Origin of the sequence: Nocardioides donggukensis, assembly GCF_014842875.1 — a bacterium.
GTDB lineage: Bacteria > Actinomycetota > Actinomycetes > Propionibacteriales > Nocardioidaceae > Nocardioides > Nocardioides donggukensis.
Genome location: NZ_JACYXZ010000002.1, coordinates 1 through 57,671 on the forward strand (window position 1 = coordinate 1; position 57,671 = coordinate 57,671).

At 70.3% G+C, this 57,671-nt stretch carries 49 protein-coding genes, 1 tRNA gene, 3 rRNA genes and 1 pseudogene (1 of these 54 running past the window's edge); 45 read left to right on the forward strand and 9 right to left on the reverse strand.

The window, feature by feature from the left end:
• A pseudogene (locus tag IE331_RS06415) lies at positions 1–990 on the reverse strand (hypothetical protein); the annotation flags it as partial.
• Between the two features lie 244 nt (positions 991–1,234).
• Positions 1,235–2,104, reverse strand: a complete 870-nt coding sequence (locus IE331_RS06420) for a maleylpyruvate isomerase N-terminal domain-containing protein (protein ID WP_192141817.1) — start codon at positions 2,102–2,104, stop codon at positions 1,235–1,237.
• Between the two features lie 135 nt (positions 2,105–2,239).
• Between IE331_RS06420 and argC the strand changes: the two genes are divergently transcribed.
• The 16 genes from argC to IE331_RS06500 all read left to right on the forward strand — a co-directional run bounded on the left by argC (position 2,240) and on the right by IE331_RS06500 (position 20,595).
• Positions 2,240–3,274, forward strand: a complete 1,035-nt coding sequence (gene argC / locus IE331_RS06425) for an N-acetyl-gamma-glutamyl-phosphate reductase (RefSeq protein ID WP_225579663.1) — start codon at positions 2,240–2,242, stop codon at positions 3,272–3,274.
• Positions 3,275–3,342: 68 nt separating this feature from the next.
• On the forward strand, positions 3,343–3,786 hold the full coding sequence (locus IE331_RS06430) for an ACT domain-containing protein (RefSeq protein WP_192141821.1): 444 nt from the start codon (positions 3,343–3,345) through the stop codon (positions 3,784–3,786).
• Positions 3,783–4,949, forward strand: a complete 1,167-nt coding sequence (gene argJ / locus IE331_RS06435; RefSeq protein WP_192141823.1) for a bifunctional glutamate N-acetyltransferase/amino-acid acetyltransferase ArgJ — start codon at positions 3,783–3,785, stop codon at positions 4,947–4,949. Before IE331_RS06430 ends, argJ begins: the two co-directional genes overlap by 4 nt.
• Positions 4,946–5,890 (forward strand): acetylglutamate kinase, encoded by a 945-nt coding sequence (gene argB / locus IE331_RS06440; protein ID WP_192141825.1) that lies wholly within the window; start codon positions 4,946–4,948, stop codon positions 5,888–5,890. Before argJ ends, argB begins: the two co-directional genes overlap by 4 nt.
• The gene (locus tag IE331_RS06445) at positions 5,887–7,101 is read left to right on the forward strand and encodes an acetylornithine transaminase (protein WP_192141827.1); all 1,215 of its coding nucleotides are present in this window, start codon (positions 5,887–5,889) and stop codon (positions 7,099–7,101) included. The genes argB and IE331_RS06445 overlap by 4 nt, the downstream gene beginning before the upstream one ends.
• The gene (argF, locus tag IE331_RS06450) at positions 7,102–8,040 is read left to right on the forward strand and encodes an ornithine carbamoyltransferase (protein ID WP_192141829.1); all 939 of its coding nucleotides are present in this window, start codon (positions 7,102–7,104) and stop codon (positions 8,038–8,040) included. It abuts the gene before it with no gap.
• Positions 8,037–8,585 carry an arginine repressor gene (locus IE331_RS06455; protein WP_192141831.1) on the forward strand — a complete coding sequence of 183 codons (549 nt, stop codon included), beginning with the start codon at positions 8,037–8,039 and terminating at the stop codon, positions 8,583–8,585. The genes argF and IE331_RS06455 overlap by 4 nt, the downstream gene beginning before the upstream one ends.
• On the forward strand, positions 8,582–10,015 hold the full coding sequence (gene argG, locus IE331_RS06460) for an argininosuccinate synthase (RefSeq protein ID WP_192141833.1): 1,434 nt from the start codon (positions 8,582–8,584) through the stop codon (positions 10,013–10,015). Before IE331_RS06455 ends, argG begins: the two co-directional genes overlap by 4 nt.
• Positions 10,015–11,427: an argininosuccinate lyase gene (gene argH, locus IE331_RS06465; RefSeq protein ID WP_192141835.1), complete on the forward strand. Its 1,413-nt coding sequence runs from the start codon at positions 10,015–10,017 to the stop codon at positions 11,425–11,427. The genes argG and argH overlap by 1 nt, the downstream gene beginning before the upstream one ends.
• Positions 11,411–11,995, forward strand: coding sequence for a DNA-3-methyladenine glycosylase (locus tag IE331_RS06470; protein ID WP_192141837.1), 585 nt, complete (start codon positions 11,411–11,413; stop codon positions 11,993–11,995). The genes argH and IE331_RS06470 overlap by 17 nt, the downstream gene beginning before the upstream one ends.
• 84 nt (positions 11,996–12,079) lie before the next feature.
• Positions 12,080–13,357, forward strand: coding sequence for a tyrosine--tRNA ligase (tyrS, locus tag IE331_RS06475; protein ID WP_318646785.1), 1,278 nt, complete (start codon positions 12,080–12,082; stop codon positions 13,355–13,357).
• A 589-nt stretch (positions 13,358–13,946) separates the two neighbouring features.
• A 16S ribosomal RNA gene (locus IE331_RS06480) occupies positions 13,947–15,462 on the forward strand.
• A gap of 333 nt (positions 15,463–15,795) precedes the next feature.
• A 23S ribosomal RNA gene (locus IE331_RS06485) occupies positions 15,796–18,896 on the forward strand.
• Positions 18,897–18,996: 100 nt separating this feature from the next.
• A 5S ribosomal RNA gene (rrf, locus tag IE331_RS06490) occupies positions 18,997–19,113 on the forward strand.
• Together the 16S, 23S and 5S rRNA genes form the textbook arrangement of a ribosomal RNA operon.
• 92 nt (positions 19,114–19,205) lie before the next feature.
• Entirely contained in the window at positions 19,206–20,120 is a 915-nt protein-coding gene (locus tag IE331_RS06495; RefSeq protein ID WP_192141839.1) for a tetratricopeptide repeat protein, read from the forward strand.
• A 148-nt stretch (positions 20,121–20,268) separates the two neighbouring features.
• A complete protein-coding gene (locus tag IE331_RS06500; protein WP_201931300.1) occupies positions 20,269–20,595 on the forward strand; it encodes a single-stranded DNA-binding protein in 327 nt (108 codons plus the stop codon).
• Here the strand turns inward: IE331_RS06500 and IE331_RS06505 are convergent.
• Positions 20,570–21,658, reverse strand: a complete 1,089-nt coding sequence (locus tag IE331_RS06505; protein WP_192141843.1) for a DUF1015 family protein — start codon at positions 21,656–21,658, stop codon at positions 20,570–20,572. The genes IE331_RS06500 and IE331_RS06505 overlap by 26 nt on opposite strands.
• A gap of 44 nt (positions 21,659–21,702) precedes the next feature.
• Between IE331_RS06505 and IE331_RS06510 the strand changes: the two genes are divergently transcribed.
• From IE331_RS06510 to IE331_RS06615, 22 genes are all read left to right on the forward strand, one after another.
• Positions 21,703–22,746 (forward strand): HAD-IIA family hydrolase, encoded by a 1,044-nt coding sequence (locus IE331_RS06510; RefSeq protein WP_318646786.1) that lies wholly within the window; start codon positions 21,703–21,705, stop codon positions 22,744–22,746.
• Positions 22,743–22,958, forward strand: a complete 216-nt coding sequence (locus IE331_RS06515; RefSeq protein ID WP_192141846.1) for a hypothetical protein — start codon at positions 22,743–22,745, stop codon at positions 22,956–22,958. The genes IE331_RS06510 and IE331_RS06515 overlap by 4 nt, the downstream gene beginning before the upstream one ends.
• A 3-nt stretch (positions 22,959–22,961) precedes the next feature.
• The gene (locus IE331_RS06520; protein WP_192141848.1) at positions 22,962–23,813 is read left to right on the forward strand and encodes a TlyA family RNA methyltransferase; all 852 of its coding nucleotides are present in this window, start codon (positions 22,962–22,964) and stop codon (positions 23,811–23,813) included.
• A complete protein-coding gene (locus IE331_RS06525; protein WP_192141850.1) occupies positions 23,810–24,766 on the forward strand; it encodes an NAD kinase in 957 nt (318 codons plus the stop codon). Before IE331_RS06520 ends, IE331_RS06525 begins: the two co-directional genes overlap by 4 nt.
• On the forward strand, positions 24,759–26,528 hold the full coding sequence (gene recN, locus IE331_RS06530) for a DNA repair protein RecN (RefSeq protein WP_192141852.1): 1,770 nt from the start codon (positions 24,759–24,761) through the stop codon (positions 26,526–26,528). The genes IE331_RS06525 and recN overlap by 8 nt, the downstream gene beginning before the upstream one ends.
• 43 nt (positions 26,529–26,571) lie before the next feature.
• The gene (gene steA, locus IE331_RS06535; protein WP_192141854.1) at positions 26,572–27,768 is read left to right on the forward strand and encodes a putative cytokinetic ring protein SteA; all 1,197 of its coding nucleotides are present in this window, start codon (positions 26,572–26,574) and stop codon (positions 27,766–27,768) included.
• Positions 27,765–28,688, forward strand: a complete 924-nt coding sequence (locus tag IE331_RS06540; protein WP_192141856.1) for a copper transporter — start codon at positions 27,765–27,767, stop codon at positions 28,686–28,688. Before steA ends, IE331_RS06540 begins: the two co-directional genes overlap by 4 nt.
• A 100-nt stretch (positions 28,689–28,788) precedes the next feature.
• Positions 28,789–30,492 (forward strand): CTP synthase, encoded by a 1,704-nt coding sequence (locus tag IE331_RS06545; protein ID WP_192141858.1) that lies wholly within the window; start codon positions 28,789–28,791, stop codon positions 30,490–30,492.
• Positions 30,489–31,103 carry an NUDIX domain-containing protein gene (locus IE331_RS06550; RefSeq protein WP_192141859.1) on the forward strand — a complete coding sequence of 205 codons (615 nt, stop codon included), beginning with the start codon at positions 30,489–30,491 and terminating at the stop codon, positions 31,101–31,103. The genes IE331_RS06545 and IE331_RS06550 overlap by 4 nt, the downstream gene beginning before the upstream one ends.
• On the forward strand, positions 31,100–32,053 hold the full coding sequence (locus tag IE331_RS06555) for a site-specific tyrosine recombinase XerD (protein ID WP_192141862.1): 954 nt from the start codon (positions 31,100–31,102) through the stop codon (positions 32,051–32,053). Before IE331_RS06550 ends, IE331_RS06555 begins: the two co-directional genes overlap by 4 nt.
• A complete protein-coding gene (locus tag IE331_RS06560) occupies positions 32,050–34,623 on the forward strand; it encodes a DEAD/DEAH box helicase (protein WP_192141864.1) in 2,574 nt (857 codons plus the stop codon). The genes IE331_RS06555 and IE331_RS06560 overlap by 4 nt, the downstream gene beginning before the upstream one ends.
• Before the next feature lie 502 nt (positions 34,624–35,125).
• Positions 35,126–35,941: a ParA family protein gene (locus IE331_RS06565; protein ID WP_225579718.1), complete on the forward strand. Its 816-nt coding sequence runs from the start codon at positions 35,126–35,128 to the stop codon at positions 35,939–35,941.
• Positions 35,938–36,303, forward strand: a complete 366-nt coding sequence (locus IE331_RS06570) for a hypothetical protein (RefSeq protein WP_201931307.1) — start codon at positions 35,938–35,940, stop codon at positions 36,301–36,303. Before IE331_RS06565 ends, IE331_RS06570 begins: the two co-directional genes overlap by 4 nt.
• On the forward strand, positions 36,300–37,178 hold the full coding sequence (locus IE331_RS06575; RefSeq protein WP_192141873.1) for a segregation and condensation protein A: 879 nt from the start codon (positions 36,300–36,302) through the stop codon (positions 37,176–37,178). The genes IE331_RS06570 and IE331_RS06575 overlap by 4 nt, the downstream gene beginning before the upstream one ends.
• Positions 37,175–37,909 carry an SMC-Scp complex subunit ScpB gene (scpB, locus tag IE331_RS06580; protein WP_192143234.1) on the forward strand — a complete coding sequence of 245 codons (735 nt, stop codon included), beginning with the start codon at positions 37,175–37,177 and terminating at the stop codon, positions 37,907–37,909. Before IE331_RS06575 ends, scpB begins: the two co-directional genes overlap by 4 nt.
• Entirely contained in the window at positions 37,906–38,664 is a 759-nt protein-coding gene (locus IE331_RS06585; protein WP_192141875.1) for a pseudouridine synthase, read from the forward strand. The genes scpB and IE331_RS06585 overlap by 4 nt, the downstream gene beginning before the upstream one ends.
• A 63-nt stretch (positions 38,665–38,727) precedes the next feature.
• Complete coding sequence (gene aroH, locus IE331_RS06590; protein ID WP_192141876.1) at positions 38,728–39,135, forward strand: chorismate mutase; 408 nt, start codon at positions 38,728–38,730, stop codon at positions 39,133–39,135.
• Positions 39,128–40,222 carry a prephenate dehydrogenase gene (locus IE331_RS06595; RefSeq protein ID WP_192141878.1) on the forward strand — a complete coding sequence of 365 codons (1,095 nt, stop codon included), beginning with the start codon at positions 39,128–39,130 and terminating at the stop codon, positions 40,220–40,222. Before aroH ends, IE331_RS06595 begins: the two co-directional genes overlap by 8 nt.
• A gap of 152 nt (positions 40,223–40,374) precedes the next feature.
• Positions 40,375–41,043, forward strand: coding sequence for a (d)CMP kinase (gene cmk, locus IE331_RS06600; protein WP_201931314.1), 669 nt, complete (start codon positions 40,375–40,377; stop codon positions 41,041–41,043).
• Complete coding sequence (locus tag IE331_RS06605) at positions 41,040–41,813, forward strand: lysophospholipid acyltransferase family protein (protein WP_192141880.1); 774 nt, start codon at positions 41,040–41,042, stop codon at positions 41,811–41,813. The genes cmk and IE331_RS06605 overlap by 4 nt, the downstream gene beginning before the upstream one ends.
• On the forward strand, positions 41,810–43,174 hold the full coding sequence (gene der / locus IE331_RS06610) for a ribosome biogenesis GTPase Der (protein ID WP_192141883.1): 1,365 nt from the start codon (positions 41,810–41,812) through the stop codon (positions 43,172–43,174). Before IE331_RS06605 ends, der begins: the two co-directional genes overlap by 4 nt.
• Positions 43,175–43,384: 210 nt before the next feature.
• Positions 43,385–43,458, forward strand: a tRNA-Pro gene (locus tag IE331_RS06615).
• 124 nt (positions 43,459–43,582) lie between these two features.
• On the opposite strand, the gene IE331_RS06620 is transcribed toward IE331_RS06615, so the two are convergent.
• On the reverse strand, positions 43,583–44,746 hold the full coding sequence (locus tag IE331_RS06620; RefSeq protein ID WP_192141885.1) for a tyrosine-type recombinase/integrase: 1,164 nt from the start codon (positions 44,744–44,746) through the stop codon (positions 43,583–43,585).
• Between the two features lie 221 nt (positions 44,747–44,967).
• Between IE331_RS06620 and IE331_RS06625 the strand changes: the two genes are divergently transcribed.
• The 7 genes from IE331_RS06625 (at position 44,968) to IE331_RS06655 (ending at position 49,450) form a co-directional block, all read left to right on the forward strand.
• Positions 44,968–45,174 carry a helix-turn-helix domain-containing protein gene (locus IE331_RS06625; protein ID WP_192141887.1) on the forward strand — a complete coding sequence of 69 codons (207 nt, stop codon included), beginning with the start codon at positions 44,968–44,970 and terminating at the stop codon, positions 45,172–45,174.
• A 148-nt stretch (positions 45,175–45,322) separates the two neighbouring features.
• Complete coding sequence (locus tag IE331_RS06630; protein ID WP_192141889.1) at positions 45,323–45,583, forward strand: hypothetical protein; 261 nt, start codon at positions 45,323–45,325, stop codon at positions 45,581–45,583.
• A 947-nt stretch (positions 45,584–46,530) separates the two neighbouring features.
• Positions 46,531–46,953 (forward strand): helix-turn-helix domain-containing protein, encoded by a 423-nt coding sequence (locus tag IE331_RS06635; protein WP_192141891.1) that lies wholly within the window; start codon positions 46,531–46,533, stop codon positions 46,951–46,953.
• A 28-nt stretch (positions 46,954–46,981) separates the two neighbouring features.
• The gene (locus IE331_RS06640; RefSeq protein WP_192141893.1) at positions 46,982–47,395 is read left to right on the forward strand and encodes a hypothetical protein; all 414 of its coding nucleotides are present in this window, start codon (positions 46,982–46,984) and stop codon (positions 47,393–47,395) included.
• A 114-nt stretch (positions 47,396–47,509) separates the two neighbouring features.
• On the forward strand, positions 47,510–48,262 hold the full coding sequence (locus IE331_RS06645) for a hypothetical protein (RefSeq protein ID WP_192141894.1): 753 nt from the start codon (positions 47,510–47,512) through the stop codon (positions 48,260–48,262).
• Positions 48,263–48,308: 46 nt separating this feature from the next.
• Complete coding sequence (locus IE331_RS06650) at positions 48,309–49,046, forward strand: hypothetical protein (protein ID WP_192141895.1); 738 nt, start codon at positions 48,309–48,311, stop codon at positions 49,044–49,046.
• Positions 49,043–49,450, forward strand: a complete 408-nt coding sequence (locus IE331_RS06655) for a hypothetical protein (protein ID WP_192141896.1) — start codon at positions 49,043–49,045, stop codon at positions 49,448–49,450. Before IE331_RS06650 ends, IE331_RS06655 begins: the two co-directional genes overlap by 4 nt.
• A gap of 244 nt (positions 49,451–49,694) precedes the next feature.
• Here the strand turns inward: IE331_RS06655 and IE331_RS06660 are convergent, their stop codons facing one another.
• The 5 genes from IE331_RS06660 to IE331_RS06685 form a co-directional block, all read right to left on the reverse strand.
• The gene (locus tag IE331_RS06660; protein ID WP_192141897.1) at positions 49,695–49,886 is read right to left on the reverse strand and encodes a hypothetical protein; all 192 of its coding nucleotides are present in this window, start codon (positions 49,884–49,886) and stop codon (positions 49,695–49,697) included.
• Between the two features lie 353 nt (positions 49,887–50,239).
• The gene (locus IE331_RS06665; protein ID WP_192141898.1) at positions 50,240–50,791 is read right to left on the reverse strand and encodes a hypothetical protein; all 552 of its coding nucleotides are present in this window, start codon (positions 50,789–50,791) and stop codon (positions 50,240–50,242) included.
• Positions 50,792–51,124: 333 nt separating this feature from the next.
• Positions 51,125–52,306: a tyrosine-type recombinase/integrase gene (locus tag IE331_RS06670; RefSeq protein WP_192141899.1), complete on the reverse strand. Its 1,182-nt coding sequence runs from the start codon at positions 52,304–52,306 to the stop codon at positions 51,125–51,127.
• Positions 52,307–53,028: 722 nt separating this feature from the next.
• Complete coding sequence (locus tag IE331_RS06680; RefSeq protein WP_192141903.1) at positions 53,029–54,561, reverse strand: hypothetical protein; 1,533 nt, start codon at positions 54,559–54,561, stop codon at positions 53,029–53,031.
• Between the two features lie 871 nt (positions 54,562–55,432).
• Positions 55,433–57,671: the 3' portion of a hypothetical protein gene (locus IE331_RS06685; RefSeq protein WP_192141905.1), read on the reverse strand. Its footprint extends 383 nt past the window's final position; 2,239 of the gene's 2,622 nt are visible here — the last part of the coding sequence; the start codon falls outside the window, past its right edge — the gene reads right to left on this strand; its stop codon occupies positions 55,433–55,435.

Consider the following 57,671-nt stretch of genomic DNA (forward strand, 5'->3'; position numbering starts at 1 on the left):
GGTGCCGGCGATGGCGTCTGCGGCCAGGTGCAGATAGAGCACCGCCTGCCGCGGCTTCACCACCGCACCGGTCCCGGCGCCGCCCGCGCGGCCGGCGATCTGGGCCGCGGCAGGCTCGTCGCCGGTGCCGCCTGCCGCCGTGCCGTCTGTCTCGTCGGGACCCGCGCCGGCGACGCTGCCGATGCTGGCCTCGATGCCGCTGTCGTCGCCGCCGGTGTTGGGGTTGAGGTCCAGGGCCAGCTGGCGGCGGGCCAGCCCACCCAGCGCCGACGCGCGGCGGGCGTCGAGGTCCTCGGTGGACCCGAGTGCCTTGAGCTGTGCGGCGCCGTTGGCGACGGCGGTGTCGAGGTCCAGGGCGTCGGCCAGGTCGAGGATGCCGTGCACCTGGCTGGTGCCGTCGAAGGAGACCTGGCCGTGGGTGATCGTCACGTGCCGGCCCGCGACTGCCCGGTCGGCCCGCTCTTGGGCCAGCTGCGGGTCGCACCGGCCGATCGCCTCGGCGACGAGTCGGTCGACCTGGCCGGGGGTGACCTTGTGTGCCACCGGGGTGACCGCCACGTCCACGAACTCGGCCGCTGCCGGGGACAGGACGATGGTGGCGGCCGCGACCCGGCGGGCCTTCCACGCGGCCAGGTCACCGGACAGCACCCGCGACCACAGGTTCGGCAGCCGGTGCCGCAGCTCGAGGGCCTCCCCGATCAGCGCCTTCCCGGACTCGGTGCCCAACCCGATGCTGGCGGCAAACTCGGCCACGCAGAACTCCGCCACCGCCGGGGCACCCTGGCCGGCCAACGGGAGGCCGGTGTCGCCGAAGAGTGCCGTGGACACCGTGGCCGCGGGGTGGATGCCCTCCGGGGGGTGCAGGTCCGCCCAGCGGCAGGCCTCCACCAGCAGGTCGGCCTCGGCCCGGTCCGCGATCCGGCGAAGACCCTTGGCCCGACCCAGCACCGCGTCCGCGGTGTCGGTCGTCTCGGTGGGCTTCGTCCTCATGGCAACCACGCTAGCCGTGCCCACTGACAGTCCGACCGGGTCGAGAACCGGTTGTGCACAAGGGGTTTCGACACGCTCGCCAGGGCTCGCGGCTCAACCGGCGAGGGCGCCCGGCGGCGGGTTTCGAGACGGTCGCTGCGCGACCTCCTCAACCGGCGAGGGCCTTGGTTTTGAGGCGGTCGCTGCGCGACCTCCTCAAACCACCGAGCGCGACCTCCTCAACCGGCGGGGGCCGCACAGGTGGTCAGAGCAGCGACTGGCCGGCGAGCGCCCGGAACCGGTCGCAGGCCTCGGGATCCCCCGACACCGTCACGGCCTCGGGTCCGATCCGGTCCCACAGCCAGGCGTCGAGGTCGCCGGCGGTGCCGGAGACGAGGGCCGCGACAGGCCCAGGATCGGCGCCGGGATCGGCCCGGGGATCGGCGGGGGAGCCACGCTCCACGACCGAGAGGTCGTCCTCGTCGTAGGACACGCCGTCGGGGTCGGTCCCGGTGAAGCGACCGAGCGCGACCAGCAGCTCGGTGCCGGTGTCGGTGGCGCTGACCCGGACCAGTGTCCCGTCCGGGGTGAACCGGCCCCAGGGTGGGCAGCCGCCGAGCATCACGTCCAGCAGCTCGTCGATGCCGTCGCTGGCCAGGACCGGGTCCAGTGGCGTCGGGCCGGCTGTCGGGCGGGCCGTCTGGCCGGCCGTCGCGCCGGCGGCGGCCGCGGTGAGCTCGGCGTCGAGCCGGTGGATGAGTGCCTCGTGCGCCTGCCGTCGGTAGATGAAGCCGACCGTCTGCTCCGCGGACCAGGTCCAGGCCTCGTGCGCCGGGTCGGCGGTCTCGAGCGCGCCCACGAGCTCCGCCGAGCAGGTGTCGAACAGCGCCAGCAGGTCGGCGTACCGGCTCGGCCGCTCGGGCGCCGTGAGCCCCTCGGGACCCTCCGGGCGGCGCAGCACGACCTGCGACCAGAACCACTGCACCTCCGTCAGGTGCCACAGCAGGTCGGAGGCGTCCCAGTCGGGGCAGGTCGGTACGCCGGCCGCCGGGTCGACGTCGGCGAGGACGTCACGGAAGCGTCGGGACTCGCGGCGCAGGTGGTCGAGGTACTCCGGGAACCGCAGACGGGTCATCGGTCCACGGTAGGCGCGTCGGGCGGCATCGGCAGCCGGGTTTCCGGTCCGTCGGCGTCCACCACCCACTGGTCCGGGGGAGTCGGTGCCGGCCAGCCCCCGAATATGCAGCCACATGCAGTTGCATGTATGGTCATGCATATGTCCTTCTCCGTCGCAGTCGCCGGTGCCAGCGGGTACGCCGGGGGTGAGGTGCTCCGCCTCCTCCTCTCGCATCCCGACGTCGAGATCGGAGCCCTGACCGGGGGCTCCAACGCGGGGGAGCGCTTCGGCTCCCTGCAGCCACACCTGGTGCCGCTCGCCGACCGGGTGCTCGAGCCCACGACCGCGGAGACCCTCGCCGGCCATGACGTGGTCTTCCTCGGGCTCCCGCACGGCCAGTCCGCGGAGATCGCGAACGCGCTGCCCGACGACGTCGTGGTCATCGACTGCGGCGCCGACTTCCGGCTGACCGACGCCGCGGCGTGGGAGAAGTTCTACGGCTCGGCGCACGCCGGCTCCTGGCCGTACGGGCTCCCCGAGCTGGCCGACCAGCGCGAGCGACTGGCCCGCGCCACGCGGATCGCCGTACCCGGGTGCTACCCGACCGTGTCCACGCTGAGCATCGCGCCCGCCGTCGCCGCCGGGGTGGTCACCCCGGACGTGGTGGTGGTCGCGGCCAGCGGCACCAGCGGTGCCGGCAAGGCGGCCAAGCCGCACCTGCTGGGCAGCGAGATCATGGGCAACGCCAGCGCGTACGGCGTCGGCGGGACGCACCGGCACACCCCCGAGGTGGTGCAGAACCTCTCACTGCTGAGCAGCGAGCAGGTGCGGGTCAGCTTCACGCCCGTCCTGGTGCCGATGCCGCGCGGCATCCTCGCCACGGTCTCTGCCCCGCTCACCGGCGCACTGACCGCCGACGAGGCCCACGACCTGTACGCCAAGGCCTACGCGGACGAGCCGTTCGTGCACGTGCTGCCGCCCGGCACCTGGCCGCAGACCAAGTCCGTCACCGGCTCCAACGCCGTGCACGTCCAGGCCACCGTCGACGAGGCGGCCGGGAGGCTGGTCGCCGTCGGCGCCGTCGACAACCTGGCCAAGGGCACCGGTGGTGCCGCCGTGCAGTGCATGAACCTGGCGCTCGGGATCGACGAGGGCACGGGGCTGACCACGGTCGGGCTCGCCCCGTGAGCGGCGCGAACGATGACGCTGTGAGCGGCGCGAACGACGACGCCGTGAGCGGCGCGAACGATGACGCCGTGAGCGGCGCGAACGATGACGCCGCGCCCACGTTCACTCTGGACCGGTTCCCCGAGAAGCTCGCCGTGGTGCGCATGGGGCCGGGCGCGGAGATCCCGACGTGGGCCGAGTCGTCCTCGCTGTTCTCGGTGACCGCGACGGCCACGGAGACCTCGCTGGTCTGCGCCTCGCGGAGCGTGCCCACCAAGACGCCGAGCCAGAAGCCGTTCACCGCCTTCGCGGTCCAGGGGCCGCTGGACTTCTCGCTGACCGGGGTGCTGAGCGCCCTGCTGGCGCCGCTGGCCGCCGCGGAGATCCCGGTCTTCACGATCTCGACCTTCGACACCGACTGGATCCTCGTCCCGCTGGCCCGCGCCGACGACGCCACGCAGGCCTGGGAGCAGGCCGGCCACCGGGTGCAGGTCGCCGTCCCCGTCCCGCCGAAGGGAAAGAGCAGGAAATGACCGTCACCACACCGGCCGGCTTCACCGCGGCCGCCGTGCCCGCCGGGCTGAAGTCCGCCCCCGAGGGCGGCCCGGCCCCGCTCGACGTGGCGCTCGTCGTCAACGAAGGCCCCACCCACGACTCGGCGACCGTCTTCACGGCCAACCGCTGCAAGGCCAACCCGATCCTCTGGAGCCAGGAGGTCGTCAAGGACGGCGTCGTCCGCGCCGTCGTCCTGAACTCCGGCGGGGCGAACTGCTACACCGGCGCCGACGGGTTCCAGACCACTCACGCGGTGGCCGAACAGGTGGGCTCGGCCCTCGGCATCGGCGCCATCGACGTCGTCGTGTGCTCCACCGGCCTGATCGGGCTGGCCAACCCCCGCCAGAACCTGCTCGACGCGGTCGACGCCTGCGCCGCCGGCCTCAGCGCCGACGGTGGGGCGGACGCCGCCACCGCGATCATGACCACGGACTCGGTGAGCAAGCAGGTCGTCATCGAGGGCGCCGGCTGGTCCATCGGCGGGATGGCCAAGGGCGCCGGCATGCTGGCACCCCAGCTGGCCACGATGCTGGTCGTGCTCACGACCGACGCGGTGGTGCCGGCCGACGAGCTGGACACCGCGCTGCGCGCCGCCACCCGGGTCAGCTTCGACCGGCTGGACTCCGACGGCTGCATGTCGACCAACGACACCGTGACCGTGATGGCCAGCGGCGCGAGCGGCATCACCCCCACGCCGGAGGACTTCACCGCCGCCCTGACCCAGGCCTGCACGGACCTGGCGATGCAGCTGCTGAAGGACGCCGAGGGCGCCGACCACGAGATCGCCATCACCGTGCTCAACGCCGCCTCCGAGGACGACGCCGTCGAGGCGGCCCGGTCGGTCGCCCGCAGCAACCTCTTCAAGGCCGCGGTCTTCGGCAAGGACCCCAACTGGGGCCGGGTGCTGGCCAGCCTGGGCACCACCGCCGCCGCCTTCGACCCGGCCGACCTCGACGTCGCCATGAACGGCGTCTGGGTGTGCCGCAACTCGACACCGGCCGAGGACCCCGCCCTGGTGGACCTGAGCGCCCGCGAGGTGACGGTGACCATCGACCTGAAGTCCGGGTCCGAGCGGGCCACCGTCTGGACCAACGACCTGACCCATGCCTACGTCCACGAGAACAGTGCGTACTCCTCATGAGCGAACACAAGACCGGCCAGACCAACCCGCCCGACCCCGCGAAGGCCCGCACGCTGGCCGCCGCCCTCCCGTGGCTGATGAAGTACCACGGGCGGACGATCGTGGTGAAGTACGGCGGCAACGCGATGACCAACGACGTGCTGAAGCAGGCGTTCGCCGAGGACATCGCGTTCCTGAGGTTCGCGGGCTTCAAGCCGATCGTCGTCCACGGCGGTGGGCCGCAGATCTCCTCCATGCTCAAGCGGCTCGGGATCGAGTCCGAGTTCCGGGGCGGGCTGCGGGTCACCACCCCCGAGGCGATGGACGTGGTCCGGATGGTGCTGGTCGGGAAGGTCCAGCGCGAGCTGGTCGGACTGATCAACCAGCACGGGGCCCTGGCCGTCGGCCTCTCCGGTGAGGACGCCGGGCTGTTCACCGCCACCCAGACCAACACCGTCGTCGACGGCGAGGAGGTCGACCTCGGCCTGGTGGGCGAGGTCAGCCGGGTCCGCCCCGAGGCGGTCCAGGACCTCATCGACGCCGGCCGGATCCCGGTGATCTCGAGCGTCGCCCCGGACATCGACGGCCTGGTGCACAACGTCAACGCCGACACCGCCGCCGCGGCCCTGGCCGTCGCGCTGGATGCCGAGAAGCTCCTGGTGCTGACCGACGTGGAGGGCCTCTACCGGGACTGGCCCGACAGCGACGACGTCATCCAGGAGATCAGCCCCGAGTCGCTCGCCGAGCTGATGCCGAGCCTCGCGTCGGGCATGGTGCCGAAGATGGCCGCCTGCCTGCAGGCGGTGCAGAACGGCGTGAACCGGGCGACCGTCGTGGACGGTCGCGAGCCGCACTCGGTGCTGCTGGAGATCTTCACCGACGAGGGCGTCGGCACCCAGGTGCTGCCGGGCGTCGACACCAAGATCCGCAAGGCCCACGACGCGCCGGGAGGTGCCTCATGACCCAGCCGGTCACCGACCACACCGACCACACCGGGCACTCTTGGGGGGAGCGGTACGCCGCGTCCCTGATGAACACGTTCGGCCCGCCCAAGCTGGTGCTCACCCGCGGCGAGGGCAGCCGGGTCTGGGACGAGGACGGCACCGCCTACCTGGATCTGCTCGGCGGGATCGCCGTGAACTCGCTCGGGCACGCACACCCGGCGCTGGTCGAGGCGGTCAGCACCCAGCTCGGCACGCTGGGCCACATCTCCAACTTCTTCGCCAGCGAGCCGCAGATCGGCCTGGCCGAGCGCCTGCTCGGTCTGGTCGGCGCGCCCGGCCGGGTGTTCTTCGCCAACTCCGGCGCGGAGGCCAACGAGGCCGCCATCAAGCTGACCCGGCGGACCGGCCGGACCCACCTGGTGGCCACCGAGGGCGCCTTCCACGGCCGCACGATGGGATCGCTCGCGCTGACCTCGAAGGAGGCCTACCGGGCACCCTTCGAGCCGCTCCCCGGGCACGTCACGTTCGTCCCCTACGGCGACGCCGCGGCGCTCGCCGAGGCGGTGACCGACGAGACCGCAGCGGTGGTGCTGGAGCCGCTGCAGGGCGAGGCCGGCGTGGTGGTGCCGCCCGAGGGCTACCTGGCCCGGGCCCGCGAGATCACCACCGAGCACGGTGCGCTGCTGTGGCTGGACGAGATCCAGACCGGCATCGGCCGCACCGGCGCGTGGTTCGGCTACCAGCACCCGGCCATCGAGCCGACCGCGGTGCTCCCCGACCTGGTGACGGTCGCGAAGGGCCTCGGCGGCGGACTGCCGATCGGGGCCTGCATCGCCGTGGGGGAGGCCGGACACCTGCTCGGTCCGGGCAACCACGGCACCACGTTCGGCGGCAACCCGGTGGCGACCGCGGCCGGCCTCGCGGTGCTCGACACGATCGAGCGCGACGGCCTGCTGGCCCACGTCGCCGACGTCGGCGCGCAGCTGCGTGCCGGCCTCGGGGCCGACCCCCGGGTCACCGACGTCCGCGGCCAGGGACTGCTGATCGGCCTGGATCTCAGCGCTCCGAGGTCGGCCGAGGTGGTCGCGACCGCGCTCGCACACGGCTTCATCATCAACAACCCGACTCCCGAGCGGATCCGGCTGGCGCCACCGCTGGTGCTGACCGAGCAGGAGGCTGCCTCGTTCGTCGCCGCCTGGCCGGCCCTCCTGGACGAGGCCGGGGTCTAGATGGTCCGGCACCTGCTCCGCGACGACGACCTCACCCCGGCCGAGCAGGCCGAGGTGCTGGCGCTCGCCGCCGAGCTCAAGCGGGCGCCGTACGACCACAAGCCGTTGGCCGGTCCGCGCTCGGTGGCGCTGGTCTTCGACAAGCAGACGCTGCGCACGCAGGCGTCGTTCTCGGCCGGCATCGCCGAGCTCGGCGGGTTCCCGATGGTGGTGGACGGTCGGCTGGCCGGCATCGGCGTCCGGGAGTCGGTGCCCGACGTGGCCCGGGTGCTCGGCCGCCAGGCCAGCCAGATCGTCTGGCGCACCGCCGAGCAGGCCCGCCTGGAGGAGATGGCCGAGTGGGCCGGGGTCCCGGTGATCAACGCCCTCACGGACACCTTCCACCCCTGCCAGCTGCTGGCCGACCTGCTGACGGTCGGCGAGCACAAGGGAGCGCTCGCGGGCCTGAAGGTCGCGTTCGTCGGTGACGGCGGCTGCAACCTCGGCCACTCCTGGCTGGTCGCCGGCGCGACCGCCGGCATGCACGTCGTGGTCAGCGCGCCCGAGGGCTACGACCCGGAGCCCGGCATCGTCGGGACCGCCTCGGGGATCGCCGCGGCCACCGGCGGCTCGGCCCGGCTCGAGCGGGACCCGTACGCCGCGGTGGCCGGCGCCGACGTCGTGGTGACCGACACCTGGGTGAGCATGGGCCACGAGGACGAGGCGCCGGTCCGGGTGGCGGCGCTGACGCCGTACTCGCTGACCTCCGACCTGCTGGCCGCCGCCGCGCCGGACGCGATCGCGATGCACTGCCTGCCCGCTTACCGGGGCAAGGAGATCGCCGCCGAGGTGATCGACGGCCCGCGCAGCGTCGTGTGGGACGAGGCCGAGAACCGCCGGCACGCCCAGAAGGCCGTGATGAGCTGGCTGGCGGCCCGGCCCGGGGAGGCGACGGCATGACCGGATCCGCCCTGCGCCCGGCCACCAAGAACGCCCGGCACCAGCGCATCGTCGAGCTCGTCAACCAGCACGAGGTCCGCTCCCAGGGGGAGCTGGCGGTGCTGCTCGCCGAGAGCGGCCTGCGGGTCACCCAGGCCACCCTCTCCCGCGACCTGGTCGAGCTGGACGCGGTGAAGGTCCGCGCCCCCTCGGGGGCGCTGGTCTACGCCGTGCCCGGCGAGGGCGGCGACCGCCGACCGGTGGCGCCGGCCGACTCCTCGGCCGGCCGGGCCCGGCTCTCCCGCCTGTGCGGCGAGCTGCTGGTCAGCGCCGAGGCGTCGGGCAACCTGGTCGTCCTCCGGACGCCGCCGGGCGCCGCGCAGTTCCTCGGGTCGGCCTTCGACAAGGCCGACTTCCCCGACATCCTCGGCACCATCGCCGGCGACGACACCGTGCTGGTGATCGGCCGTGACCCGCGCGGCGGCGGGACCCTCGCCCGCCGGTTCCTCGGCATGGCCGAGCACCCCACCCCCGAACAGACCCCCGACCAGAAGGAACATCCGTGAGCAAGGTCCTGACCTCCCTGCCCAAGGGCGAGCGCGTCGGCATCGCGTTCTCCGGTGGCCTCGACACCTCCGTCGCGGTCGCCTGGATGCGTGACAAGGGCGCGGTGCCCTGCACCTACACCGCCGACATCGGCCAGTACGACGAGCCGGACATCTCCGGCGTGCCGGACCGGGCCTTCGAGTACGGCGCCGAGATCGCCCGCGCCGTCGACTGCCGGACCCAGCTCGTCGAGGAGGGGTTCGCGGCGATCGCCTGCGGCGCCTTCCACATCCGCTCGGGCGGCCGCACCTACTTCAACACCACGCCCCTGGGCCGCGCCGTCACCGGCACCATGCTGGTCCGGGCCATGCACGAGGACGGCGTGGACATCTGGGGCGACGGATCGACGTTCAAGGGCAACGACATCGAGCGGTTCTACCGCTACGGGCTGCTCGCCAACCCGGACCTGCGGATCTACAAGCCCTGGCTGGACGCCGACTTCGTGCACGAGCTCGGCGGTCGGGACGAGATGAGCCAGTGGCTCACCGAGCACGACCTGCCGTATCGCGACTCCAAGGAGAAGGCCTACTCGACCGACGCCAACATCTGGGGTGCGACGCACGAGGCGAAGATCCTCGAGCACCTGGACACCTCCCTGGAGGTCGTCGAGCCGATCATGGGCGTGAAGTTCTGGGACCCCTCGGTCGCGATCGAGACCGAGGACGTCACCGTCCGCTTCGAGTGCGGTCGCCCGGTCGCGATCAACGGTCAGGGGTTCCCCGACCCCGTGGCGCTGGTCCACGAGGCCAACCTGATCGGCGGACGGCACGGCCTGGGCATGTCGGACCAGATCGAGAACCGGATCATCGAGGCCAAGTCGCGCGGCGTCTACGAGGCCCCGGGGATGGCGCTGCTGTGGATCGCCTACGAGCGGCTGCTCAACGCGATCCACAACGAGGACACGATCGCCAGCCACCACAACGAGGGTCGCCGCCTCGGCCGGCTGCTCTACGAGGGTCGCTGGCTGGACCCGCAGGCGCTGATGATCCGTGAGTCGATCCAGCGCTGGATCGCCTCGCTGGTCACGGGCGAGGTGACGCTGAGGCTGCGTCGCGGGGAGGACTACACGGTCCTCGCCACCGACGGCCCGGCGTTCTCCTACCACCCCGACAAGCTGTCGATGGAGCGCACCGAGAACGCCGCCTTCGGTCCCACGGACCGGATCGGCCAGCTGACGATGCGCAACCTCGACATCGCCGACTCCCGCGCCAAGCTGGAGCTCTACGCCGGTCAGCCGCTCGACCAGGGCCAGGTGCTCGTCGAGCACGGGACGCTGTACGGCGAGCTGGAGCCAGGCGGTGCGAACCGGATCGCCACGAACCCGCGCCAGCCCGGCGAGATCGACGACGAGGCGCTCGACGCGGCGGCGATGGAGGCCGGGACCGACTGATGGGCACCAATGAGGGCGCACTCTGGGGCGGCCGGTTCGCCGGCGGCCCCAGCCCGGAGCTGGAGGCGCTGTCCCGGTCAACGCACTTCGACTGGCGGCTCACGCCCTACGACCTGGCCGGGTCCCGGGCGCACGCCGACGTGCTGCGCGACGCCGAGCTGCTCACCGAGGCCGACCACGCCGAGCTGCTCCGCGGGCTGCGGGTGCTGGGGGAGCGGTACGCCGCCGGCGACCTGGTGCCTGGCCCCGGCGACGAGGACGTCCACGGCGCGCTCGAGCGGCTGCTGCTCGAGGAGGTCGGTCGGGACGTCGGTGGCAGGCTCCGGGCCGGACGATCCCGCAACGACCAGGTGGCCACGCTGTTCAAGGCCTTCCTGCGCGACCACGCCCGGGTCCTGTCCGGGCAGGTGCTCGACCTGGTCGAGGCGCTGCGGGCCCAGGCCGAGGAGCACCTCGGCGCGATCATGCCGGGGCGCACCCACCTGCAGCACGCGCAGCCGGTGCTGCTCAGCCACCACCTGCTGGCGCACGCCTGGCCGCTGCTGCGCGACGTCGACCGGCTCCGCGACTGGGACGCGCGGGTCGCCGCGGAGTCGCCGTACGGCTCGGGCGCCCTGGCCGGCACCAGCCTCGGCCTGGACCCGGAGGCGGTCGCCGAGCAGCTGGGCTTCACCGGCTCGAGCGCCAACTCGATCGACGGCACCGCGGCCCGCGACTTCGTCGCCGAGTTCGCGTTCGTCACCGCGATGGTCGGTGTCGACGTGAGCCGGATCGCCGAGGAGGTGATCCTCTGGGCGACGAAGGAGTTCGGGTTCGTCACGCTGCACGACTCCTGGTCCACGGGGTCGAGCATCATGCCGCAGAAGAAGAACCCCGACATCGCCGAGCTGGCCCGCGGGAAGGCCGGCCGGCTGGTCGGCAACCTGACCGGCCTCATGGCCACGCTCAAGGCGCTGCCGCTCGCCTACAACCGGGACCTGCAGGAGGACAAGGAGCCGGTGTTCGACTCCGTCGACACCCTCGAGGTGCTGCTGCCGGCCTTCACGGGCATGGTCGCGACGCTGCGCTTCGAGACCGACCGGATGGCCGAGCTGGCACCGCAGGGGTTCTCGCTCGCGACCGACGTCGCGGAGTGGCTGGTGCGCGAGGGCGTGCCGTTCCGGGTCGCCCACGAGGTGGCCGGCGGCTGCGTCCGTCGCTGCGAGGAGCTCGGGGTGGAGCTGCACGAGCTGACCGACGCCGACCTCTCGGGGATCTCCGAGCACCTGACGCCGGCGGTGCGCGACGTGCTCACCGCCGAGGGGTCGGTCGCCTCCCGAGACAGCCGGGGCGGCACCGCACCGGACCGGGTGCGCGAGCAGCTGACCGAGCTCGCCGAGGCCGTCGTCGGACACCGTGGGCGCCTCGGCTGACCTCGCCGTCCTCGGCGGCGACGCCCCTGCCGTGGCGCCGCTGCTCCTGGGGGCCGTGGTCCGACGGGGTGAGGCCGCCGTCCGGCTCACCGAGGTCGAGGCGTACGCCGGGGCGCGCGATCCCGGATCGCACGCGTTCCGCGGCCGCACTCCTCGAAACGCAGTGATGTTCGGACCGGCGGGGCACCTCTACACCTACTTCGTCTACGGCATGCACGTCTGCGCGAACGTCGTCACCGGGCCGGACGGCGAGGCGTCCGCGGTGCTGCTGCGGGCCGGTGAGGTGGTCACTCCCCTCGACCCGGCGCTCACCGCGGCCGGCCGGCGCGACCTGGCCCGTGGCCCGGCCAGACTGTGCCGTGCCCTCGGCATCGGCCTGGCCGACGGCGGCACCGACCTGCGGCTCGGGCCGGTGACCCTTGAGCTCGGCGACCCGGCGCCACCCGAGCAGGTCCGCAGCGGCCCCCGTGTCGGGCTCCGGAACGGCGCCGCGACACCGTGGCGCTTCTGGTTGGACGGGGAGCCGACGGTCTCGCAGTACCGCCCGGCCGCCCGGCGGCGCATGTGAGGGCGGCGGCCCGCCGTGAGCCGACCCAGCCGGTCGCCTCGACATGAGGCAGGCTGGACCCACCAGGAACGAATCGAAAGGCCCATGAGCGTGTCCCAGCAGATGTCCATCCTCGACGACCTCGAGTGGCGCGGCCTCGTCGCACACTCGACCGACCGTGACGCCCTCCGCGAGGCGCTGGAGTCGGGGAGCGTGCGGTTCTACGTCGGCTTCGACCCGACCGCGCCGAGCCTGCACCTGGGCAACCTCGTGCAGATCATCACCGCCCGCAGGCTGCAGCTGGCGGGGCACAGGCCCTACCCGCTGGTCGGTGGCGCCACCGGCATGATCGGCGACCCCAAGGAGTCGGGCGAGCGCAGCCTGAACTCGCTGGACACCGTCAAGGCGTGGGTGGAGAAGGTCCGCACCCAGATCGAGCCCTTCCTCGACTTCGACGGCCCGCACGGGGCCACCATGGTGAACAACTACGACTGGACCGCCTCGCTGTCGACGATCGACTTCCTGCGCGACGTCGGCAAGCACTTCCCGGTGAACCGGATGCTGGCGCGCGACGTCGTGCGCAGCCGGCTCGACGATGGGATCAGCTACACCGAGTTCAGCTACGTGCTGCTCCAGTCGATGGACTTCCTCCAGCTCTTCCGGGACCACGGGGTGACGCTGCAGTTCGGCGGCAGCGACCAGTGGGGCAACCTCACCGGAGGTGTCGAGCTGATCCGGCGCAGCGACGGCGGACGGGCGCACGCCTTCGCCACGCCCCTGGTCACCCGGGCCGACGGGACGAAGTACGGCAAGACCGAGGGCGGGGCGCTCTGGTTGGACCCCGAGATGATGTCGCCCTACGCCTTCTACCAGTTCTGGCTCAACGCCGAGGACGCGAAGGTCGGGGAGCTGCTGCGGATCTTCACGTTCCTCTCGCGGGAGCAGATCGAGGAGCTGGACGAGCAGACCGCGGAGAAGCCGTTCCTCCGTGCCGCCCAGAAGGCGCTGGCGGCCGAGGTGACGACCCTGGTCCACGGCGGGCGGGAGACCGCGCGGATCCAGGCGGCCTCGGCAGCGCTGTTCGGCGGGGGAGACCTGCACGAGCTGAGCACTCCCACGCTGGCAGCGGCCCTGCGCGAGGCGGGTGCGGTCCGGCTGAGCCGCGCGGACGGGATCCCCGACATCGTCGGGCTGCTGGTGGCCGCCGGGTTGGCGAAGAGCAACGGCGAGGCCCGCCGGACGATCAAGGAGGGCGGCGCCTACCTCAACAACGAGCGGGTCGAGGACCCCGAGCACGTGCCCGGGGAGGCCGACCTGGTCGGCGGGTCCTGGCTGGTGCTGCGCCGCGGCAAGAAGACGCTCGCCGGCGTGGAGCTGGTGTGAGCGGAGCGCGACCCGCCGCGAGCCCCGCTCGCGGACCCGGAAATCGGGCCTGACCTGCGCGAACGATGGTTGTGGCCCGGGTCACGCGGAGTCGATTTGACGGGCCGTGGGCGCTCGCATAATGTTCTGTTCGTCGCCAGGGAGCGGCGGGAAGCAAGGCCGAGAGGCCGGGCCTCCGGCCCCGGGCGACCACCCCAACACAACACCTCTTCCGAGGCAGAACGTGTGTGCGCCACGATGCGGCCACGGACCACTTCGGAGACGTCGGTGTGGGCGGGTGGCCGAGAGGCCGGGCCGAATTGACAGGCCCAGGGCGGACCGGTAAGTTTAGTCAGGTTGCCCCACAGCGAGGCCGAAAGGCCGGACTGCGGTGCGCGCTTGATCCTTGAGAACTCAACAGTGTGCCAAAAGTCGACGAATTAGTTTGATACCCGTCCGACTCGGCGTCGATCCGGCTTGTCCGGTGAGACAACAAGTCGAACGGTTCCTTTGGTAAGAAAACGATGATTCTGACAACTATGTCAGTGATTCGGTCTCTTGCCAGGACATCTCAAAGTTTGACGCCCACCTCGGTGGGTGTCGTGAAACTTCAACGGAGAGTTTGATCCTGGCTCAGGACGAACGCTGGCGGCGTGCTTAACACATGCAAGTCGAGCGGTAAGGCCCTTCGGGGTACACGAGCGGCGAACGGGTGAGTAACACGTGAGCAATCTGCCCTTCACACTGGGATAACCCCCGGAAACGGGAGCTAATACCGGATACGACCACCTCAGGCATCTGATGGTGGTGGAAAGCTCCGGCGGTGGAGGATGAGCTCGCGGCCTATCAGCTTGTTGGTGAGGTAATGGCTCACCAAGGCTTCGACGGGTAGCCGGCCTGAGAGGGTGACCGGCCACACTGGGACTGAGACACGGCCCAGACTCCTACGGGAGGCAGCAGTGGGGAATATTGGACAATGGGCGAAAGCCTGATCCAGCAACGCCGCGTGAGGGATGACGGCCTTCGGGTTGTAAACCTCTTTCATCCATGACGAAGCGCAAGTGACGGTAATGGAAGAAGAAGGACCGGCCAACTACGTGCCAGCAGCCGCGGTAATACGTAGGGTCCGAGCGTTGTCCGGAATTATTGGGCGTAAAGGGCTCGTAGGCGGTCTGTCGCGTCGGGAGTGAAAACACGGGGCTTAACCCCGTGCCTGCTTCCGATACGGGCAGACTAGAGGTATGCAGGGGAGAACGGAATTCCTGGTGTAGCGGTGAAATGCGCAGATATCAGGAGGAACACCGGTGGCGAAGGCGGTTCTCTGGGCATTACCTGACGCTGAGGAGCGAAAGTGTGGGGAGCGAACAGGATTAGATACCCTGGTAGTCCACACCGTAAACGTTGGGCGCTAGGTGTGGGACTCATTCCACGAGTTCCGTGCCGCAGCTAACGCATTAAGCGCCCCGCCTGGGGAGTACGGCCGCAAGGCTAAAACTCAAAGGAATTGACGGGGGCCCGCACAAGCGGCGGAGCATGCGGATTAATTCGATGCAACGCGAAGAACCTTACCTGGGTTTGACATATACCGGAAAGCTCTAGAGATAGAGCCCCTTTTAGTCGGTATACAGGTGGTGCATGGCTGTCGTCAGCTCGTGTCGTGAGATGTTGGGTTAAGTCCCGCAACGAGCGCAACCCTCGTCTTATGTTGCCAGCACGTTATGGTGGGGACTCATAAGAGACTGCCGGGGTCAACTCGGAGGAAGGTGGGGATGACGTCAAGTCATCATGCCCCTTATGTCCAGGGCTTCACGCATGCTACAATGGCCGGTACAAAGGGCTGCGATACCGCAAGGTGGAGCGAATCCCAAAAAGCCGGTCTCAGTTCGGATTGGGGTCTGCAACTCGACCCCATGAAGTCGGAGTCGCTAGTAATCGCAGATCAGCAACGCTGCGGTGAATACGTTCCCGGGCCTTGTACACACCGCCCGTCACGTCACGAAAGTCGGCAACACCCGAAGCCGGTGGCCCAACCCTTGTGGAGGGAGCCGTCGAAGGTGGGGCTGGCGATTGGGACGAAGTCGTAACAAGGTAGCCGTACCGGAAGGTGCGGCTGGATCACCTCCTTTCTAAGGAGCACATTGGCAGCTCAGCTGTCCAAGCCGACCTGTTTCGTGACCGAACGTGTCACGGCAGGTCACGCTCACTAGTGGAACGTCGACTACTTGGTTCGCCCGCCGGCGAACGCCCGTCAGTACTGTCACTTCTGTGACGTGGAACCTCGAGCAGGAACCGGTTGGAGTCCCAGGCACACTGTTGGGTCCTGAGGGATCGAGCGAGAGCTCATCTCTTCGGACCGCCTCTCCCGCTGAACCGCCAGGACATCCTGGTAGGCACGGACCTCGAGGCGGTACCGCCCGTAAATTGAGAACTACACAGTGGACGCGAGCATCTTTGTAGCAAGACAAGCTACTAAGGGCACATGGTGGATGCCTTGGCACCAAGAGCCGATGAAGGACGTAGGAGCCTGCGATAAGCCCCGGGAAGTTGGCAACCGAGCTGTGATCCGGGGATTTCCGAATGGGGAAACCCAGCTGGAGTCATGTCCAGTTACCTCTGCCTGAACACATAGGGCAGTTGGAGGGAACGTGGGGAAGTGAAACATCTCAGTACCCACAGGAAGAGAAAACAAAAGTGATTCCGAGAGTAGTGGCGAGCGAAATCGGAACAGGCCAAACCCAATCAGTGTGATAGCCGGCAGGCGTTGCTGGTTGGGGGTTGTGGGGCCGTCACGTCGTTACTGCCGTAGCGACACAGAGTAAGAAACCATCGTTGAAGTTGAAGCGGACTGGAAAGTCCCGGCGTAGAGGGTGATACCCCCGTACACGTAAGACGATGGCTCTGAGACGTCACCCCAAGTAACACGGAACCCCTGAAATTCCGTGTGAATCTGGCGGGACCACCCGTTAAGCCTAAATACTCCTTGGTGACCGATAGCGGACAAGTACCGTGAGGGAAAGGTGAAAAGTACCCCTGGCGGGGAGTGAAATAGTACCTGAAACCATGTGCCTACAATCCGTCGGAGCGAGATTTCGATCTTGTGACGGCGTGCCTTTTGAAGAATGAGCCTGCGAGTTTGCGTTGTGTTGCGAGGTTAACCCGTGTGGGGAAGCCGTAGCGAAAGCGAGTCCGAATAGGGCGACTGAGTAGCACGATCAAGACCCGAAGCGAAGTGATCTATCCATGGGCAGGTTGAAGCGCGGGTAAGACCGCGTGGAGGACCGAACCCACTTAGGTTGAAAACTGAGGGGATGACCTGTGGATAGGGGTGAAAGGCCAATCAAACTTCGTGATAGCTGGTTCTCCCCGAAATGCATTTAGGTGCAGCGTTGCGTGTTTCTTGCCGGAGGTAGAGCACTGGATAGCCAATGGGCCCTACAAGGTTACTGACGTTAGCCAAACTCCGAATGCCGGCAAGTGAGAGCGCAGCAGTGAGACTGTGGGGGATAAGCTCCATAGTCGAAAGGGAAACAGCCCAGACCATCAGCTAAGGCCCCTAAGCGATAACTAAGTGGAAAAGGATGTGGAGTCGCACAGACAACCAGGAGGTTGGCTTGGAAGCAGCCACCCTTGAAAGAGTGCGTAATAGCTCACTGGTCAAGTGATTCCGCGCCGACAATGTAGCGGGGCTCAAGTTATCCGCCGAAGCTATGGCATTCATGCACTATCCCGGTCTTCGGATCCAGGAGCATGGATGGGTAGGGGAGCGTCGTGTGGCGAGTGAAGCGGCGGAGTGATCCAGCCGTGGACGCCACACGAGTGAGAATGCAGGCATGAGTAGCGAAAGACGGGTGAGAAACCCGTCCGCCGAATGATCAAGGGTTCCAGGGTCAAGCTAATCTGCCCTGGGTAAGTCGGGACCTAAGGCGAGGCCGACAGGCGTAGTCGATGGACAACGGGTTGATATTCCCGTACCGGCAAAATAGCGCCCATGACGAACCTAGTGATGCTAAGTGCCCAAAACCACCGGGATCCTTCGGGACGATGGTGGCGGAGCGCACGACCCGAACTAGCAGTAGTCAAGCGATGGGGTGACGCAGGAGGGCAGTCCAACCGTGGCGATGGTAGACCACGGCCAAGGGTGTAGGGCGCAACGTAGGCAAATCCGCGTTGCACATGCCTGAGACCTGACGGGGAGTCCTTATGGACGAAGTGGATGATCCCATGCTGTCGAGAAAAACCTCTAGCGAGCTATGCGCCGCCCGTACCCCAAACCGACTCAGGTGATCAGGTAGAGAATACCAAGGCGATCGAGTGAACCATGGTTAAGGAACTCGGCAAAATGCCCCCGTAACTTCGGGAGAAGGGGGGCCGGATTCGTGAAGGGACTTGCTCCCGGAAGCGATGAAGGCCGCAGAGACCAGGCCCAAGCGACTGTTTACTAAAAACACAGGTCCGTGCGAAGTTGTAAGACGATGTATACGGACTGACTCCTGCCCGGTGCTGGAAGGTTAAGGGGACGTGTTAGTTGACTTTGTCAGCGAAGCGCAGAACTTAAGCCCCAGTAAACGGCGGTGGTAACTATAACCATCCTAAGGTAGCGAAATTCCTTGTCGGGTAAGTTCCGACCTGCACGAATGGAGTAACGACTTGGGCGCTGTCTCAACCATGGACTCGGCGAAATTGCACTACGAGTAAAGATGCTCGTTACGCGCGGCAGGACGGAAAGACCCCGGGACCTTTACTATAGTTTGGTATTGGTGTTTGGTTCGGCTTGTGTAGGATAGGTGGGAGACTGTGAAACTCGGACGCCAGTTCGGGTGGAGTCAACGTTGAAATACCACTCTGGTCGTACTAGATATCTAACCTAGGTCCGTAATCCGGATCAGGGACAGTGCCTGATGGGTAGTTTAACTGGGGCGGTTGCCTCCTAAAATGTAACGGAGGCGCTCAAAGGTTCCCTCAGCCTGGTTGGCAATCAGGTTTCGAGTGTAAGTGCACAAGGGAGCTTGACTGTGAGAGTGACAACTCGAGCAGGGACGAAAGTCGGAACTAGTGATCCGGCGCTGGCATGTGGAAGCGGCGTCGCTCAACGGATAAAAGGTACCCCGGGGATAACAGGCTGATCTTCCCCAAGAGTCCATATCGACGGGATGGTTTGGCACCTCGATGTCGGCTCGTCGCATCCTGGGGCTGGAGTAGGTCCCAAGGGTTGGGCTGTTCGCCCATTAAAGCGGCACGCGAGCTGGGTTTAGAACGTCGTGAGACAGTTCGGTCCCTATCCGCCGCGCGCGCAGGAAACTTGAGAAAGGCTGTCCCTAGTACGAGAGGACCGGGATGGACGAACCTCTGGTGTGCCAGTTGTTCCGCCAGGAGCACGGCTGGTTAGCTACGTTCGGAAGTGATAACCGCTGAATGCATCTAAGCGGGAAGCACGTTTCAAGATGAGGTTTCCCACCGGGTAACCGGGTAAGGCCCCCAGTAGACGACTGGGTTGATAGGCCGGAGGTGTACAGCAGAAATGCCCAGCCGACCGGTACTAATAGGCCGAGGGCTTGTCCCTCAAAGATGTTGCGCGTCCACTGTGTGGTTCCCGAGTTACGGTCGGGAACCGTTGATCGAGCCGGAGGGCTCCGATCATGGTTGATCTAACTCCATAGAGTTTCGGCGGCCATAGCGAAAGGGAAACACCCGGCTCCATTCCGAACCCGGAAGTTAAGCCTTTCAGCGCCGATGGTACTGCAATCGCGAGGTTGTGGGAGAGTAGGACGTCGCCGGACATTACTTTCGTAAGGGCCACCTCTATCAGAGGTGGCCCTTACGCATTTCAGCCGTCCCCGCACGTCAACGTAAACCGTCGAAGAAGGTCGTCATGCCCGAGGATTCACGTCAGCCCCGCCAGTCCCGAGGCGGCTCGCAGGCCGGCCAGGGTCGTGGCCGAGCCTCCGACCGCGGTCGAGGCGCGGCGCCGGGCCGCGGACAGGGCCAGGGTCGCGGAGAGGGCCAGGGTCGCGGACAGGGACGGGGCGGCTCCGGGTCGCGGCCGGGACGGAAGGACGACTGGCGCCGGCCCGCCGACGACCAGCGCCCGCGCTCGGAGGACCAGGCGAGGTACGACGGTCCGCCGATCCCTGAGGACATCACCGGCAAGGAGCTGGACCGCTCGGTGACCGCGCAGCTGAAGGGCCTGCCCGAGAAGCTGGCGGCGCGCGTGGCCCGGCACCTGGCCGCAGCCGGCGCGGTCATCGACGAGGACCCGCGCACGGCGTACGAGCACACCCTGGCCGCCCGGGCCCGGGCCGCCCGGATCGCCGTGGTCCGTGAGGCGTGCGGGGAGGCGGCGTACGCGGCCGGGGAATACGCCGAGGCGCTCTCCGAGCTGCGGGCCGCCAAGCGCATGAACGGGGTCACGGCCTACCTGCCGATCATGGCCGACTGCGAGCGCGCTCTGGGTCGTCCTGAGCGAGCGCTGACCCTGGCCAAGAGCCCGGCGGTGGCGAACTTCGCCTCGGAGGCGAAGGCGGAGATGACGATCGTCGAGGCCGGTGCTCGTCGGGACATGGGCGAGCTCGACGCCGCGCTGCGCACGCTGGAGAACGCACCCCTCACCTCGAAGTCGCGGACCTCGTGGGTGGTCCGACTGCGCTACGCCTACGCCGACACGCTCGTGGCCGCAGGCCGGGAGGCCGACGCCCTCGAGTGGTTCCACCGCACCGAGGCGATCGACGGCGACGAGATCACCGACGCGGGGGAGCGGGCCGCGGAGCTCGAGAAGCGCCAGGGCTAGGCGAGGGCCGCCCGAGGCGGGGTCGGCCCGCGCCCGGCCCGCGGGGCCTCCACAGCCCGGCGGGCCGTCGCCTGGTTCCCCAGGAGTCCGTGCGGGCCGCCTCGACGGTCGGTCGCTTTCGGCACCGTCGGGTGCGGAGGTGGTCGCGGTGACCAACGAGGTGGTGCTCCAGGGACGGATCTCCCGTCCACCAGAGCCGAAGGTGCTGCCCAGCGGAGACACCGTCTGGGTGGTCCGGGTGGTGGTGCCCCGGGCCGACGGACGCGCCGGCGCCGACTGGTTCGACTGCGCCCTGTGGTCGGGGCGGCTGCGTCGGTCGGCCCGGGGCTGGGCGACCGACGATGTGGTGCGGGTCGAGGGGGTGCTGCGACGCCGGTTCTACCGGACCGCGGCCGGCCCACGGTCGGTGGTGGAGGTGGAGGCCACCGGCGCCCGACTGGTGCGTCGCCTCACTCGTCCGGCACGGCGCGCATGAGCACGCCCACGTGCGGCTTGGGCTGGAACGACGTGGCCTTGTGCGGCAACAGTCGCCCGGACCGGGCCGAGCGGTCCACCTGGTCGAAGCTCGGCGCCGGGAGCAGCACGGCCAGCCCCGGTCCGGCGCGGTCGAGAGCCTCGCCGGCCGTGTGGTGGAAGCCGATCACCTCCGGATCGACGCCCCAGGCGGGGAGCAGCTCGTCGTGCAGGCGGTGGACCAGCATCCGGTCGTCGGGCGGGGCCGGGCGAAGCGTCGCCCAGCCGGACCCGTCGTGGAGGACCAGGGAGTCCTCGAGGTGGTCGAGGGCTGCCTGCCGGGTCGGGCACGCCGTGAACGCGTCGCCGCGCTCGGCCGCCGCTCGGGCGACGTCGGCGAGGTCCAGTCGCGGGATCGACCGGTGGATCGCGCTCAGCTGGAGTGGGGTGTCGGCCTGGTCGACCAGCATCACCAGCGTGCGCGCCCAGTCCGTGCCGGGCCGGGCCTGGTCGAGGCGGCGCGCCGCGGCGTAGCGGTGGTGGCCGTCCGCGATCACGGCCCGGGTGCCGGCCAGGGCGTCCTGCAGTGCCCGGATCGTGTCCGGCTCGCTCACCCGCCAGATCCTCTGCACCTGCCCGGACCGGTCGGTGTAGACGTGGTCGGGCGCTCCTGCGGTGGCCTGAGCGACGAGGTGGCGGACCGAGCCTGCTGCACGGGCCATCAGCAGGATGGGAGCCGGGTTCAGCCGCATCTGCTCCATGCGCTCGGCCAGCTGTCCCACCTGGGCCTCCCGCACGCCCTCGTGCGGGAACACCACGCCACGGGCGTCCTCGAGGGCGAGGGTGCCGACGATGCCCCGCACCGACACCCCGGCCGAGGTGTACTCGTGGAGGTAGATCGCCGGGGCGGGGTCCAGCCGCAGGTGTCGCCGGCGGCGCCACTCGCGGGTCCGGCTCGGCACCGATCGATAGGGTCTGGTCAGGACACGGTGCGCCACCGGGGCCCCGACATAGCTGTCGGAGAGCCTCAGTGCCCGGAACGGGAGCAGCGCGAACTGCGGCTCCCGCGAGCTGGTGGTGTCCATTCGGAGCATCGTAGGGGCCGGACCCAGGACAGGAAGGACCGACCGTGCTCGAGGAGAGCCAGGAGCCGCTGAGCTCGACGTACGACCTGGTGATGGCCGACCTCGACGGCGTGGTCTACGTCGGCCCCGCGGCGGTGCCCGGCGCGCCGGAGCACCTGGCCGAGGCCCGGCGTCGCGGCGTCCACGTCGCGTTCGTCACCAACAACGCCTCGCGCACGCCGCGCATGGTGGCCGAGCACCTCTGCGAGCTCGGGGTCGCCGCCGAGGCGTCGGACGTCGTCACCTCGGCCCAGGCGGCTGCGCACCTGCTGGCCGGGCGGCTGGAGCCGGGGGCACCGGTCCTCCTGCTCGGCGGCGCCGGGCTCGAGGAGGCGCTGCTGGACGAGGGCCTGACACCGGTGCTGGACGCCGCCGACGGCCCGGCCGCAGTCGTCACCGGCTACGGCCCCGACGTCACCTGGCGACGGCTGATGACCGGGGCGATGCTGATCCGGGACGGCCTGCCGTGGGTGGCGAGCAACACCGACCTGACCTTCCCCACCGCCGAGGGGGTGGCGCCCGGGCACGGCGTCCAGGTGCGCATGCTGAGCGACTTCTCCGGGGTGACCCCCGAGGTCGCCGGGAAGCCGGCCCGCCCGCTCCTCGACGAGACGGTGCGACGGGTCGGCGGTGACCGCCCCCTGATGGTCGGCGACCGGCTCGACACCGACATCGAGGGGGCGCGGGTGGCCGGCGTCGACTCGCTGCTCGTCCTCACCGGTGTCACCGGTCTCGCCGAGCTGGTCGCCGCCCCGCCCCGGCTGCGCCCGCGGTTCCTCGCCGCCGACCTCGGTGGCCTGTTCACGGCCCACCCGGTGCCCCACGTGGCGGCGGGCTCGACGACCGCCGAGCTCGGCGGGTGGCGCGCCGAGGTGCGCGGCGGTGTGCTGGCCGTCGACGGAGCGGGGGACCCGGACGACTGGTGGCGGGCCGTGGCCTATGCCGCCTGGGGTCACCTCGACGAGACCGGCGAGGTGTGCGACACGTCCGGAGTCGAGCCGCCCACGCCGGTCGGGCCACCGGCCGTTGGGGGTACGGTGACCGCATGACCGAGGAGCTCTCGAACCCCTTTGACGGCACGGCGGTCCCCGCCGGCACCGCCGACACCGCCCTTGCGGTGCCGGTGACCGGTCACGCGGAGGTCGATGCGGTGCTGGCCAGCCTGTCCGGCCTCGAGGAGGCCGAGGTCGCCACCCACGTCGCGACCTTCGAGCAGGCCCACGAGCGGCTCCGCGGGGCTCTCGACGCGCCCCAGACCTGAGCCGTGCCGCCTCGAGGCGCCCCGCGACGACTGCGCCTGGATGCCGAGCTGGTACGCCGTGGGGTCGCCCGCTCTCGCGAGCACGCGAGCGAGCTGATCGGCGCCGGCCGGGTGAAGGTGAACGGCGTGGTGGCCGGCAAGCCGGCGACCGGCGTCACCACCGACGTCGCCATCGTCGTCACCGAGGACCCGGACCGACCCGACTACGTCTCCCGCGGCGGCCACAAGCTGGCCGGCGCGCTCGCCGCGTTCGAGCCGTCGGGGCTGACCGTCCGCGGCCGCCGGTGCCTGGACGCCGGCGCCTCTACCGGTGGGTTCACCGACGTCCTGCTGCGCGCCGGGGCCGCCGAGGTGGTGGCGGTGGACGTCGGCTACGGGCAGCTCGCGTGGGGGCTGCGACAGGACGAGCGGGTGCGGGTCCACGACCGCACGAACGTCCGGGAGCTGACCACGGAGGTCATCGGCGGGCCGGTGGACGTCGTTGTCGGCGACCTGTCGTTCATCTCGCTGTCCCTGGTGCTCGACGCGCTGCTCGCGGTGACCCGTCCGGACGGCGACCTGGCGCTCATGGTCAAGCCCCAGTTCGAGGTCGGCAAGGATCGGGTCGGCAAGGGCGGCGTCGTGCGCGAGCCGGCGCTCCGGGCCGAGGCGGTGCAGGCGGTCGCGGACGCGGCCGGACGGCGCGGCTGGGGTGCCCGGGCGCTGACCACGAGCCCGCTGCCCGGGCCGTCGGGCAACGTGGAGTTCTTCCTCTGGCTGCACGCCGGTGACGCCGCGGTGACCGCGGACCAGATCCGCGCCGAGGCGGAGCGCTCCGCCGGGCTGGGGGTCCCGGGTGAGAGGCTGGGGCCGTGACCGACCAGCCACGCCGGGTGCTGCTCCTGGCCCACACCGGACGCGCCGAGGCGCGTGAGGTGGCGCGCGACTTCACCAAGGCGCTCACCGCACACGGCATCGGCGTCCGGCTGCTCGCCGACGAGGCCGCCGACCTGGCCCTCGACCCCGCCCAGTTCGACCCGGCCGTGGAGGTGGTCGCGGCCACGCCCGACGGTCCCGGGGCGTCCCACGGCTGCGAGCTCGTGGTGGTCATCGGCGGTGACGGCACGATCCTGCGCGCCGCCGAGCTGACCCACGGCGAGGGCACCCCGCTGCTCGGGGTGAACCTCGGCCACGTCGGCTTCCTCGCCGAGGCCGAGTTCGACGCCGTCGACGACACCATCGACGCGATCGTCGAGCGCCGCTACACGGCCGAGGACCGGCTCACCATCGACGTGTCGGTCTACCGCGACAAGGAGCTGGTCGCGAGCACGTTCGCCCTCAACGAGGCGAGCGTCGAGAAGGCCGCCCGCGAGCGGATGCTCGAGGTGGTGGTCGAGATCGACGGCCGGCCGCTCTCCCGCTGGGGCTGCGACGGCGTGGTGTGCGCCACGCCGACCGGCTCCACGGCGTACAACTTCTCGGCCGGCGGCCCGGTCGTCTGGCCCGGCGTCGAGGCGCTGCTGATGGTGCCGATCAGTGCGCACGCGCTGTTCGCGCGGCCCATGGTGGTGGCGCCGACGTCGGTGCTCGCGGTCGAGGTGCTCGCCCGCACGGAGGGGGCCGGCGTGCTCTGGTGCGACGGCCGGCGCACGGTGGACCTGCCGCCCGGCGCCCGGATCGAGGTACGCCGCGGCGCCACGCCGGTGCGCCTGGTGCGGCTGCACACCGCACCGTTCACCGACCGGCTGGTCGCCAAGTTCGGCCTGCCCGTCGGCGGCTGGCGCGGTGCCGGCGAGCGCCGCCTCCGCGGAGGTGAGGACGATGCTTGAGGAGATCCGGATCAGCTCGCTGGGGGTGATCGACTCCTCCACGCTCGAGCTCGGTCCCGGGCTCACCGTGATCACCGGTGAGACCGGCGCCGGCAAGACCATGGTCGTCACCGCGTTGGGCCTGCTGCTCGGAGGGCGGGCCGACAGCGGGGCGGTGCGGTCCGGCGCCCGGACCGCCCGGGTCGAGGGCGTCGTGGCCGCCTCGGCGCTGCCGGGCTTCCGCGGCGCCGTCGAGGAGCTCGGTGGCGAGATCGAGGACGAGCGGGTGCTGCTCGCGCGCAACATCTCCGGTGAGGGGCGCTCGCGTGCCTTCGTGGGCGGCGCCTCGGTGCCGGCCTCGCAGCTCTCCGAGGTCGCCGAGCCGCTGGTCGCCGTGCACGGCCAGTCCGACCAGCACCGCCTGCTCCGCGCCGGCGCCCAGCGCGACGCGCTGGACCGGTTCGGGGGCGAGTCGCTGGCCGGGCTCCGTGGCGCCTACACCGCCCTGCACGCCGAGCTCACCGACGTGGAGCGGGAGCTGGTCGAGGTGGTCTCGCAGGCCCGGGAGCGGGCCCGCGAGGCGGACCTGCTCCGGTTCGGGCTGGGTGAGATCGAGGAGGTGGACCCGGCGCCGGGGGAGGACGTCCAGCTCGCCGCCGAGGAGTCCCGGCTCGGCTTCGCCGACACCCTGCGCACCGCGTCGGGTCAGGCGAAGGAGGCGCTCTCCGCCGACCACGGGGGTGCCGACGCCCTCGGCGCCGTCGCCGCGGCCCGCTCGGATCTCGACGGGGTCCGCGACCACGACCCCGAGGTGGCCGAGCTGGCGGACCGGCTCGCCGAGGTGAGCTACCTCCTGGCCGACGTCGCCGCGGACATCGCCTCCTACACCGAGCGCGTGGACACCGACCCGGCCCGGCTGGCGGCGGTCTCGGAGCGACGGGCGGCGCTCACGGCGCTGACCCGCAAGTACGGCGAGTCGATCGACGAGGTGCTGGCCTGGTCGGAGCGCTCGTCGGCCCGGCTGCTCGACCTCGACCGGACCGACGAGCAGGTGTCCGGGCTGAGGGAGCGCCGGGTCCGGCTGCGCGAGCAGCTGGCGGTGGCCGCCTCCGCCCTCTCCGCCGCCCGCCGCGAGGCGGCCGTGCGCCTGGCCGACGTGGTCACCGCCGAGCTGACCCTGCTCGCGATGCCGCACGCCGAGCTCACCGTCGAGGTGACGCCGACGACGGTGGCGGCCCCCGACAACCGCGACGACCCCGACGGCCCGGAGACGCCCGGAGCGCCGCTGCCGGTCGACGGCGGCTGGGTCCGCGCCGGCACGACCGGCACCGACGAGGTCGAGCTCCGGCTCGCCGCCAACACCGGTGCCGAGCCGAGGCCGCTGCACAAGGGGGCCTCCGGCGGCGAGCTGTCCCGGGTGATGCTCGCGCTGGAGGTGGCGCTGGCCGGCACCAGCCCGGTGCCGACGTTCGTGTTCGACGAGGTCGACGCGGGCGTCGGCGGCAAGGCGGCGGTCGAGGTCGGTCGCCGGCTCGCCACCCTGGCCCGCACCGCGCAGGTGCTGGTGGTGACCCACCTGCCCCAGGTGGCGGCGTACGCCGACCGGCACGTGGTGGTCTCCAAGGCCAGCGACGGCACCGTGACCACCTCGGGCCTGGCCGTCCTCGACGAGTCCGACCGGGTCCGCGAGCTGTCCCGGATGCTGGCCGGCATGGAGGAGTCCGACACCGCCCTCGCGCACGCCCGCGAGCTGCTCGACGCGGCCCGCCACGCGCGGGACTGACGTGCGCGATTGACCGTCTCCTGCGTGTCAGGATGAAGCGGTCATGAAGCTTCCCAGCCGAGGCGCGACCGACGTCGCCCTGCCCGGAACCACCGGCACCGCCCGGGTCGACCGACGCATCCGCAGCCTCCTGCCCCGACTCGGGCCCGGCGACATCGCCGTGCTCGACCACGTCGACCTCGATCGGGCGACCGCGCAGCGGATCGCCGACTCCGGCGTCCGGGCCGTGGTCAACGCCTCGCCGTTCGTCTCCGGCCGCTACCCCAACCAGGGCCCGGCGATCCTCCTTGACGTCGGCATCGAGCTGGTCGAGGACATCGGGACCGACGGGCTGGCCCGGGTCCGGGACGGTCGCGCGGTGCGGCTGCTGGACGGCGTCCTCCACGACGGGGAGCTGGAGCTGGCCCACGGCCGGGTGCTGGACCGGGAGCGGCTGGCCACCGAGCTGGAGCTGGCCCGGGGCGGCCTGGTCACGCAGCTGACCAACTTCACCCACAACAGCACCGAGTTCCTGCGCCGTGAGCAGGACCTCCTGCTGCACGGCCGCGGCGCACCGCGGCTCGGGGCCCGGCTCGCCGGGCGGCCGGTGGTCGTCGTGGTGGCCGGGCCGGACCACGGCGACGAGCTGGCCGGGATCAAGGGCTACCTCCGCGAGCAGCACCCCGTGCTGATCGCCGTCGACGACGGCGCCGACGCCCTGCTCGCGGCCGGCCACAAGCCGGACGTGGTGGTGGTGAGCTCGCCGCTCGTGGCCGATGCCGGCCGGGTCTCCGCCCGGGCGCTGCGGGGGGCCCGCGACGTGGTCGTCGTGGTCGACCGTGGCGACGGCAAGACCCCGCTCGACGCCCTCGAGCGGCTCGGGGTCCGCCCGCTCCGGTTCGAGACCGCGGCCTCCCCGGAGGACGCGGCACTCATGCTGGCCTGGCTCGGTGACGCCTCGCTGATCGTCGGTGTCGGCGGGCACGCCGACCTCGACGACTTCCTGGACCGTCAGCGGGCCGCGCTGGCCTCGACGTTCCTGACCCGGCTCAAGGTCGGCCCGCGCCTGGTCGACGCCCGCTCGGTGCCCGAGCTGTACGCCGGCCGGGTGCGCAGCTGGCAGCTGTGGCTGCTGCTGCTCGCCGGCGTGCTGGCGGTGCTGGCCTCGCTGGCGGTCACGCCGGTCGGCCAGGAGTGGCTCGACGAGCTCCGGCCCGCCCTCGCCTCTCTCGCAGACCGTCTCGGAGGACTGTTGCCGTGATCTCGTTCCGCTACCACGTCGTCTCGGTCGTCGCCGTGCTGCTCGCGCTCGCCGCGGGCGTCGCGCTCGGCGGCGGGCCCCTCTCGGAGGTCGGCCGCGGCGCCGGCGACGAGGCCGCCCAGCGCGCCCAGGACCGCTCCGCCCAGCTCTCCCGGCAGCTCGACCGCACGGAGGGCACCGCCGCCTTCCAGGACGACTTCGCCTCCGGCACCGCGTCCGCCGCCCTGAAGAATCGCCTGACCCGACGCCCGGTCACCCTGGTCTCGCTGCCGGGGGCCGACACCGAGGTGGCGACCGGGCTGGCCGGGTTCGTCAAGCAGGCGGGCGGCTCGGTGGTCGGCCGCTACGAGGTGCGGGACGCCCTGGTGGCCGCCGACGGCAAGTCCCTGGTGGACACCCTCGGCACCCAGCTCCTCGAGTCGGTCGAGGACACCGGGGTTCCCGCCGAGGCCACCACCTACGACCGCATGGGCCAGCTCATCGGCCGGGCCGTCGCGACCAGCGACGACGGCGGTGCCAACGTCGACGGTGCGGCGCGGGACATCCTCTCCAGCCTGCGCGGCGCCAAGCTCCTGACCGGGAGCTCGGACGCCGAGCGCCGTGGCAGCCTGGTGATCATGCTGCTGGGCACCGAGCTCGCCGAGGTCGACGGGGTGCAGAACATCGTCGGCGGACTGGCCTCGGGGATGGCCACGCAGTCCGACGGCCTGGTCGTGGCCGGGAGCACGGCCTCGGCCTCCGACGGGGTGCTCGGCCTGCTGCGCGACGAGGTCTCCTTCACCGCCGGTGCCTCCTCGGTGGACTCCGTCCAGACCGTCACCGGACAGGTCGCCACCGTGCTGGCGCTGGCCGCCGAGCAGGCGGGGGAGCCCGGCCACTACGGCGCCGAGGGGATCGACGGCGCCCTCCCGCGTGGTTGATTGCCTCCCGAGGCCCTTTCACCTGTAACCTAGAACCCCGTAGCAGACCACGCGTCCGGCCCCCCGGACCCAGGGTTCCAGTCTGACCACGGGAGTTTTCTTGGCGAACAGCGCGCCGACCAGACATGTCTTCGTCACCGGAGGCGTCGCTTCGTCCCTTGGCAAGGGCCTCACCGCCTCCAGCCTGGGCAGCCTGCTGAAGTCCCGCGGTCTCCGGGTCACCATGCAGAAGCTGGACCCCTACCTCAACGTGGACCCGGGGACGATGAACCCGTTCCAGCACGGGGAGGTCTTCGTCACCGACGACGGCGCCGAGACCGACCTCGACATCGGTCACTACGAGCGCTTCCTCGACACCGACCTCGGGCAGATCGCCAACGTCACCACCGGGCAGGTCTACTCGACGGTGATCGCGAAGGAGCGCCGCGGCGACTACCTCGGGGACACCGTGCAGGTGATCCCGCACATCACCAACGAGATCAAGGACCGGATCCAGGCGATGGGGCGCCACGACGACGGCGGCGAGCCGATCGACGTGGTGATCACCGAGATCGGCGGCACCGTGGGCGACATCGAGTCGCTGCCGTTCCTCGAGGCGGCCCGCCAGGTGCGGCACGACATCGGTCGCGACAACTGCTTCTTCCTGCACGTCTCGCTGGTGCCGTACATCGGCCCGTCCGGCGAGCTCAAGACCAAGCCGACCCAGCACTCGGTCGCGGCGCTGCGCTCCATCGGCATCCAGCCCGACGCCGTGGTCTGCCGGGCCGACCGGGAGCTGCCCACGAGCATCAAGCGCAAGATCTCCCTGATGTGCGACGTCGACGCCGAGGCCGTGGTCACCGCCGCGGACGCCCCGTCGATCTACGACATCCCGAAGGTGCTGCACCGCGAGGGCCTCGACGCCTACGTCGTACGCCGGCTGAACCTGCCCTTCCGGGACGTGGACTGGACCGTGTGGGACGACCTGCTCCGCCGGGTGCACCACCCCCGCGAGGAGGTCACCGTCGCCCTGGTCGGCAAGTACGTCGACCTGCCGGACGCCTACCTCTCGGTCGCCGAGGCGCTGCGGGCCGGGGGCTTCGCGCACGAGGCGAAGGTGCACCTGCGCTGGATCGCCTCCGACGACTGCGAGACCCCCGCCGGCGCCGCCCGCGAGCTGCACGACGTCGACGCCGTCTGCGTGCCGGGCGGGTTCGGGATCCGCGGCATCGAGGGCAAGCTCGGCGCGCTCACGCACGCCCGGACCCACGGCATCCCGACCCTCGGCCTCTGCCTCGGACTGCAGTGCATGGTGATCGAGTACGCGCGCAGCGAGGCGGGGCTGGAGAAGGCCGCCTCCACCGAGTTCGACCCCGACTGCCCCGAGCCGGTGATCGCCACGATGGAGGAGCAGAAGCACATCGTGGAGGGCACCGGCGACCTGGGCGGCACGATGCGCCTGGGGCTCTACCCCGCGCAGCTGGCCGAGGGCAGCGTGGTCCGGGAGGCGTACGGCGAGGCCGAGATCCACGAGCGGCACCGGCACCGGTTCGAGGTCAACAACGCCTACCGCGAGCAGCTGCAGGAGGCCGGGCTGGTCTTCTCCGGCGTCAACAACGACCTCGACCTGGTCGAGTTCGTGGAGCTGCCGCGCGAGGTGCACCCCTACTACGTGGCCACGCAGGCACACCCGGAGCTGCGCTCCCGGCCGACCCGCCCGCACCCGCTCTTCGCGGGCCTGGTGGGCGCGGCGATCGAGCGGCAGAAGGAGCTGCGGTTCCCGATCGACGAGGAGCTGCGCCCGGTGGACAAGGGCGAGGAGTGAGCACCGACCCCCTGCTGGCGGACCGGGAGGAGTCGTGGCCGGTCTCCTCCTCGACCGTCCTGCACCGTGACGACTGGATCGTGGGGCTCCGCTCGGACCAGGTGGCCCACCCCGGCGACCCGGACGGGCCGGCGTTCGGCCGGCTGGTCCTCGAGCACCCCGGTGCCGCCCTGGTGCTCGCGCTCGACGACGACGACCGGGTGTTCTGCCTGAGCCAGTACCGCCACCCGGCCCAGCGCCGGTTCGTCGAGCTGCCGGCCGGGGTGATCGACGCCGAGGGGGAGGACCCCCTCGACGTGGCCCGTCGTGAGCTGCGCGAGGAGGCCGAGCTGCAGGCGTCGGAGTGGACCCACCTGCTGTCGGTGTGGGCCTCCCCGGGGATCTCGGCCGAGCGGCAGCACGTCTACCTCGCCCGCGGCCTGAGCCACGCGGACCGGGGCGACTTCGAGCTGCACCACGAGGAGGCCGACATGGAGACCTTCTGGGTCCCGTTCGCCGACCTGCGGGCCGCGGTCCTCGACGGTCGCTGCGCGGACGCGCCGGTCGCGCTCGCCGTCCTCGCCCACGACGCCCGGCGCCGCGACGCCGAGGGGAGCGGCGCGCCCCGATGAGTGGGCCGAGCGGAGTCGGGCGCGCCGTGCGGACCTACCTCGACCACCTCTCCGTGGAGCGCGGGCTGGCCGCAAACACGCTGCTCTCCTACCGCCGGGACCTGCGCCGCTACCAGGCATACCTGGCCGAGGCCGGCATCACCGAGCTCGCGGCGATCACCGAATCGGTGGTCGGGGCCTTCCTCGTGCGGCTCCGCGAGGGGGACGCCGAGCACCCGCCGCTGGGCGCGACGTCGGCCGCGCGGACCGTGGTCGCGGTCCGGGGATTCCACAAGTTCACCGTGCGGGACGGGCTGGCCACGGTCGACCCGGCAGCCGCGGTCCGGCCGCCGACCCCCGCCAAGCGACTGCCCAAGGCGCTGCCGCTCTCGGACGTCGAGGCCCTGCTCGAGGCCGCCGGTGCCGCCGGCACCACGCTCGCGCTCCGGGACCGGGCCCTGCTCGAGGTGCTCTACGGCACCGGTGCCCGCATCTCGGAGGCGGTCGGCCTCGACGTCGACGACCTCGACGGCGATCTCGTCGGGGGGCCTGACTCCGCCGACGGCACCGTCCGGCTCCGCGGCAAGGGCAGCAAGGAGCGGATCGTGCCGGTGGGCTCCTACGCCCGGGCGGCCGTGGACGCCTACCTGGTGCGAGCCCGGCCCGAGCTGGTCGCGGCCGGGAAGGGCACCTCCGCCCTGTTCCTCAACGCCCGCGGTGGCCGGCTCTCCCGGCAGAGCGCCTGGACGGTCCTGGTCCGCGCCGCGGACCGGGCCGGGGTCACCCGCGACGTCTCCCCGCACACCCTGCGGCACTCCTTCGCCACCCACCTGCTCGACGGAGGCGCCGACGTCCGGGTCGTCCAGGAGCTGCTCGGCCACGCCTCGGTCACGACCACCCAGGTCTACACGCTGGTCACGGTCGACAACCTGCGCGAGGTCTTCGCCACCGCGCACCCGAGGGCCCGATGAGCCTGGCGGCGGTGCCCGCCGGCGACGACCCGGACGAGGTCTACGACGCGTTCACCGCCTGGGTCGAGCAGCAGGGGCTGGGGCTCTACCCGCACCAGGACGAGGCCCTGCTCGAGCTGGCCGCGGGCAGCAACGTGATCCTGGCGACCCCCACCGGGTCGGGGAAGTCCCTGGTCGCGACCGGGGCGCACTTCGCGGCGCTGGCCGGCGACCGGGTGAGCTTCTACACCGCGCCGATCAAGGCGCTGGTGAGCGAGAAGTTCTTCGCCCTGTGCGGGATCTTCGGCGCCGACAACGTCGGGATGCTCACCGGCGACGCGGCGGTGAACGCCGACGCGCCGATCATCTGCTGCACCGCCGAGGTGCTGGCCAACATCGCGCTCCGCGAGGGCGCCGAGGCCGACGTCGGCCTGGTCGTCATGGACGAGTTCCACTACTACTCCGAGCCGGACCGGGGCTGGGCGTGGCAGGTGCCGCTGCTGACGCTCCCGCACGCGCAGTTCCTGCTGATGTCGGCGACCCTGGGGGACGTCTCGGCCTTCGTGGACGACCTGACCCTCCGCACCGGCCGGGAGACCGTGGTCGTCGACGAGGCGGAGCGCCCGGTCCCGTTGAGCTTCACCTGGTCGACCACCCCGCTCGCCGAGACCGTGGAGGAGCTCGTCGAGACCCGCCAGGTGCCGGCGTACGTCGTGCACTTCACGCAGGCGGCCGCGGTCGAGCACGCGGGGACCCTGAAGGGCCTCAAGGCGGTGACTCGCGAGGAGAAGGACGCCATCGCCGAGGTGCTGGGCGGGTTCCGGTTCCACGCGGGCTTCGGGCGGACGCTGTCCGCCCTGCTGCGCAACGGCGTCGGCGTGCACCACGCCGGCATGCTGCCGCGCTACCGACGGGTGGTCGAGCAGTTGGCCCAGCAGGGCCTGCTCAAGGTGATCTGCGGGACGGACACGCTCGGTGTCGGGATCAACGTGCCGATCCGGACCGTGCTGTTCACCGGGCTGGCCAAGTTCGACGGCAACCGGCAGCGGGTGCTGCGCACCCGGGAGTTCCAGCAGATCGCCGGCCGGGCCGGTCGGGCCGGCTTCGACACGGCCGGCTACGTGCTGGTGCAGGCCCCCGAGCACGTGATCGAGAACGAGCGGGCGGTGGCCAAGGCCGGTGACGACCCGAAGAAGAAGCGCAAGCTGCAGCGCCGCAAGCCGCCCGAGGGGTCGGTGGTGTGGACCGAGCAGACCTTCGACAAGCTCGTGCACGGCCAGCCCGAGGCGCTGGTGTCGCGGATGCGGGTGGACAACGCGATGCTGCTCAACGTCGTGGCCCGGGAGGCGGACGCGTTCGCGGTGCTCCGCGACCTGCTCCGTGACAACCACGAGGAGCCGCGCAACCGGGTCCGGCTGATCCGGCGGGCGCTGCGGCTGGGCCGCTCGCTCCTGGCGTCGGGCGTCCTGGCCCGGCTGGAGGAGCCGGACCGCTTCGGTCGCCGGTTCGTGCTCACCCACGAGCTGCCCGCGGACTTCGCGCTCAACCAGCCGCTGGCGCACTTCGCGCTGGCCGCGCTGGACGTGCTCGACCCGGAGAGCCCGACCTACACCCTCGACCTGGTCTCGGTCATCGAGTCCGTGCTCGAGGCCCCGCGGCAGGTGCTCTTCGCCCAGCAGTACGCCGCCCGCGGCGAGGCGGTCGCGGAGATGAAGGCCGACGGCATCGAGTACGACGAGCGGATGGCGCTGCTCGACGAGGTGACCTGGCCCAAGCCGCTCGCCGAGCTGCTCGAGGCGACCTACGAAATCTACCGTCAGAGCCACCCCTGGCTGCCCGAGGACGGGCTCGGCCCGAAGTCGGTGGTGCGGGAGATGTTCGAGCAGGCGATGACGTTCGGCGACTTCGTCCGGCGCTACCAGCTGGCCCGCTCCGAGGGACTGGTGCTGCGCTACCTGACCGACGCCTACCGCACGCTGCGGCACACCGTGCCCGAGGCGCACCGCACCGAGGAGCTCGAGGAGCTCGTCGAGTGGCTGGGGGAGACCGTGCGCCAGACCGACTCCTCCCTGCTCGACGAGTGGGAGGCGCTCACCGACCCCGACCGCGAGCTCGTCGAGGCCGAAGCGCCGCGGCCCCGGCCGGTCTCCCGGCAGGGCCGGTCGTTCCGGGTCATGGTCCGCAACGAGCTGTTCCGCCGCATGGAGCTCGCCGCCCGCGACGACCTGGCCGGGCTGGTCGGGCTGGAGCGCCGCAACGCCGACCGGGCCGACCCGGTCCTGGAGGTGGTGATGACCCGCTCGGCGTGGGACGAGGCCCTGGAGGCCTACTTCACCGAGCACGACGAGCTGGGGACCGGTGCGCAGGCCCGCGGGCCGGCGTACTTCACCGTCGAGGAGGGCACCGGGGACGCCGCCGTCGACGGGGAGCAGTTCCACGGCGCCCGGGTGTGGCGGGTCGTGCAGACCCTCGACGACCCCGAGGGGGACCGGGACTGGGTGATCGAGGCGACGGTCCACCTCGACGCCTCCGACACCGCCGGCGAGCCGGTGGTGCTGGCCACGGCGCTGCGGCGCCGGGACGGCCTCTGAGTCCCGGCTGGCCGGCCCGGCGCGGGCCGACGGACCCCCGGTCCCTCCACAGGTTTCTGCACAGGTACGGTCGCGCATGTGCAGTCGGACCGCGTCGAGTGCACAGGTCATCAACAGATTTGGCTCGTGCACAGGCGATCGGGACATCCGGCTTGTTCGGTCCCGGACCGGGGCCTAGAGTCGCGCGCAGGCTCGGGCGGTGTCGCCGAGTCGACAAAGCACCAGCGAGGAGCGGCGCATGAGCGTGGGCGGATCATTCCCGGGCGGCCCCGGACAGGGGAGCAGCGCTCCGCAGATGCCACCGTTGGGCGCGCCGCCCGCCCCTCCTTCCCCGTCCCGAGATGAGCACCCCGTGAGTGACCCGCTGCCGTTCCCGGCCGCCCAGCCCCAGTCGACCCAGCCCGAGCCGACCCAGCCGGTCCCCGTGGACCAGGCGGCCCCCGTGGACCAGGCGACCCCGGAGGCCCCGGCCGCCGCCAAGCTCGGTCCGACCGGCCGCCCGATGCCCGACCTCCCCGAGCCGCGCCCGCTGACCAGCCACGGCAACGCCCGGGTGATCGCGATGTGCAACCAGAAGGGCGGGGTCGGCAAGACGACCACGACGATCAACCTCGGTGCCTCGCTCGCGGAGTACGGCCGCAAGGTGCTGCTGGTCGACTTCGACCCGCAGGGCTCGCTCTCCGTGGGGCTCGGGCTGAACCCGCACGAGATGGACCTGTCCATCTACAACCTGCTGATGGAGCGCGACGTCGACTTCCAGGAGGTGGTGGTCCCCTCCGGCGTGCCCGGCATGGACCTGCTGCCCTCCAACATCGACCTCTCCGCCGCCGAGGTGCAGCTGGTGCACGAGGTGGCCCGCGAGCAGACGCTGGCCCGGGTGCTGGCGCCGGCGCTGGCGACGTACGACGTGATCCTCATCGACTGCCAGCCCTCGCTCGGGCTGCTCACCGTCAACGCGCTCACCGCCTCCGACGGCGTGATCGTACCGCTGGAGTGCGAGTACTTCGCGCTGCGCGGCGTGGCGCTGCTGAAGACCACCATCGACAAGGTGCAGGAGCGGCTGAACCCGAAGCTCGAGATCGACGGCGTGCTCGGCACGATGTTCGACGGCCGCACGCTGCACAGCCGGGAGGTCATGGAGCGCCTCGTGCACGCCTGGGGCGACAAGGTCTTCCACACCGTGATCCGCCGGACCATCAAGTTCTCCGACTCGACCGTGGCCGGTGAGCCGATCACGACCTACGCCTCGACGTCCACCGGCGCCGAGTCCTACCGCCAGCTGGCCAAGGAGGTGCTCTCCCGTTGCCTCGACGGGTGAGCCTCCCGTCCGCCGACGACCTCTTCCGCCCGACCTCCCCGGACGGCTCCGACCGGAGCCCCGGGGAGGCGGCTGAGCGGCCGGCCGAGCAGGCGGTCGACCAGCCGGCCGACCAGCCGGTCCATGGGGCGCGACCGGCGCCACGCCGGCCCAGCGGCCGGGTCCGGCACGACGAGAAGATGACCGTCTACGTCACCTCCGAGGAGCTGCACGACCTCGAGCAGGCCCGGCTGACCCTGCGTCGCACCGGCCTCACCGTCGACCGCGGCCGGCTGGTGCGGGCGGCGATCGCGCTGGCGCTGGCCGGCTACGAGCAGGACGGCGAGGACAGCGCGCTCGTCCAACGGCTGAGGGACGCATGACCGAGCTGGCCGCGGCCACCGACGAGGGCGACGCCGCTCCGGCGTTCGCCGTGCACCTGGCCAACTTCGAGGGCCCGTTCGACCTGCTGCTGAACCTGATCGCGAAGCACAAGCTCGACGTCACCGAGGTGGCACTGTCCCGGGTGACCGACGAGTTCATCGCCCACGTCAAGGCCGGGGGACCGGTCTGGGACCTCGAGCAGACCACGTCGTTCCTGCTGGTGGCCTCGACGCTGCTCGACCTCAAGGCGGCCCGGCTGCTGCCGCAGGGCGACGTCGAGGACGAGGAGGACCTCGCCCTGCTCGAGGCGCGCGACCTGCTCTTCGCCCGGCTGCTGCAGTACAAGGCCTTCAAGCAGGTCGCCTCGCTGCTCGAGCGTCGGCTGGCCGCCGAGGCCCAGCGCCACCCCCGGGCGGTCGGGCTGGAGGAGCGCTTCGCCTCGCTGCTGCCCGAGGTGCTGATCGGGATCGGGCTGGAGCAGTTCGCCGGGCTGGCGGCGCGGGCGATGGAGCCCAAGCCGGTGCTGGAGGTCTCGCTGCAGCACATCCACGCTCCCACGGTGTCCGTGCGCGAGCAGGCCGCCTTGGTGATGGACCGGCTGCGGCGCAGCGGGAGGATGACCTTCCGGGCCCTGTGCGGGGACTCGCCGGACACCCTCACCACGGTCGCCCGGTTCCTGTCGCTGCTGGAGCTGTTCCGGGAGGGCGCGGTGACCTTCGACCAGGTCTCGCCGCTCGGGGAGCTGTCCGTGCGGTGGACCGGCGGCGAGGACGAGATCGAGATCACCGACGAGTTCGACGGCGCCCCGCCGGAGGCGACCGACCAGACCGGAGACCCGGACCCGGCAGCAGAGCCGCACGAGGAGACGACGTGAGTGACAGCGAGACCCTGGCGGTGGCCGTCGCCGAGCTGCGGCCGGCCCTGGAGGCGATCCTCATGGTCGCCGACCAGCCGCTGGACCAGACGACGCTCGCCTCCGCCGTCGGCTACCCGGTCGAGGACGTCGTGGGCGCGCTGACCGCGCTGGCGGGGGAGTACACCGACCAGGGTCGCGGCTTCGAGCTGCGCAACGTGGCCGGTGGCTGGCGGTTCTACACCCGCGAGGAGTACGCCGCCGTGGTCGAGGCGTTCGTCCTCGACGGTCAGCAGGCCCGGCTCACCCAAGCCGCCCTCGAGACGCTCGCGGTCGTCGCCTACAAGCAGCCGGTCTCCCGGGCCCGGGTCTCGGCGATCCGGGGCGTCAACGTGGACGGGGTGATGCGCACCCTGCTCGCCCGCGGCCTGGTCGAGGAGGCCGGCCAGGACGGCGAGACCGGGGCGAACCTCTACTCGACCACCTCCTACTTCCTCGAGCGGATCGGGATCACCTCCCTCGACGACCTGCCCGAGCTGGCGCCGTACCTGCCCGACATGGACGACCTCGAAGACGAGCTGGCCGGCCTGGCCGCCCCGGCCGCCGAGGGGTCCCAGCAGGAGGCGCCGGCCCCGCAGCCGGAGCCCGAGCCGCAGCCGGAGCCGAGGCCCGAGCCGCAGCCGGAGCCGGCCCACCACTCGCCGCACAGCGGGGACGGCACCGAGCCCGACGGCGGGACCGAGCCTTCGTGAGCATCGAGCTCGACGACGACGGCCAGATCCGGCTGCAGAAGCTGCTCGCCCAGTCCGGCATCGCCTCGCGCCGCAAGTGCGAGGAGATCATGCTCGCCGGCCGGGTCGAGGTGGACGGCGAGGTGGTCACCCGGCTGGGCACCAAGGTCGACCCCCGCAGCGCCGTGATCCGCGTGGACGGCACCCGGCTGCCGCCGGTCAGCCCGAACGTCTACCTGGTGCTGAACAAGCCCCGCGGCGTGGTCTCGACGATGTCGGACCCGGAGGGTCGGCGCTGCCTGGCCGAGCTGGTGGCCGAGCGGCCCGAGCGGCTCTTCCACGTCGGACGCCTGGACACCGACACCTCGGGCCTGCTGCTGCTGACCAACGACGGCGAGTTCGCGCACCGGATGGCGCACCCGTCCTACGAGGTGGACAAGACCTACGTCGCCGAGGTCGACGGCGAGGTCGCGAAGGGCACGCTGCAGGCCCTGCGGGACGGGGTCACCCTCGAGGACGGGCCGGTGCAGGTCTCCCGCGCCACCCTGGTCGGGGCCGGCGAGGGCAACGCCAGGGGCCGCTCGATCGTCGAGCTGGTGATCCACGAGGGCCGGAACCGGATCGTCCGCCGGCTGCTGGAGCAGGTGGGTCACCCGGTCCGTCGGCTCACCCGCACCGCCATCGGCCCGGTCGTGCTGCACGGGCTGCGCCAGGGCGGTCTGCGGGAGCTCACCGCGGACGAGCTGGGCGCCCTGCTGGACGCCGCGGAGCTCTGAGCGCCCGACCGGGCTAGGGTTTCCTCCCGGACCGACGGCGAGGCGAGAGGTGGAGGAGCGGACGTGGCAGTGCGCGCAGTGCGGGGCGCCACCCAGCTCGAGGACGACACCCGCGAGCACATGCTCGACCGGGTGGCCGAGATGGTGCTCGACGTGATGGCCTCCAACGAGCTCGAGGTCGACGACTTCATCTCGGTGGTCTTCACCGCCACCTCCGACCTGGTCTCGGAGTTCCCCGCGTACGCCGCCCGCCGGCTCGGGTTCGGCGAGGTCCCGCTGCTGTGCGCGCGCGAGCTGGAGATCGCCGGCTCCATGCCCCGGGTGGTGCGGATGATGGCGCACGTCGAGACCGACCTGCCGCGCTCGGAGATCACCCACGTCTACCTGCACGGGGCGGCCAACCTGCGGCGGGACCTGACCCGGGTCCGGTCGGTGCCCGACGACCCGTCTGACGAGCTGCCCGGTGGCTGAGGACGGCGGGCTGCCCGGCCCGGTCCTGGTCGTGGGCGCCGGCCTGCTCGGCACCTCGATCGGCCTGGCGCTCACCGCGCGGGGCGTCGAGGTCTGGCTCAGCGACCTGAACCCCGAGCATGTGCGGACCGCCTCCGGCCTGGGCGCCGGGACGCCCCTCCGGGACGGTGCGTCCCCCTCGCTGGTCGTCGTCGCGGTGCCGCCGGACGCGGTCGGGGCCCGGGTCCATGAGGCCCTCGAGGCCCACCCGGGGGCGGTCGTCACCGACGTGGGGAGCGTGAAGAGCGAGCCCCTGGAGCACCTGCGGCGGCACCTGCCGGATGACGCCGACAGCGGTTCGCTGGCCCGCTACGTCGGCTCGCACCCGATGGCCGGCAGCGAGCGATCGGGTCCGCTCGCAGCGTCCGCGGCCCTCTTCGACGGCCGGCCCTGGGCGGTCACGCCGCACGAGCGGGCCGCGGAGCCTTCGGTGCAGGCCGTGCTCGGCCTGGTGGCCCTGTGCGGGGCCAGCCCGGTGGTCCTCTCGCCCGCCGAGCACGACCAGGCGGTGGCCCGGATCTCGCACCTGCCGCACCTGATGGCGGTCCTCGTCGCCGGCCGGCTGGCCGGCGCCTCGGCCGAGCACCTCGCGCTGTCCGGCCAGGGCGTCCGCGACGTGACCCGGATCGCCGCCGGCGACCCCCGGCTCTGGGAGCAGATCATCGGCGCCAACGCGCCCGCGGTGCTCACGCTGCTGGAGGAGGTGCAGGACCGGCTCGCGACCCTGCACGCCGCGGTCTCGGGCTCCGACCGAGCGGCGCTGGGCACGCTGCTGGCCGAGGGTGTGGCCGGTACCCGCGCGATCCCCGGCAAGCACGGCGGGCCGGTCCGGCCGACCGGGTCGGTGTACGTCGCGGTGCCCGACCACCCCGGCGAGCTGGCCCGGCTGTTCGCCGACGCCGGCGAGGCACGCGTCAACGTGGAGGACATCCACATCGACCACGACCCGGGCCGCCCCGTGGGACAGGTCGAGCTGGTGGTCGACGTGGAGCTGGCCGACCAGCTGTGCGAGGCCCTGGTCGGCCGGGGCTGGACCGCCTACCGCTGACCCCCGACGCCCGCTCCGCGCCGTCGCCCGTGGCTGGCCCCCGTGGCTGGGCGCGCGGCTGGGCCGCGGCTGCGTCGATGCTGGGCGGGGGTCCGCCGGCCGGTAGAGTGCTGCCGCCCCCGCCCACCCGGACCAGTCGAAGGCAGGACATCGTGAGCAGCACCCTCGTCGTCGCGATCGACGGCCCCTCCGGGTCGGGCAAGTCGAGCACGTCGCGCGGCGTGGCCGCGGCGCTGGGGCTGCGCTACCTCGACACCGGCGCGATGTTCCGGGCGATGACCTGGGCGATGCTGCGCGACCGGGTGGACGTCCACGACGCCGGTGCTGTCGGTGCCCACGCCGCGACCCCGCGGCTGACCTCCGGCACCGACCCGGACGGGCCCACGATCACCGTCGACGGCGAGGACGTCTCCGCCGCGATCCGGCTCCCCGACGTCACCGCGGCGGTCAGCCCGGTGAGTGCGGTCCCCGAGGTCCGGGCCCGGCTCCTCGAGCTGCAGCGGGAGGTGATCGGCGACGGGGGGATCGTCGTCGAGGGCCGCGACATCGGCTCGGTGGTGTGGCCGCAGGCCCCGGTGAAGGTCTACCTGACCGCCGACCCTTCGGCCCGGGCGCTGCGCCGGGCCGCCGAGGAGGGCGGCGCCGACCTGGCCGCCACCGAGCAGTCCCTGCTCGCCCGCGACAAGATCGACTCCGGACGCGCCACCGCGCCGCTGACGATGCCCGCCGGCGCCCACCACATCGACACCACGCCGTACACGCTCGACGAGGTGATCGGCCTGGTCGTGGCGCTCGTGGAGGCGGTCGAGGCGCGGTCGTGAACCGGCGCCGGCCGCGTGCCGGGGCCCACGCCGAGCTGCCCCGAACCCTCACCACGCCGCACCCGCGGCGCTACCTGCTGCACCCGCTGCGGCCGGCGGCCCGGTGGATCGTCCGCCGCCGGGTGCCGGTCCGGGTGCACGGCGCCGACCGGGTCCCGGCGACCGGCCCGGTGATCTTCTCGGCCAACCACATCGGGGTCGTGGACGGTCCGCTGCTGGCGATCTTCAGCCCGCGGCCGGTGCACGCGCTGACCAAGGTGGAGATGTTCCACGGGCTGCTGGGTCGCTTCCTGCACGCCGCCGGCCAGATCCCGGTCGACCGGTTCGTGTGTGACCCGGCGGCGGTGAAGGCCTGCCTGGTGGCGCTGCGCGAGGGGGCGACCGTCGGGATCTTCCCCGAGGGCCGCCGGGGGAGCGGGGAGCTGGTCCGCTTCCACCGCGGCGCGGCGTACCTCGCGCTGGTCTCCGGCGCACCGGTGGTGCCGGTGACCTTCCTGGGCAGCCGGGCGCCCGGGGCCGGGCCGAACGCGCTCCCGCCGCGGGACGGGCACGTGGACATCGTCTACGGTGCCCCGTACACCGCCCCGCAGGTCGGCTGGCCGCGCACCCGGGAACACGTGGAGCAGACTTCGTTGTTGCTCCGTGAGCACATGTCCGCGCGCCTCACCGAGGCGTTGGCGCTGACCGGCCGGCAGCTGCCGGGCCCGCTGCCCCCGGGCACCTACGACGACGACCCCGACACCGGGGTGCTGGAGCAAGGAGCATCATGAGCGAGTACGACGCCCCCGACGGGGCCACCGCCGAGACCGCGACGGGTCCGGTGCCGGTGCTCGCGGTCGTCGGGCGACCCAACGTGGGCAAGTCCACGCTCGTGAACCGGATCATCGGCCGCCGCGAGGCGGTCGTGGAGGACCGCCCCGGCGTCACCCGGGACCGGGTCTCCTACGACGCCAACTGGAACGGGCGGGCCTTCACCGTCGTCGACACCGGCGGCTGGAACCCCGACGCCCAGGGGCTGGCGGAGCGGATCGCCGCGCAGGCCGAGATCGCGGTCGGCCTGGCCGACGCGGTGCTGTTCGTCGTCGACGCGACCGTGGGCATCACCGACGCGGACGCCGCGGTCGTCAAGATCCTGCGCCGGTCGAAGAAGCCGGTGATCCTGGCCGCGAACAAGGTCGACGACGCGCGCCGCGAGGCGGAGTCGCACGTGCTGTGGAACCTCGGTCTCGGGGAGCCGTGGCCGGTCTCCGCAGTGCACGGCCGTGGGTCGGGAGACCTGCTCGACGCGGTGCTGGCGGCGCTGCCCGAGCCCCCACCGGAGCAGTTCGGCGAGGTCGGCGGCCCGCGCCGGGTCGCGATCGTCGGCAAGCCCAACGTCGGGAAGTCCTCGCTGCTCAACCAGCTGGCCCGGGAGGACCGGGTGGTGGTGGACAACGCCGCCGGCACCACGGTCGACCCGGTGGACGAGCTGGTGCGCCTCGGCGACCGGGAGTGGCGCTTCATCGACACCGCCGGCATCCGCAAGCGGGTCAAGGAGGCCTCGGGGCACGAGTACTACGCCTCCCTGCGCACGGCGACCGCGATCGAGCGGGCCGAGGTGGCGGTGCTGGTGGTGGACGGCTCCCAGAGCATCTCCGAGCAGGACGTGCGGATCATCCAGACGATCCGCGAGTCCGGCCGGGCGCTGGTCGTGGCCTTCAACAAGTGGGACCTGGTCGACGAGGAACGCCGGCACTACCTGGACCGCGAGATCGAGCGGGAGCTCGTGCAGGTGCAGTGGGCGCCGCGGATCAACATCACCGCCCGCACCGGCTGGCACATCGACCGCCTCGTGCCGGCGCTGGACCGGGCCCTCGAGGGCTGGGAGACCCGGATCTCGACCGGGAAGCTGAACACCTTCCTCGGTCGGCTGGTCGCCGAGCACCCGCACCCGGTGCGGGGTGGCAAGCAGCCCAAGGTGCTGTTCGGCACCCAGGCCACGACCGCGCCCCCGACGTTCATCCTGTTCACCAGCGGCAAGCTGGACGCCGGCTACGAGCGCTACATCGAGCGGCGGTTGCGCGAGGAGTTCGGCTTCGCCGGCACGCCGATCAACCTGCAGATCCGGGCCCGGGAGAAGCGCAAGCGCTGAGCCTCGCCCTCGGTGGTTGAGCCGCGAGCGCAGCGACCCTCGGTGGTTGAGCCGCGAGCGCAGCGAGCGAGTCGAAACCACATCTCGCGGTGCCTGCCCCCCCGGTTGCCCGCAGCGACCGCGATGCCGGCCGGCAGACCTGATTCCGCCCCCGGCAGGGGTCTGCGGTAGTGTTCCCACCGCTCGTCCCGGCCTGCCAGGGCGAGCGTTCGGGCTGTGGCGCAGCTTGGTAGCGCACTTGACTGGGGGTCAAGGGGTCGCAGGTTCAAATCCTGTCAGCCCGACCGTGACTCAGATCCGCGTTTACGCAGGTCAGAGGCATAAAAGAGGGGCCGGAGCATCATCACTGTTCCGGTCCCTCTCCGCATTTCAGCCCACGGTTTGTAACATTTTGCTACGCCAGCCCTCTCACTCGCCGTTCACCAGCCGATCCAGCGCGTCAGTAGCCGCCGACTCGTCACCCGGGATCACGTGCGCATAGGTGTTCAGCGTCAACACCGGAGAGGCGTGCCCCAGCAGCCGGCTGACGGTGTGCACCGGGGTGCCCAGCCGCAGCAGGTGCGTGGCGAACGTGTGCCGCAGGCCGTGGAGGGTCAGCGCCGGAGCGCCAGCCTCGGAGACGCACCGAGCAAACACCTTGGTGGCGTACGACGGGGCCACGCACCTGCCGCCGGGCATGGTGAACACCAGGGCCCCGGCATCGGCGTTGGTGGTCCACGCTGGTCCTGCTGCCAGCTGCTCAGCCGCCTGGGCCTTGCGCCAATCGCGCAGCGCCGCGCAGGCCGTCTCGGTCAGCGGCACGGTGCGAGCCGACTGCTTGGTCTTCGGTGGCCCGTACGTGGCCCCGTGGCCTACGTCAGACACCGCCCGAGACACCCGCAGGTTGCCCGCGTCGAGGTCCACATCGTCCCAACGCAGCGCCAGCGCTTCACCACGCCGAAGACCGGTGTAGGCCATGACCACCCACAGCGGCCACAGTCGGTGTCCCGCGGTGGCCGCGAGGAAGCCGGCCAGGGCGTCATGGGACCAGGCGTCAGGGTCTCCCGCGTCCTGACTGTCACCCCGGGGCCGTTCGGCGTCGGGGGCAGGGTTGTGCGGGATCAGCTTGGACTTCACCGCCCGGTTGAGTGCCTTGGTCAACACCGTGGAGGCGTACTGCACGGTGCGCGCAGACAGCGGCTTGCCTCCCTGCCCGCCGCTGGCGTGGATCGTGGCCCAGTGTCGAGTCAGGGTGTCGGCGTTCAGGTGCTGCAGCTTCACGTCTGCGACGGGCCACGAGGTCACGTAGAGCCGAAGCACGCGCCCGTAGGAATCTCGCGTGGAGGCCGTGACGCCCCCGCTGTAGGTCTCCAGCCACTCAGTGCACCACTCGCCCACGGTCTTGGTCGAACGCCCCACGTAGGTGCCCTCCCGTGCCGCCACGCGCGCAGCGTCCCTGGCCTCTCGAGCCGCCTTCTTGGTCGGATAGCCGCTGTGCCACTTCGCCTTCCCGTTCACCCGAACTAGGAACGACCAGTTTGGTTTCCCGGTCGTGGTTCTGTTGATGAGCCCGTCTTGCATCTTCGCTGCCATCGGTGCCTCTCTTTCGGTTGCGACTCTCCGCTGTGCATGTCTCGCCATGTGGGAAGCCTTCGACCCCCTGCGGAGTGCTAATCACGCGTAGCCACTGCACTCACTCGTGCCCTGACCTGCTGTAGCGCTTGCCCAACGCTGTGCGAATCGGGACGTGTCACGGTCTCCCCACGGCGTCCGACCAGAGCGGGTCGGGCCGAACGAGACAGGGAGCAAGCCCAATGAGCCGCACCGCCACCGAAGCCGTGACCGTGGCCGACATTCACCACCTGCCCACCGTCCCCGTGGACACCGCCGCCAGGTTCTTGGGCGTCTCCCGGGACAGCGCGTACCAAGCCGCCCGAACCGGGGAGCTGCCCACGATCCGCATCGGCCACCGCCTCCTGGTTCCCGTGCCGCGGCTGCTGGCCATGGTTGGCCACGACTGATCCGCGAAGCACAGCGTTACAAGCGTCACCGTAACTGCTGGTCAGAGGATTGTCACTTGATTGAGAGTCAAGAGTCCACCGAATTCAAGGGGGAGATGTTGCACACCACCCACCACGACTCGAGGCGCGATCACGCAGGGGGTGCCTTGTGAGTCTCTGCGACCGGCGCGGCATCCAGCTGGACCCCGAGGACTGGAACGCCGCCGGCATGCCATGGAGTGAGGACGACGACGCACCGATCGTCGTCCACTACGGCACCCGCACGGCGCTCACGACAGTCGGCACCGCGGCTGCCCGGCTCGGACTGACGCCCAGCGAGTACCGCGGCCACTTCATCGACTTGGTGGGGTGTGGCCACTTCACTCCCCGCCCAGACGGTTCCTTCGACGCCGAGGGGTGTGGCGAATGAGTGACCTCGAGCAGCGGCGCGACCACATTCGGCGGCGCGCCATCGGTGAAGGCTGGTCGCTCGGTCAGCTGGCTGTTGCGGAGAGCGTGGCCGACTGCGCCCGCGAAGACGGCACGCATGCGCTGCGCAGCGTTCAGGACCACGCAGTGCGACTCGGTGTCAGCGAGCGCACCGTCAGGCGGCATCGTGCGGACCTGGTGCGGATGGGTGTGTTCACGGAACGACGCAAGGGCGGCAACGGGCGCGGTGCAACGCTGCTCGACCTGGCCCCCGCGCCTGAGAGTCACCGGCCAGCATCACGGTCAACCGTGGCCCCTGACTCGGGGGAGTCACCGGACAGTCACCGGCCAGCGCTAGGCGCAACCGTGGCCCCCGACTCGGAAAGTAGCGGGCCAGTAGGAGGCCAGTCACCGGCCACGACTGAGCGTGAAGGTGGCCGCGGCCCACTGTCCTACAGTCCTAGCAGCAGCGAGCACCAGGACGACCCCGCTGCTTGGCTGTCCCACGAGACAGGCCACCCCGTGCCGGTCTGCGCCGCAGCGATCCGGGGGAAGCTGCCGGCCAACGTGACGCACCCGCTCGGTTACGTCCGATCCATCCCACTTGCCGACTGGGAGCCGCTGCTGAACAGGCACAGTGTCCACCAGCGGCCCGCCACAGCGATGCAGTGCGACGACCGCGACCCCCACGACCGACACCCCTGGACCGACGCCCGGAACCGGTACGTGTGCATGGGAGCGGACCCACTGTGACCACCCGAAGCCTCACCGACCGCCGCTCTGGGGTGCCGCGGGCCTCGCGTGGGGGTGTTGGAGCGCGGTGGGGGATTTTCTCGCCTACCAACTTGGCCTTGGGTGGGGGGCACCATACCGTCGAGTGTCAAGAGCCACATGCACAGATCAACGCCGTACGTCAAGCATCTGACCGCAATCTAAGACAGGAGTGACATGGGAACCCAAGGCGGCCACCCCGGCAGCGCGATGCAGCGCGCCCGTCTCGAGGCCGGGTACAGCTTGGCCGAGGCGGCGACCGCCGTCACCCGCGACCCCCAGAGCGTGAGACGTTGGGAGCGAAACCAGGCGCAAGCTCCGCAGGCCGCTCTGCAGCGCCTGGCCCGCCTGTACGGCGTGCAGCCCTCCCAGTTGGTGTCGCCGCCACCGGTGCCCGGATTCGCGGAAACGGCGGCGTATCTCCGGGCACGGCGGGCCGACGACCTGGACGCACAGGCTGCGGTCCTGACTGCCGTCGTTGATGGTGGCTTGCCAGCGGTTGCGGCGCTGGCTGCCAACCTCGCTCACCTGTTGGTCCTCGGCGTGGACGACGTGCCTGCCCTGCTGGACCGGGTTGAGGCGCAGTTGGTGAGCGGCTGACGTGAGATCACCCAGCAAGCGGCAGGCCGTGTCCGAGCGCCGCGCCACCGCCCTGAGGATGCGGCGGGAGGGCAAGGGATACCCCGAGGTGACGACCGCGCTCGGTTACGGCTCCACCGGGTCCTGCCGCAAGGACGTGTCTCGGGCGCTTCGGGACGCCGTGATGGAACAGGGCCACGCGCTGCTGGACCTCGAGCGGGAACGTCTCGACGGACTGCAGGCCATCCTGTGGCCACTCGCAGAACGCGGTGACGTGAGAGCAGCCCGAGAACTGGTGCGGCTCATGGAACGACGCGCCCGACTGCTGGGCCTGGACCGCGCCGCAGCCGACCGCTTCGCCGCCGACGAGGCCGACACCGCCAAGGGCCTCCTTGGCAACTTCGCAGGGGCACTGCAGGCCGCGTATGAGGCGATGCCAGACCCCGACACGACCCCCGATTAGCAGCGGCGTAACAAACGACCGGCAGGGAAGCCCTTGCTGAGCGTGAAAGCCGCTCATCCCCCCTTTGACCCGGCCTCAAAATCCGCCCGGGCACAGACGAGAGGACCACGAACCATGGCGACACCACGAGCAGCGCAGCACCGTGACCTCGAGCAGCGGCTTCGCGACCTCGAGAGCAAGGTCCGCGAGCTGACTGGGGTGGCGCTGCGCCGGCAGCAGCTGTCTGTCACGTCCGGGGACTTCGTGGTGTCCGGCGGCGGCGCGGTCGTCGTGCAGGACGGCGGCGGGGTGCGCGTGGACTACGCGAGCGGCTCCCCGGCGGTGCAGGTGACCGACCAGTACAGCGAAGGCGAGTACGCCGGCACTGGCCTGTTGGTCGAGCGTGACGGCGGCGGCAGGCTGGCGTGGATGGGGGAGAGCACGGACGGCGGCGCATCGGTCGAGCTGTGGGACAACACAGGGCACCGCATCCTGGCCAACGACGGCACCACGGGCATGGGCCTGGCCATCCCGCACCTGCAGTACCCGATGGCCAACTACGAGCAGCGGTCCAAGACCACCTCCACCTCTTGGCAGCCCGGCTACTTCGGCGGCATCGAGGTGTGGCATCCGTACCTGGACATTGCGGTGCCGGCCAAGTCCGCGGCAGACAACGAGGTTGACGTGCGGGTCCTGCTGGACGGGGCGAACATCAACGGCTCTCCGCAGACCGTGGTCGGCGGTAGCGCCACGCTCCTGTTCCGTGCCGACCTGCGGGCCTTGACGTTCGGGTCCACCCACACGCTGGAAATCGACCTGCGCCGCCGAGGTGCCGGCACCGGTGCTGTGACCTGCTACCCGTACTACGTCCGCGGCGGGCAGAGCTGACTCCGAGCACAACCAACCTGACGACCCCGACCGAGAGGAACCCACCGTGCCAATCAACCGACCCCCCCAGTCCCGCGAGCAGGCTGCAGCTGCCCTGTCCACCGCGGTCCGCAAGGCCGACAGTGCGATCTACGCCCTGCGACAGCGCCAGGGCAGCATGATGCCCCGCCAGTACGAGCGCGAGCTGCAGTCGGCCCGCACCGCGGCCCGGGAGAGCATCCAGCAGGCCCGCGCCGAGCTGGGTGCAGCCATCGCCCGGGAGAGGCAGGCAGAGCTGCGCACGTCTTGGCCCACAGCGGAGGACGCGGCCCGGGTGACGATGTACGCCACCCAGGGGATGGCGCTTGCCCAGGCCGGCATGAGCGACCTCGAGAGCGGCGTCCGTGAGCAGCTGGCCGCGGGCAACCAGTCCGCGGCCCGGGAGTACCTGCGCGCTGGTGGCAGCCGCCTGCAGGCCCACATGCGTGAGACCGGACGAGTAGGGGACTTCCGAGTCCTCGAGCGTGCCGCAACCTCCGAGTTCGCGGCACGGCGGCAGGCGACGGTCAAGGCCCTGGACACCTACGCCGAGCAGACCGCCCGCCTCGACCAGCACCTGCGTGGCTTGGAGGGCCGTCTCGGCCTCGGTGACCCCGACCCCGTAGACGGGACCACCCGCATCGACGTGGCCCGCGTGATCGACCTGTGGCACACGACCGCCGAGGAATCCGCGTCCGAGGCCGGCGTGGCCCACGTGTCCGAACACGCCACAGCGGCAGCTGACACGGGCGTGACGGACCTGTGAGCGAGCCAGAGGCCCGGCACTACCTGCGAGCCGTGCTGGCCCCTGGTGAGCGCCGGGCCGCCGAACGGGCCAACGGGCACCCCGGCGTCGCCATGGTCGGTGCGCACGCGTTCCTGGACGGCGTGGCCTACGTCCCGCGCGGCTGCTACCTGCACACCACGCTCTCGCGGCGCATCCCGGGACTGCTGGCCGTGCTCGAGGACGCCGACAAGCCTGGACTGCAGCAGTACCTGCGGGCCCTGCCGGGCCGGACTGCCGGCGATTCGGCGGCACCGTCGAACCCGCGCGCGAGCGAGTGCATGCCGGGGCGCTGTTCCTATGGACCCGGCCACGCATGCCGCAGCATCTACCCCGACAACTTCCCGCCGGCGGTTGAACCAACGCAGCGGGTCGTGGACCTCTAGACGGGTCCACTCAAGGGCTGGACAGGCACCGGATTCCGCCGGCCCGTCATCTGGGATGGTCGCGGGTCGGTGGTCCGGTGCCTGTCCTCCTGGTGCTCAGAGTTAGCGGGAGCGTTACAACGAGAGCCGTCTGCGGCCCAAGCTGAGCGTGCAGACGGCTCTCTTTCCCTTGACCGCTAGTCAAGGCGGGGGAGTGGCCATGTCTCGGTCTCCAACCAGGGACACCCCCCACGCCCGCCCCGGATCACCTGCGCATGGGCACCACGTCGGCCAGCAACACGTCGCCGGTCGCCACGTCCACCCGTTGCGCGTCCACCACTCGCCCGCCAATGCTCATGGTCACCGTGAAGTCCGTGACCGGTGCCGCAGGTGGCTGGGTCGCCCGCGCATCGCACGCGCTGGCCCACTCGGCCCAGTCGCTCGCCAGCTCGTTCACAGCGTGCTCTCTGCAGTGTCAGCCGCCCCCACAATTGCGGCTGCCAGCTGGCGGGCCTCCGCGGGCGTCATGCGGACCTCGGGCACGTCACCGTCGGGCCCGAGAGTGGCTAGGTGGACGTGTAATTCTGTGTCGCCGGCAAGGGTGACCTCGACTTGCGGCGCAACAGTGCCGGTGCTGGTGAGGTGTGCGTCCGTGAGGCTGGCCGGTACCTGTGCGATGGGCTTCCATGTGGTCATGGGAGCGACCGTGCCAGAGACGGCTGCGTAGGCGCTGCGCACTGCGCGTAGTGCGCGAAAGGGCATTTGCGATGCGCGCCAGGTACGCGAACGGTCTCACCGCGTGAGATTGCTCTATAGGCCGTTGAGGGCCGTCATGAGTGCCGCGGCACCCTGGAAGACGACGCCGAAGGTGATCAGCACCAGCCCGGTCACTGCCGTTTGAACGCCATGCACGGCGGTCTTCCGAGTCAGGCGCGTCAGTGTCTGTTCCGTGGCGTCCAGGTCACTTCGTAGGTCCGAGACGGCGCGCTGGGCATCAAGCTTGCTCTCCACGATCATCGTGGTGATCTCGACAGCCTTGTCGAACAGCTTGGCGGTTTCACCCTCTAGTCGATCAAGGCGTTCTGCTGTCGTCTCATCCGGCGTCCCCCGGACCATTGGTGTATGGCCGGTAGCCCAGCCCGTCGTGCGAGAGGTTGAGACCGCGGTACCCGAGGCTGAATGGACCCGTGGGCCCCTTAGTTTCGCAACCAGCCAGAGGCGTGCACGCTGCACCCGGGGAAACAGGGGCTGATCGGTGAAGTTGCGCCATGTCTGAACCAGCCCCGTGGCAGTGACGATCAACCCCGCGGCCTCTAGCAGGAAGCCAACCAGGGTCAGAGTCACCAGGACTGGGGCGAACATCGGGCAATGCTCACATGGCTGAGCAGCGATGGGTGGGAAACCTGCCGCATGGCCAGGCATTTGTAACGCTTCCGCTTCGCAACCCCCTATGACGACACCCCACCGGACCGGACGGCGGGGCGAGAAGCCCCAGCCCAGCAGGCGTAAATCTCACTCGATGCGACCATTCCTCACGACGGTATTGGGACTGGGGGTCAAGGGGTCGCAGGTTCAAATCCTGTCAGCCCGACCAAAGAACCGGCTCTGACCTGCGGAAACGCGAGTCAGAGCCGGTTCTGGTCTTGACGTGGAACTGCAGAATGGTCGTTTACTAGTCGTAAACGATTCCGCGACCTACAAATCCGGGCTCGTATCGTCGCTCTCATTGAGCCGCTCAAGGAGTTCGGAGAGGTTGGCCGAGACCGGCGGTTTGGCAATGTAGTGGTCCCGGGTGACTTGGCTCGAGGAGTGGCCAAGTTGCCGCGAGGCGAGCTCGGACGTGGTTGCCTCGGAGATCAGCGTCGCCACCGTCTTGCGGAACGTGTGGGGGGTCACCCATTCGAAGCCGGTGTCCTTGCGGATCTGCCGCCACCGCCGCTCGACGTTGACGACCTGATGCCAGGTGCCGTTGCGGGTGGGGAAGACGGCGTCGATCTCGCTGGGCGTCGCGAACTCACGGCGCACCCGGAGCAGCTCGACCGCGAACCGGGGGAGCACAACCGTTCGCCGGCTGGCGTCCGACTTCGGCGTGGGCTTCCGATACGTCCCCTTGCCGGTCTCGGTCTTGATCGTCCCCGACACCGTGAGGGTGGGCAGATCGTCGTCGAGGTCCAGGTCGCTCCACCGCAATGCCAGGATCTCGCCGATGCGGCAACCGGTGGCGAGCATCAAGTCGATGATGTCGGCCATGTCGCCGGTGGCCTTGGGCCCGGGGCGGTCCGAATTGACCCACCGGCGTACCGCAGCGCGGATCTCGATCAAGTCCTCGACCCGCAGGGCCTTGGTCTCCTGTCTGGGTCGGTGAACGCGGGTTGTCCCGCGGGCCGGGTTCGTCGGGATCGCGTCGTGTCTGACCGCGAGGTCGAGCATGGCCCCGAGGACGACCTTGGCCTTGCGTTGCCGGTTAACGCTCCTATCGCGCAACCTCAGCAGGAGCCGGTCCAGCCGGCCCGTGGTGGCCTCGCGGAGCTTCAGACCGCCAACACTCGGTAGCACGAGGTTGTCCAGCACCCGGCGGTACTCGTTGATGGTGGTCTGCTCGATCCGTCCTTCAGCCTCGAGACCAGTGATCCACAGGTTGGCGAGATCGATCAGCCGGGTCTCCGCGGTGATGAGCTCACCCGCTGGCGCGGTACGCGTGCCCAGCACGTCTCGAAGCGCTCGCTCCGCAGCCGCCTTGCTCGGAGCAGTCGCGGTGACCCGTCGAGTGTTGCCGTCGTGGTCACGGAACCGCGTCAGGGCGCGGTAGCTGCCGTCGCGGATCTTCTCGGTAGTGATGGTCCCCCACGTGCCGAGGGGGAGTGGTGGCCTGGCCATGGCCCTACTCGCCTGCTGCGGGCTCGAGATGCTCGACGATCCACGCGTCGAGGTCCGCGCGGCGGTAGCGCAGGCAACCGCCCATCTTCACGGCACGTGGGCCGAACCCGACGCGGCGGGTCCGCCAGGTTGTACAACGTCGCCTTCGGGATAGCGAGGTAGGCCGCTGCTTCGTCGATGGTGAGGATCATGCTCTCGTGGCTGGTGTCGACAGTGGTAGTCATCGTGTGCTCCTTCGTGGTCACGAGGACAGGTTTGCCCTCGTGACTGAAGGTGTGCAGCCCACACCGCGCAGGCTGTGGAGAATTGATCCCGGTGCGAACCTCTGGACGGGACGCAGGTGCCACGTGGCCAGCGAGGTCCACGGGACCCGACTAGTGAGGCGCTCGCGCGGACCCCTCTGCTGCTGCTGGACGTCGATTGTCGGGTTGCGCTCGAGCTTGCTGGGTTTTGCGCTCTTAGCCAGAGGGTTTCGGTTCAAATCGTGTCCCCGGTTCGCCTCGAGCAATGTGGGTGGGGGAGTAGTTGGCACTCTGTTCCGGGAGCCGTCCCTGTCCCGGGATGACGTACCGGACGGGTCTTGCGGGACGACCGAGTCTCAAAAACCCCGCTTCCTGACGGCGTAGCCGTGGAGGGTTCCCTCCACGGTCACGCCCCGCGCCACCTTCGATCCCTGGCAGGCCTTCAGATCGAGCTGGCTTTGCCGGCATCTCCACGTCGGGCTACTCCTGCTGTAGGAGGCGGTCTGCGCCCTGAACTCCGTAGAGCTCGTTGGCTGGGACGGTGGCTCCTGTCAGCGGGTCCTGAACCCGCGCATGAGGGTTCCATTCCTCGAACCGTATGGTCGAACCCCGCTGGTCGTTGTAGACGCGTAGCCGGCCCTGTGTTCGGCCCTCGAATCGAATGGTGACAACGAACTCGTCCGGTGTTCGCCGGCGCAGTGCCTCGCGCGAGTCGTAGCGGAACTTGATGTTGGCTAGGACGCTCCGGTCGTGGACGGCGACGCCGGAGCCTGCGTCGGGCATTGCCTCGACGATGCGTCGGACCCGGGCTTCGATCGCCCTGTACGTGGCCTGGTTCATGCGGCGGTGTTGCGGGAAGGATGTGATGGCCTCCGCGATCCCGTCCATAATGGCGGGGCGCACATGGCCCGAGTCGTACTGAAGAGTGCTCTGCGCTTCGGCTTCCCTCCGCTGCCGGTGCGCTCGGCTAGTGGGCTCGTGCCGCGCGGCGCGCGTGGTTCTCTGCTCGGGGAGGTAGCGCATGGTGACTTCGACGAGCGCGCCGCCTCGATCAGCGGGTACCCATCGCACGCGGTCGCCCCAGGAGTCCACCAGCCGAGCTAGAGCGTACCCGCGGCCCTGCGGTCGCGGCGCGGGTGGGTCTACTCGCCCCACAGCTTCGATCCACTCGACGGTCGCTGGCCCGTTCGTGCCGCCGGGTCCATGGCGCATAAGGTCGAGCATCGACCCGGGCGCGCCGCCCCCGCCGCTGACGGTTCCGTGTGTCACTTGATCTAAGGAACCGGCATGGTGGGCCAGGTCTTCGTCAAACTGACGAATATTGCGGGCGATGTCTTCGTCGAGTTGCCGAGCACCGCGGGCAATTTCTCCGTCAAGCTGACGCAGGGCGTCGTCCATGGCGAGTTCTGCGGCGTGGGTGGCTCGATAGCCAGAGGCGCCTCTCAGCACGAGGCCGCCGCTCCTTAGAGCAGGTCCAACCTCGGGGACGAGAATGGAAGCAACTTCGGTTCCGAAGTAGCCCTGGAGTTCCACCAGCCGGTCAGAGTCCCGGTCCTCGATTGCGGCGGTAACCTCGTTCCACGCCTGTAGGAGCATTTCCCGCTCAGGGTGAGTCAGTGCTTCGAGTTGCTGCAATGTAAGCCCCTGCATCGCCAGTCCAAGGCCCCGCACGAAGCCTTGAAGTGAGTCAGGATCATGGAGACGAACCGCGAGCTCGGCAAGGACAATCAGGCTTTGAGCCAGCTCGCCGGCCCAGCGGATAGAACCGGCCCACCTCGAATACTCATCGGCGAGCGGGGTTCGGAAGCGCCCAATGGAAACTTCGTCCCTCGCAGCGCGAAGCGTCGACTGGCCTGCGTCCACCTGTCTCTGCACCCATCGAGACGCCACTTCTCTAGTTGCTGCCAGCTCGGCCTCCCTGATCAAGTGCGGAGGGATCACCGCGCGGGGCCGCAGGTTGTCGAGAGCAGCATCCACTATCTCGGCCATCTCTGCGCGCTCGGCCAGCGACATGCTTGGCCAAGCCCACTCTTTGGGGATCTTGGGGGGCGCGGCTAGGCCCATTGGGCTGCGTGTTCGGCGGTACTGCGTATTGGTCTCCGGCTGGGAGTGTCGACTGGTCGGGGGAGTGCTGAGTGCGGTGCCGGGCAACATCATCGCGCCGAACGGCCCTGGCAGAGGCCGTTGTCCAGAGCCCCGTTCCGCCCGCTCCGCCGCTCGTTGTAGACGCGAGACGCTGACCTCGGGTGCGAGCTGCATGAAGGGTGAGCCGAACCGTGGCTCTGGCCTGGCCGGCGTCAGCCAGGCTAGAGCAGGTGCCGTCGCGCCTTGCACGAGTCCTCGCTCGCGGTCGTTGGGTCGTCGCTCGACGGTGTGTGAGGGGGCGGGGGCGGTGGGTGGCGCTGCAGGATGGGACGGATGGTTCGACGATCGCGGGGTCGGATGCTCGGTAGGCTCCGGCGGGGCTGGCGAGGATCTGGACTCGGGGGATAGTGCGTCCAACGGGATCGGAGCACCGTGGGTGACATCGAGCGGCGTCGCGGCACGACGGGCCGAGGAGTCGGACGATTGTCGAATGGGCGTGGCCGGGCCGCCGGTTCTCGCCGAGCTGGCCTCGGCCGGCCGAGGCGGTGATGCGACCACGACTACGGGGGACAGACCCCTGGCCTCGGTGGCGCGCGCGGTCGTAGAACGGTCAACGGAGTCCGGTCGTCCGCCCCACCGCGCTCGCGCGTCTGAGGCCAGTCTGCGTGCGAACTCGACTTGCTCGGCAGTCTCTCGCGGAGGACGGATCGGGGTTGGTGCCTGGACGAGGTGGCGCCTGTTTGAGTCATTCATGCGGGGCCTGGTTCATCGTGCCTGTAGGTCGACTGCAGCCGTTTGCTCACGGCGGGTCAGCATCGTCATCGTGGTTGACGAGCCCGCCGATGACACCGGGCTGGACAACTGTGACGCGATCAATGTCAGGGTCGCCAAGCTGGTTGGCGTCGAGTCGCGCCTGACGGCGAGCATTCTCGATTCGCTTGCTCTCGGTGTCAGCTGAGGCTGACAGCACATCAACGAATCGGTGCGCAGCCTTGAAGGGCTCCAGCGACTGCGAGTGGTCGACTAGGAGGCTCAACATGAGGTCGTCAGAATCCAGGGTGATCCTTCGGGTGTGACGTTCGTGGAGAACGAATTCGGCGCGCCGAGCACGCACTCGCTCCCTGTCGACCTCGACGAGCGATGCCCACGTCGCACCGTCAGTCAGAGCGCCGCGGAGCTCGGGAAAGAGGGCCGCGTGCCGAGCCAGTGTGTCCGGGCTATAGAATGCAGCCTCGTCGGGGTTGGCCCTTGGAAGGCTCTCCCTGATCTGTCGGATCTCAGGGTCCTCCAAGCTAGGTAGTACCTCGACCACGATTTCGAACGTGTCCCCAGTTGCCGGCTCAAAGGCGGGGTCGAACGTCACGCGCATTCCGTTGACCAGGACGGTATTCAGGTCGTCGAGCGGTGCTGATCCGCGACGGTCGAAGAGCTCGGCTTCCGGTACCCAGACATCTATCGCGAAGGCCGCATCATCAACGATCCATGTGATCCGGTCACGTCGGGGGCCGACAACGCCGATACCGATCGTGACTGATGTGATCGGCGCGTCTCCCGCCCCAATCCTGCTCGCGGATGCGTGATGCACTAGATATGGCATTCGCAACTGGCCGGCGGCGGCTTCCAGCTCATTGAATCGGCCGTCTCCGCTCAGTGGATAGACTGCCGAGTTTCCAGCGAATCCGATCGGCCCGTTGGGTGCAATGACTTCCGCGATCGGGGCCGTGCGGGTGCCGGGCTCGCACACCTCCACGCGACCCGATGCAGTAATGCTGCAGGTCCAGTCGACGGGAACTCTGATCTGTTGAAACCTGAGATACCGCGCGTCCGGATCCTCTGCCACGGCAATCGCACGCCAGTAGTGAAGGACGTTGTCGATGATGTGGCGACGGAGTCGATGCACGGCCCGTTCGACACTTCGGGCGGCGTCGGCGGCCGCTCGCTCCCGCTGGACTTCGCGTTCATATACCTCCTGCGGGATGGCGAATACGTCGGGCGGCGCGCCCGCGGCCGGCAAGTCAGGCAGGGTCATCCCTCCGGCAACAATGCTGCCCATGAGGTTGGTGACGTTCTCGTCTCGAGTTCCGACGTCGGGCGCGTCGGCCCTGACCCGGTCGAGATCCTGGGCGTACGCGTCGTCAAGTAGCACTCGAGCCAGGATCCAGTCGAACCGACGAATCCAGTCCGCATCGATCTCGTGTGGGAGCGGCAAGGCCTCGGCGATGAATGCGCAGAGCCGCACCTGGGAAAGGCGGGTGGAGATTTCGTAGCGCTTCTGGAGGCGCGAGTAGAGGTAGGTGACGGCCATTCCGTCGTTGGGGTTGCTTATCTCAGAAATCGTTGCCTTCTCCGTGCTTTGCTCCTCCTTGACAGCCTTCGAAACCGTGACGGTCCGGCGAAGCCTTGAGCTCGATTGCTGCATGGTCTCGTTTAGATGCGCCTTGGATTCCTTGCTGGATTGGGCATCTTCGCCGGCCGCCCCGGCCGTGACGGAAGCGCTGCCGAAGCCGAACGATGCGCTGGCCGTTGCCTCGGCATGCCATCCCAGTTGCGACGACGACTCCTCGACGACCTCGGTGGAGTCCCGCGCCGAGCTGGAGGATTCGGTTGTGGTCTGAACCTCGGTACTGACCTCAGAAGTGGTCGAGCGAGTGGAACGGCTCTCGCGACGAATCACGACCCGCTCGGACTGCCTCGGTCCCAGCGTCACCGTTCGAACGGTTTCGCCAGGTTGGTGACCTAGTGGTACCCAACTTTGCTCATAGATGAGCTGGATACCGAGGTTCACTGTGTGCGGTGGTGTGGGCGCAAATGCGTACGTCTCGCTGCTTGGGTCGGCCGGCGGCCAGAGCAAGCCTGCCCACGCCTGGTTGATCCGGGCGATGAATGTGTCTGATTCGCGTTCCCATCTCCATGCAGACATGAATGGGCGCAGATCCGCCCGTGCCCGGCTCGCGGTGTCGGTCTCCACGGCAGCGGCGAGGCGCGATCGCATCTCGGGAACAAGGACGCGGAAGGCGCCCACATCGAAGTTCCCCGTA

What these genes read in the sequence shown, in the direction of transcription:
- IE331_RS06560 (WP_192141864.1), top strand. Translation starts at nt 32,050, where the DNA reads ATGAGCCTGGCGGCGGTGCCCGCCGGCGACGACCCGGACGAGGTCTAC.
- IE331_RS06505 (WP_192141843.1), bottom strand. Translation starts at nt 21,658, where the DNA reads ATGGACACCACCAGCTCGCGGGAGCCGCAGTTCGCGCTGCTCCCGTTC.
- IE331_RS06515 (WP_192141846.1), top strand. Translation starts at nt 22,743, where the DNA reads ATGACCGAGGAGCTCTCGAACCCCTTTGACGGCACGGCGGTCCCCGCC.
- recN (WP_192141852.1), top strand. Translation starts at nt 24,759, where the DNA reads ATGCTTGAGGAGATCCGGATCAGCTCGCTGGGGGTGATCGACTCCTCC.
- steA (WP_192141854.1), top strand. Translation starts at nt 26,572, where the DNA reads ATGAAGCTTCCCAGCCGAGGCGCGACCGACGTCGCCCTGCCCGGAACC.
- IE331_RS06555 (WP_192141862.1), top strand. Translation starts at nt 31,100, where the DNA reads ATGAGTGGGCCGAGCGGAGTCGGGCGCGCCGTGCGGACCTACCTCGAC.
- argJ (WP_192141823.1), top strand. Translation starts at nt 3,783, where the DNA reads ATGACCGTCACCACACCGGCCGGCTTCACCGCGGCCGCCGTGCCCGCC.
- tyrS (WP_318646785.1), top strand. Translation starts at nt 12,080, where the DNA reads ATGAGCGTGTCCCAGCAGATGTCCATCCTCGACGACCTCGAGTGGCGC.
- IE331_RS06420 (WP_192141817.1), bottom strand. Translation starts at nt 2,104, where the DNA reads ATGACCCGTCTGCGGTTCCCGGAGTACCTCGACCACCTGCGCCGCGAG.
- der (WP_192141883.1), top strand. Translation starts at nt 41,810, where the DNA reads ATGAGCGAGTACGACGCCCCCGACGGGGCCACCGCCGAGACCGCGACG.
- IE331_RS06680 (WP_192141903.1), bottom strand. Translation starts at nt 54,561, where the DNA reads ATGTCGCTGGCCGAGCGCGCAGAGATGGCCGAGATAGTGGATGCTGCT.
- argF (WP_192141829.1), top strand. Translation starts at nt 7,102, where the DNA reads ATGGTCCGGCACCTGCTCCGCGACGACGACCTCACCCCGGCCGAGCAG.
- argC (WP_225579663.1), top strand. Translation starts at nt 2,240, where the DNA reads ATGCATATGTCCTTCTCCGTCGCAGTCGCCGGTGCCAGCGGGTACGCC.
- IE331_RS06620 (WP_192141885.1), bottom strand. Translation starts at nt 44,746, where the DNA reads ATGGCAGCGAAGATGCAAGACGGGCTCATCAACAGAACCACGACCGGG.
- IE331_RS06455 (WP_192141831.1), top strand. Translation starts at nt 8,037, where the DNA reads ATGACCGGATCCGCCCTGCGCCCGGCCACCAAGAACGCCCGGCACCAG.
- IE331_RS06495 (WP_192141839.1), top strand. Translation starts at nt 19,206, where the DNA reads ATGCCCGAGGATTCACGTCAGCCCCGCCAGTCCCGAGGCGGCTCGCAG.
- IE331_RS06635 (WP_192141891.1), top strand. Translation starts at nt 46,531, where the DNA reads ATGGGAACCCAAGGCGGCCACCCCGGCAGCGCGATGCAGCGCGCCCGT.
- IE331_RS06445 (WP_192141827.1), top strand. Translation starts at nt 5,887, where the DNA reads ATGACCCAGCCGGTCACCGACCACACCGACCACACCGGGCACTCTTGG.
- IE331_RS06665 (WP_192141898.1), bottom strand. Translation starts at nt 50,791, where the DNA reads ATGTTCGCCCCAGTCCTGGTGACTCTGACCCTGGTTGGCTTCCTGCTA.
- IE331_RS06645 (WP_192141894.1), top strand. Translation starts at nt 47,510, where the DNA reads ATGGCGACACCACGAGCAGCGCAGCACCGTGACCTCGAGCAGCGGCTT.
- argH (WP_192141835.1), top strand. Translation starts at nt 10,015, where the DNA reads ATGGGCACCAATGAGGGCGCACTCTGGGGCGGCCGGTTCGCCGGCGGC.
- IE331_RS06575 (WP_192141873.1), top strand. Translation starts at nt 36,300, where the DNA reads ATGACCGAGCTGGCCGCGGCCACCGACGAGGGCGACGCCGCTCCGGCG.
- argB (WP_192141825.1), top strand. Translation starts at nt 4,946, where the DNA reads ATGAGCGAACACAAGACCGGCCAGACCAACCCGCCCGACCCCGCGAAG.
- IE331_RS06625 (WP_192141887.1), top strand. Translation starts at nt 44,968, where the DNA reads ATGAGCCGCACCGCCACCGAAGCCGTGACCGTGGCCGACATTCACCAC.
- IE331_RS06565 (WP_225579718.1), top strand. Translation starts at nt 35,126, where the DNA reads ATGCCCGACCTCCCCGAGCCGCGCCCGCTGACCAGCCACGGCAACGCC.
- IE331_RS06670 (WP_192141899.1), bottom strand. Translation starts at nt 52,306, where the DNA reads ATGGCCAGGCCACCACTCCCCCTCGGCACGTGGGGGACCATCACTACC.